Genomic DNA, 57671 nt, shown 5'->3' with positions numbered 1-57671 from the left:
TGCTGTCACAAGCACTGTTTATGGTGTTGACATCTTTCATTATGGATAAAACAGATGTTAAAAAAATCAAAACAATGGCGCCCATATTTATTTTCCCCATTTTTCTTCTGCTTACTGCCTGTAATGATTCAAACGATGATCAAGCGGCATCCCCACCAGATGGTTCAAAAACACCTGTTATGCGCTGTGCGCCATAAGTACAAAAAATTTAAATAGGAGAAATATTGTGATTGATCGTCGTCAGTTTTTGGCAAACACCCTTAAAACTGGATTTGGCGCGGCGGCATTATCCGCCTTCCCTGCCAGCATCCAAAAAGCGCTCGCCATTCCTGCCAACAATAAAACCAGAACGATTCAGGATGTTGAGCATGTTGTCATTCTGATGCAGGAAAACCGCTCCTTTGACCATTATTTTGGAACGCTGAAAGGTGTTCGGGGCTTTGCAGATCGCATCACAATCCCGATGCCGAATGAACGCAGCGTTTGGCAGCAGCAGCGGAGCAACGGCGCACTGCTTACGCCTTTTCATTTAGATGGTTCAAGCAACAATGCTCAACGTGCGCCAGGAACTAGTCACACTTGGGTCGATAGCCAAAAAGCATGGGATAATGGACGTCTGTCCAATTGGCCAACCTATAAAACCGATTACGCGATGGGGTATTTCAAAGAACAAGAAATTCCATATCAGTTTGCCTTGGCAAATGCATTTACCATTTGTGATGCTTATCATTGCTCCATGCACACAGGCACAGATGCCAATCGCTCTTTTCATTTAACAGGAACCAACGGCGCAGTACCCACCAGCACAGCTTTTGTAAATAATGAATGGGACTGGATTGATGGTGATCCCCAAAATATTGATGTTGGCTATACATGGAAAACCTATGCTGAACGCTTAGAAGAAGCTGGGGTGAATTGGATCTGCTATCAGAATATGCCTGATGAATGGGGCGATAACATGCTGGGGGCATTCCGTACTTTTAAAAAAGCCAATATTGATTCAGGTTATCCGGTTTCAAGCGGCGGCGCGCCCAACAGTCCATACAATGCAGCTGCTCAAAAACTTCCTTATAAAGCCTATGACGCAAGCACAGACAATGCTGGAAATCCCCTGTATAAAGGGATCGCCAACACCTTGCCCGGCAATACGCCTGAAGAATTTTTAGATGCATTTAAAAATGACATTAAAACAGGAAAGCTGCCCCAAGTATCATGGATCAATGCGCCATCTATTTACTGTGAACATCCTGGCCCATCAAGCCCTGTACAAGGTTCATGGTTTATTCAAGAAATATTGGATGCCTTGACCGCAGTACCCGAGGTTTGGAGCAAAACCGTCTTTCTCATCAATTTTGATGAAAATGATGGTTATTTTGACCATGTTCCATCTCCATCTGCACCGGCATTGCTTGCAGATCATACCTATGCCGGTAAATCTACGCTCAGCCAAACCGATATGCAGCATGAATATTATGTGCATGATTCACCGCTCGGCAGCAGCGGCCAGCCTAAAAAAGACAATGGCGTATATGGGCCAGGGCCTCGTGTACCGTTGTTTGTGATTTCTCCGTGGAGCCGTGGCGGGGTCGTCAATTCACAAGTCTTTGATCATACTTCGGTGCTGATGTTTTTAGAAAAGCGTTTTGGGGTCAAAGAAACCAATATCAGCCCATATCGCCGCGCGATCTGTGGAGATTTGACCACAGCCTTTAACTTTAAAAATCCAAATGAAGATGTGCTGCCTGAATTAAACGGGAAACAAACCCGTGAGCAAGCAGATCAATTACGTTCAGCACAACAAAAGTTGCCCAATGTGCCGATCCCAACCCATTTACAGCTTCCGATTCAAGCCAGCGGCATTCGGCGTTCAAAAGCTTTGCCTTATGAACTGCATACCAGTGCGCGTTGTCAAAGTGACGGAACAATAAAACTGCTGTTTGCGAACACTGGAGCTCAGGGTGCAGTTTTTCATGTGTATGACAAATTAAATCTAAGCCGTGTCCCGCGCCGCTATGTCGTCGAAGCAGGCAAAACGTTGGATGATGTCTGGAGTGTAAAAAAGGACAACCAAGGTTTATATGATCTTTGGGTCATGGGGCCAAATGGTTTTCACCGTCATTTCAAAGGAGATTTGAATCGTAATCAGGATTTGCAGATCAACCCTGAAATCCGTGTTTGTTATGATATTGCCAATGGCAATGTATATGTAGACCTCAATAATACAGGAACAAAAGACACGGAGTTTGTGATTGCACCTGTGGTTTATCGAACTGATGCGCCCATAAAATTCACTGTAAAAGCCGGTCAAACAGCAACTCAGCACTGGGAATTAAAAGATGTTTGGCAGTGGTATGATTTTGCCGTGACCTGCAGTCAGGACGCTAAGTTTTACCGCCGTTTTGCAGGACGGGTTGAAACAGGTGATGATTCCGTCAGCGATCCCGCAATGGTTTAAACCTTTAGGGTTTTAACTGATTCAATTTCATTTTAAGCCTCTTATTTTAACAGGATCTTTATTCCATAGTTTAATAAGGCTGGACAGCAAATGGTTAAACTGGATTTATCCGGTTTAACTCACAGCATTAAAATTGAACGTGATCATTTTCAGGGAATTAACTTGGAATCATGGAAAGCAATGTTTTAACAGCATGCGGTATCCTTTGAAGTATTGCTATGAGCAATCCAAAGTTATCTCAGCGAAGTTTGAGCACATCACCTGCTGATGCAATTTAGTTTCATTTACTGAAAGCCCAATAAGCCATTATTGGGCTTTTTAATTTCGAATCTCAGCGTTATAAAACGTCACTCAATTAAAACTAAATTATGGCCCTGTCCCAGCGCATCCTAGATGGGCCTATTCGATTTAAGCACATCCAATTTTTATATGGGGGAAGTTAAGGGCTAAAACTGTCGATAAAAAAAAGCCCCTGCAGTGCAGGGGCTTTTTGAATTTGGCGGAAGCGGTTCCCGTATAACACAAGTCCAAAACAATCCAATGATATATTATAAATATATATTTTACATATACTTAAATATTTTATCATCCAAGCCCGTCTTGTCTAATCCTATTAATTCTAGTATTTTATGAGGGGTAGGTTGTGGGGTAAATCAAAGCATGCCAAAAAAATCAAAGGAACTCTCTGCACTAAGTGTAGCAAAAATTAAAGCCACAGGTCGACACTCTGTAGGAGGCGTTGATGGTCTATGCCTGAACGTCAAAGGTAATTCTCGTGTTTGGATTTTGCGTGCTGTCGTTGGCAAACGGTTAGATAAAGATGGAGAACTTAAACCTCATCGCCGTGATATAGGTCTTGGTCCCTATCCTGAAATTTCTTTAGCTGAGGCCCGTGTTAAAGCAACTGAATTAAGACAACAAATACGAAGTAGTATTGATCCTGTTGCTTACAAGCAAGAGCAACTTGAAAAACTGAAAGTTCAAAAACTCCGCGACAGAACTTTCCTGGAATGTGCGAAAGTCGTTATTGCAAATAAAACTCGCGAACTTAAAAATGAAAAACATATTGCACAATGGACATCTACACTAGAAACCTATATTTATCCGGCTTTAGGCAATCGTTCCATTAGCACAATTACGAAAGTTGATATTGCAGAAGTTCTACAACCTATCTGGATAGAAAAAAATGAAACAGCCAAACGTATCCGTGGCCGTATAGAAACCATCTTTGATTATGCTAAGGCAATGGGATATTTTGAAGGTGTTAACCCTGCTGAATGGAAAGGTAATCTTGAACCTATTTTAGGAAATTTAAAGCAAGAGTCCCGCCCTCACCCATCCTTACCATATGAACAAGTTGCTGAATTTATCCAGCACTTGAGACAGAAAAAAGGAATTTCACCTAAAGCCCTGGAATTTGCAATTTTAACTGCGTGTCGATCTGGCGAGGTTTTTGGTGCGACGTGGAAGGAAATAGATTTAAAAAATAAGATCTGGATTATTCCCAAAGAACGGATGAAAGCGGAAAAGGAACATCGTGTACCCTTATCTCTAGAAGCTATAAATTTACTTAAATCAATTCAAGAATATACCCAACCACAAGATTTCATTTTTCCTGCGCCTCGTAATGGGCAGATGCTTTCTGACATGTCATTGACGACTCTAATCAAACATATGCATGAACAGAAGATTAAAGAAAATTACTTAGGCTATATTGATCCAAAGCAAAATCGCGTTATTACAACACATGGTTTTCGGTCTACGTTCCGAGACTGGTCTGCGGACAAAACCGATTATCCTCGTGAAGTGTGTGAGCATGTACTTGCTCATAAATTACCAGATGAAGTGGAAGCAGCTTATTTACGTGGAGCTTATCTCGAAAAACGTAAAGCATTAATGGCGGACTGGGCTAATTTTTGTAATGTACAAAAATTAATAGAATAAAATCCATACCTAAAATTTATGGTGCAATCAATTAGTAAACCTACAATCAAGCCTAAATCAATCGAGGTAACATTTCTATTTGGTTTGATCCTACAATCCAATAGTATGCTCAATTAAAAGGTAAGCAAAGACGAAGTCAAATTTATTTAGATACAGCAATTCAATGCTGTTTTAATGATCAAATCTCTCTTTCGCCTTTCTTTACGTATGGTCACAGCCTTTGTTCAAAGTCTTATTCAATTCTGTGGTTTAAGCTTTGCAGAAGACAAAAATATGGATATTGAGATTAGCTGTCAAAAAAATCGTCACCCACTACGTAAAAGTAAACAAATGAGATCTATAGAATGGAATAAATTATTAAAACGGTTAAGTGCTTAGGAAAATCAATTTGGAAAAACTGGTCTACTTATCGATGAAGCTTGGTGGCTATTCAGTATTGCATCAAATTATTGGGTAATAAAATGTCAGCTAAGCATTTTTCAAATCAAGTAAATTAGATATATGCGCGTATAACTGTACTGAATATATTTACGGAATTAGGCAGACCACACACCCAAGTTGAAAGTTCAATTTAAATATCTTGGATTAGCATTTGTAAAGAAAGTAGTTTTTCTATCTCTTTCTATTGATCTTGTAATGGATTTAGGATTGGGAGATAAACGTTTACGTGCCAATTTATGTGCAAGCTTGGCAAAGTAACCATTTCTATTTCTATTACGTTTAATTTCACGAGTGATTTATAGATGGAGCTCTTTAAAGCCTGGAAGCGATGTGTTGTTTAGAAAATCCTTCACGCAATAACGCATAAATCTGATATCTTTGTTCTTGTGTAAGATAGGTATAGTTCATTGTGCAACTTTGACTTTGGTCGGTCGGTAGCAAAATACTATTCCATCTTGCTACACACCGAAATCAATCTCTGTTGCACTTCATCTGAAAATCTAAGATATTTAAAAAATCAAAGATCTAATGTAATTTCTTTACCTTTAGCACGAGAAACACAAATCATCATACTTTGCTGCGATGCTTTTTCATCATCATCTAAATATTGGTCAAAATGCTCAGCTTCACCTTGTAGAATTGCTGTTTCACAAGTTCCACAGACGCCTTCGCGGCATAAACATTCCACATCAACATTTAAAGCTTCAATGGCCTGCAAAATGGTTTGGTCCGCCATCACTTCAATACGTTGATTTGATTTTGCCAAAATTACGGTAAATGATTCCGCATTTTCAGGCGCGCTTGAAGAAAATTGTTCCCAATGGATATGCTCATCACGGTAACGATGCTGATTACAGCAATCAATCACGGCATCAATCATCGGTTTTGGCCCGCATACATAAACATGCGTGCCTTTAGGCTGACTACTGATCAATGCATTAAGATCCAAAGGTGTGCCTTCACTGTCGACATAGCTGTAAACATGCTCAGCATGCGCACCTTGCTTAAGCTCATCCAGCAAAGCAGCATGTTCAGCTGAGCGAAAAGCATAATGCAGCTCATAATTTGCACCACGGGCAGCCAATTCATCCATTTGCGGCAAGAACGGCGTGATCCCGATACCGCCTGCAATTAAAATATGCTTTTCGCCTGTTTGCGCCAATTCAAACAAATTTTTAGGTGATGAAATTTCAAGTTTAAAGTTTTCCAAGCAGTGATCATGCATGAAAACCGATCCACCCTTTCCTTCAACATCCTTGCGAACACACACTTGATAGGTCGATAAATCCGCAGCATTACTCATTAATGAATACGCATTGGAAAGCTTGTCATTCATTTTGACAATGATATGGCTTCCACCTGTAAATGCTGGAAAATTTTCACCATTTTCACGTTTAAAAGTAAAACGCTTAATTAATGGCGTAAGTTGCTCGACTGCTGTAACAACAGAGGGAAACATTTGATAACTGTCAGTCATCTTTAAATCCTGATTTTTAGCATAAAACACTGCATGCACAGTCTTTAATTTTTGAAAAGTTCACCTGCTTCAGCGTATGTACATGTGCTTAAAACAGCATGCAATACGCTGAAACTTTAAAAATTTGCTGAATGAAATCTCGATTTCAAATCAAGCCAAGATCAAACACCCAAACACAGGTATTTAATAGTCATGAATTCTTCTAAACCGTATTTAGAGCCTTCACGACCAATGCCTGACTGTTTCACGCCGCCGAAAGGCACCACTTCATTGGAAATCGCGGTAGAATTCATGCCGACCATGCCATATTCAAGCTGTTCTGAAACCTTGAAAATACGGGAAATATTTTCGGTGTAGATATATGCAGCCAAGCCATAAATCGTTGCATTGGCCTGTTCAATCACTTCTTCATCGGTTTCAAAGCTAATCAATGGCGCAACAGGCCCGAAGATTTCTTCAGACACAATTTCCATGCTTTGATCCACACCCGTTAAAATGGTAGGTTCAAAGAAGCTGTGTCCTAAAGCATGACGCTGACCACCGCATGCGATTTTAGCGCCTTTGCTGCATGCTTCATCAATCAACTTTTGTGCTTTAAGCACAGCTTTTTCATTGATTAATGGGCCGATTTGTACGCCTGCATCCAAGCCATTACCAATTTTTAAGGCTTTTACCGCAGCCACAAATTTTTCTGTAAATGCAGCATAGACATTTTTATGCACATAAATACGGTTGGCGCATACACAGGTTTGCCCTGCGTTGCGGTATTTTGCCAACATGGCACCTTGAACCGCTTTATCTAAATCTGCATCTTCAAACACGATCAGTGGCGCATTACCACCGAGCTCTAAAGCCAGCTTTTTAACGGTTGGTGCACATTGCTGCATAAGCAAACGACCGACAAGTGTAGAACCAGTGAAGGTCAATTTTTTCACTTTTTCATGTGTGGTAAAGACCGAGCCAATCGCTTCAGATTTACCTGTCACCACATTGATTACACCTGCAGGAATGCCTGCTGTTTCAGCCAATTTTGCAATCGCTAAAGCGCAGTAAGGCGTTTCATTGGCAGGTTTAATCACAATCGTACAGCCCGCAGCAAGTGCAGGTGCAGCTTTACGTGTGATCATGGCCAATGGAAAATTCCACGGGGTAATGGCAGCAACTACACCCACAGGCTCTTTGGTGACTAAGAAGCGCTGACCTGCATTAGTGGTTGGAATCACATCGCCATAAATACGCTTGCCTTCTTCTGCAAACCATTGAATAAATGACGCTGCATATTTCACTTCGCCCAATGCTTCAGCCAATGGCTTGCCTTGTTCAATGGTCATGATGCGGGCAAGGTCATCAGCATGTTCTAAAGTCAGCTTATGCCATGCCAGCAATAAATCAGCACGCGCTTGTGCAGTTAAAGCCTTCCACGATTGCAAAGCACGATATGAGCTTTCAACCGCTTGCAAAGCTTCGGCTTGTCCCATATTAGGGATTGAACCAATTTCCTCATCTGTCGCAGGGTTGGTCACAAGCACTCGGTCTTGATCATCTGCATTTACCCATTGTCCATCGATAAAAGCAGATTGCTGGAATAATACGTTATCTTGTAATGCTGACATTTTTTAATCCCTACCGTTGGCCTATTGGGCTGAGAATAAGAATGGGCTTATTCCCAACCCAAAAGTGGCGCTCTTCAACTTATTGATGATGTTTTGCGACAAGACTTTGGAAGTAAGCAATACCATGCTCACTGATGCCTGAACGCTGTTGGTCAGTCATGATTCGGCCTTGACCGCGATAACCGCGTGATTTCAAACCACGCTGTACGCTTTCAACCAGATTTAAATCTTCTGGACGGAAGACATGCTTGTACCATTCGATTAAATCTTTTTGCTCTTGGGTCAATTCTTCATTTAAGAAGTAAATGTCGTAATGCTGTAACGTGGTTTCTTCATCGACTGGAAATTCATAAATTGCCGTCATGAAGTCGCCACCTGGTGGTACGTTGAACATGGTGCTCGGCCAAGTCCAAAAACCGCTGAAAGATGGATCTACAATCGATGGGTCTAATTTGAATGATTTTTCAGAAGAACGTGCATAACCGAACTGTAAAGTCCAATTTTCATGAATGGTATGCCAGTATTTATCCACTTGTACTGAATCAGAGAATCCAGGATGTGCAGGACCGCAGTGGTAGCATTCCATGTAGTTATCTACGATCAGTTTCCAGTTTGCTGCTGTATCGGTCACAAAACGTGCTGCAAGTTTCAGGTCTTTTACCACTTTGCACGCTTCATCAAGTTTTTCAGCAAAACCTGGCAGTTGGTCCGCAACACATGTTGCTTCTGGATCCATATTAATGAAGATAAAGCCAGCATGCTCTTCAACTTTTAAAGACACTAAGTTCGAGCCTTCTTTGTCGAAATTCGCTACATTTTCACAGTTGCGCGCCAATGCCAATGAACCATCAAGTTTGAATGTCCATGCATGATATGGGCAAGTGATGACATTCTTAGACTTGCCAGCACCTGTTAATAATTCATGCCCACGGTGTGGACAAACGTTATAGAACGCACGCAATACGCTATCTTTACCACGAATCACGATAATATTTTCACCAATAATTTTACGGGTGAAATATTGATTAGAATTTGCAACTTCGCTGCAGTGCCCTACGCAAATCCAGCTTTTTGCATAAATTTCTTCTTTTTCTTTTTCAAAGACTTGTTTAGATGTATAGAACGCTTTTGGAATCGTCCATGCATTATCCGCATCCAAACAGAAGTCCTCAGGTAATGTATCCACTGCCTCTACAGTAGGAATCTTCTCAAGTGAATTCATCGTATTCTCCTCACTAAAATTGAATTTTGATTTCTTAAAAATTAGGCTGTAAAAATTTTAATAACGCTTCATATACCGCAGCAACTTCATAGCAATCCCGCAACAGCGGCAAACAATTACCACGCAAACCTATGCCGGTATGCGTTTCCACACATGGATTTAAGCGTCGCAATTGCACCAATAAATCTGTATTTGCTTTATGGCAGGCATCATATTCGGTTAATGCAACAAAACAAGGTGGAATCGTTTCTGTCAGCTCAGGTACGCTACGCAAAGCATGCTGAGCAGAAATTCCTGTCCATTCCTGCATCAACTGTTGATCTTCAACTTGATAAACCAAACTTTTTGGTTGATCCGCTAAAGCGTTTTTAGTCACAAATGATGGAAAAATCAAGGCCAATGCTTTCGGTTGTTGCTGCGACGATACGGCTTGCTGAACGTTCAATGCCAATGCGGCACCTGAACCGTCCGCCACAATGACAGCTTGCTCAGGGCGAATATTCCACTTTTCCGCTTGCGCATAAATCAACTGATACGCCTCCAAACAGTCTTGCTGTCCTTGTGCCCAGTCAAATTCGGGCACTAGGCCATATTCTGCTAAAAAGACTTTGACCTTTAAATCTCGTGCCAACTGACGGGCAATGTATTCATGTGAATCCGCACTGCCGACAACATTGCCACCACCATGTACATAAAAAATCCAAGACCAACCATCTTCAGGTTCAACACCTTCAGGTCTAAACACACGTAGATCAATTGCATGTGTTGATAATCTCAACGTTGCATCTTCGATATACATTTCTTCAGTTCTTGGCAAAGTGTAATGTTGCTGGAAGGCAGCATAAGCCGCACGCAGAGAGTCAATATGCTGATCAGCAGGGCTATAAACACCACTCCAGTAATCAAACATTTGCATATCTTCAGTGAATATCGGCTGATTGTTTTCCATCATGCTGACTCCTTTTCCCGCTCTGGATTGAATGTTTGCTGGATCAATCCATCATTGCTTTCTTGAATGCGTTTGAGCGTGTCACTTTTCTCACCTTTTTCAATCATATAAGAAGGTAATTTTGCATAATCATCCCGTAGCCAACGTACCAGACCAAAGGTTTGTACCAAAATGATTACAATAAAAGGTAATGCTGTCACAATGGTTGCCGCCTTCATGGTATCCAAAGGCGCTTTGGAGAAAATCATCGCCAATGGCACAAGGGTCAACATTACACACCAAAACAGGCGAATATTCGGCGATGGATCTTGTCCTTCCTGTAAATCTTTCGAACAGGTTGCAGACACGGCATAGCCCACAGCATCCATATGCGCCGCAAGGAAAATCACCATGATCGCCAAGAAAATCCACATCATCACTGTGCCGCCAGGCAGCAGACTCAGCAGCTGTGCAATTGCAACTTCACCACCTTGACTGCTCAGCACTTCAGGCACATTGACCACACCATTGAGGAATTGATAAATACTGTAGTTTTCCATGATGCCAAAGAAAATCCACATTCCTGCACTGCCGCCAAGCACCATCGCCAACAGCACTTCTTTAATGGTACGGCCTTTAGACACTCGAGTTACGAAAAGTGCTACACCCGGTGCATACGATGTCCACCACAGCCAATAAAATACGGTCCATTCACGGGTGAATTTGCCATCGCCTAATGGATCCGTAAATAAGCTCATGCTGACAAAGTTGCTGAACATCACGCCCATACTGGTAATGGTATTGTTTAAAATGAATTGGCTCGGACCAAAGAAGAAAACGTAAAGCGCAAAAGCAAAGACGGCGTAGCACACCATCGAACTGAGACGCTGCATACCTTTGTCCATACCAACATATGAACTTAAAGCAAAGAGCACAGAAACAAAAAGCACAATAATGGCATTGGTCATAAAGGTATTAGGAATACCTGTGAGTGCTGACAAAATATTGGTAAAGGTAATTGCGGTGAGCACTAAAGAAATAGTTAATGCGCCAAACATACACAGCAGAAACAGCAAATCAATGGAACGTCCAACCATGCCTGTCGCTTTAAAACCAGTAATCGACTCAATGATGGCCGCTAAGCTCAATCCCTTATTTTTACGAACATGGAAGCTATAACATACAGAAATGGACGCTAAGGCATAAATTGACCATGCGCTAATGGTCCAGTGAAACATAGTGTACGGTACGCTGTACTTCAATGCTTCTGGTGTTTTAGGTGCAATATTCAGACCGGGTGTTTGATAATAATAAGCCCAATCCAGAAACCCCCAATAAAGAGTTGAAGATCCCAAACCCGCCAAAATAAACATGAAAATCCATGAAGATGTACTGTATTCAGGTTTTCCTTCCCCTAGCTTAATATGTCCATATTTACTGAAAGCTAAACCAGTGACAAAAATGCAGGCAAAAAAACCGAATAAAAGCACAGGGGCAGAAAAAATCGAGGTGCTCCAATATAAAATCTTTTCTGCAAATGCAATTGATTCTTTTGAATAAATTGCAAGCGCAAGTACCGAAAGGAAAACAATGGATAAGCTGACACTTGCCAGTACCTTATCCATTTTGACCTTATTGGTTTTACTATCCATATTCATAAATCCTTATTGATGAAACTCGATCACGGTTGATCAGTCCCTATGAACAATTTGTGATCAATGCTGTTATGATTACAGCGCTCACTTCATCAGTTATTGCCCTACAGTTCACATGAACGGTTAAGCGCAATGAATGAATACACGTTCAAAATAGGTATTAACCGCCCCACTCTTAGCGAAATGGTATAGTTTTGAAAATCGATACTGATCAATATGATGTTCATATCAAAAGGAATTTAGTTTTGGATTTAAATGTACAGGTGTCACGAATCAAATTTGATATCGATTAGCTGTCTTTACTCCCTGTATGCCTTATAGTAAAACCACTCAGCACATTCCTTCATCAGCAATTGTTGCGATTTTCCAGATCTTCACCTTGAAAATTCCATTTCGCTTCTTAGCACATTTCTCAGACGCTAAGATGCTTTTTCAGGCATCAAAGATCAACAAGGTAATCATTAACCCAATGGACACGAATCGTGAATAATCTACCTAACCTTTCGGACTTAAAGGTCTTTTGCGTAGTTGCGAAGAGGAAAAGTTTTGTTGCTTCTGCAGATGAACTTAATGCATCACCCGCTTATGTCAGCAAGCGGATCAATATTTTAGAAAATAATTTGAATTGCACATTGTTCCATCGCAGCACTCGTCATGTCAGCCTGACGGAGGATGGAAAATTAATATTGGAACGAGTATCCAATATTTTAAATGAATTTGATGAACTCAGTGACCTCATCAATAATCCACAAAACACGCCTACTGGGCGTATTGATATTGTCAGCAGCTTTGGTTTTGGGCGTAGTCATGTTGCACCAATTTTATCCAAACTCATAACCATGTATCCTGAGTTGGATATTCAATTCAATACCATTGACCATACTGTAGATTTAATTCAGCACAGTTTGGATTTGGATATTTTTGTCGGCAATGATATTTCACCGAATATGATTGCGAAAAAATTATTGTCGAATTTCCGCATTCTGTGTGCATCACCACGTTATTTACAAATGAACAGCGAACCGGATGATCTGGATGAATTGGCCAACCATACCTGCTTAGCGATGAAGGAACGTGACCGGTCTCACCATGTCTGGAAATTACGAAGCCCGATGGAAGATGTCTCGATTTCAGTTCACCCCAAATTCACCTCAAACAACAGTGAAATCATCAAGCAACTGGTTATGGATGACCAAGGCATTATGCTGTGTTCCATCTGGGATGTGATGGATGAATTGCGCACAGGCAAGCTACAGCATGTTTTAACCAGCTATTGGCAAGATGCTGATATTTGGGCAGTTTATCCTTCGCGTTTAAAAAGTTCATCGAAATTAAAAACCTGTATTTTATTTATTCAAGCACAACTGCTCAATCGCTTGCAGCATCTAAACACTTTAACTCGAGGTAAACCGATCTTAGCTCAACCAGAGCAAGTAAGCTTGCCAACTGAAAAAGTTTTCTTGTAATTTATATGCATGATTTTAATCATTGATTAGGGTAAACCGTTTTATACGACTTACCCTCTTTTTTAAATATGAAATCTCAACACCTGAGCATTGAGTCCATTTTTTGATTAAAAATAATAGCCGACCGCTAAATATAAAAGCTTATTCCAATCCTTATTGTCCCCTTCTGCCAAAGCCTTCGCTGTTCCGCCAATCATGGCATCATTGCGTGACCAGATATATTCAGCCTGCACACCCACTTTTTTATAATTGAATGCCAAGCCTGCAATCACACGGTTGGAGTCTTTGTATCCCGCTGCATCTTTAAAAAACTGACTGTAGGATAAATAAGGCTTGATTCCTGTAATGCCTTTAAATTCATTTTTGACACTGTAGTTCAACTCAGCTAGGGCATATTTTCCATCATTGGCAATATTATAAGCATAATCAAATGCACCCAGAGTTGAACTATTCGGCATCAATTGATTTTTATTGTCAATTTTTTGCTGACCCACCAACATCATCAATTGCCAATCTTGATAATTGGTGGTGCTAAAAATATTCCAATTGCTCTTATGCCCTGTGTCATGGGTCTTTTTATTTTCTAAATCCGAATACCAAATCGAGCTGCCAATTTCGGAGGAAAAGCGATTTTCTACATCCCAGGTGATATTTTTCGATACACGCGCCACCCACATATTTTTTTCTTGGATATTAGTTCCATTTTCCAGATCATCCGCTTCGACAAAGTTGCCTGTGTAACGGCTGGCATCTTTGGATGTTCCTTTAAAATTACCGCCATCTGTTGGGTAATAACCTAAAGTTAAATTGTAATCTGGATGTTTCAATTGATATTTTAAACCGAGATTATGGACATCTTCATAACCTAAAGTGTTGAACAGCGTTTCATAATAGCTACTGCCCCAAAAGCGCCCAAAGCCAAAATCGACAGGCTGTAAGCCAGCACTTAAAATTTGCTGATCATCAATTTTATAACCTGCCCATGCGCTATGTAAAAAAACTGCATCGCATAAACTGTCATATTGATAACAGCGCACATCACTTTGCGCTAACCAATTTGGATTTTCATAATTCAGCACCAATTTTAAATCAGCAAGCTTCCAATCACTATTTGCACCTTCAGTTGCATCATCCGCAAAATCTTTATGTTGATAGCGTGTGCGTATTGCACCTGAAACAGCGAACTGCCCTGCTTCAGCCTGTTTGTCACCCCATGCCAAAGCATCTGCATAGCTAAGAGAACTGCTACATAAAGCGACTGCCGCACAGCAAAACCTTAATTTTTTCATCGCCAACATCCCTGATTAAAAGGGATACAACTTGAATAATTTTAGCTATTTGATCAATGCATCATTTATAAACTTGGTCTTCACATTATGTGTTTAATCTAAATAGTAGCGTGGCTTTAGAGCAATCAGGAACTATTTCTGTATAAACATTTCCAGCACGTTTTAGCAGTCCAAACACAATGGTTTTATCAGAAGCTCCACGACCGCATTTTTTACGTATACGACGAGCACCGAAATAGGATTCATCGAGTTCAACAACACCATTGAAAGGTGAAATTTTTTCGAATTCCAAAGCAATTTTTTTGCGAATTTTAATGAAAATAGAATTAATAGAACGAACCGAAATATTGGTTAATTGGGCGGTATCAGTTGCAGTAAAATCTATGGTAAAAAAGCTAATAATTGAACAGAATTTCGCTTTACTGATTTTAGAACGAGAATAATATCTATTTTTAAGTGTCTTAGTTCAAATCTGATTAGACTTTGGATGAAGCCTGTGACCATACGTAAAGAAAGGCGAAAGAGAGATTTGATCATTAAACGGCATTGAATTGCTGTATCTGAATAAATTTGACTTCGTCCATACTTACCTTGCGGCTGTACATACCATTGAGTTGTAGAATTAAATCAAATTAAAATATTATCTCACTTAATTAAAGCTTGGTTATACGAAGGTCAATTGATTGTGCTATAGCTTTTTTTTTTGGGGGGGGGGAGGCTTCTTTATTTTGAAATTATATTGCTGAAGAAACCATTAAAAATAGGTTTGTGCAACAAAGCCTATACGTACTATGATCATTAAAAAAACACTCTCTAATTCAATAAAAACACAGTTATTGATTTAAATTATAGATATTTTCAATATTAATTTAAAATCCATATTTTTCATTCATTCTGATTTAAAAAGCTGAATTCCTAGATTTAAAAAACACACTAAAGAGCGTTAAAAAAATTATTTTTCATAACACTTACAGCCATAAAATAACAATCATTATATTTTAAATAATGCTAAAAAATTATTTTAAATTATTCTTGTAAACCGTTTCTTCAAGCATAGAAATAATATTTAACTGCGATGGGGTTAAATTCCGCTCTGCATACCACACAAGTCCAATATCAATATAAATATTTTTCATGGTTAACGGTAAAATATCAACAATATTTGCTTTTTTAAAATATTCAGCGACTTGGCAGGATAAAAAACCTATGGACTCCGTTTCCTGAAGCACTCCAATATTAGTCAGTGTAGATAGAGATTCTACATAACGCCTAGATAGGTTTACATGATTAAAAAGCAGGAATTCTTCAATCACATTTCGGGTTGTCGCAAACTCAGGAGGAAGCACCATTGGAAATTCAGACAAGTCATTCCAGCTCAGATCAGGCTTACTGACCAATGGATGGCCTTTTTTAACCACAACAACAATCGGATCCTTGTACAAATGTTTTGTTCTAAATTCGATGCCTAATGGTTTTGCAGTTAGATTTCCAATCATGATATCAAGTTCGCCAGTACGAAGCAGTGACAACAGTACATCCGAACTGCCCTCTCTGGCACTGATGCTCGTTGAAATCATTTCATTTTCCACTCGCGCAACAAAATTTGGCAGAATGGAAAGTGAAACAGCGGGTAACAATCCGATCGCGATACGGGTTGCCCGGCCTTCACTGATCGCGACCAACTCGTCCCTTGCGGAAGCAATTTCATTCAGTATTTTTTTGGCATGCTTGACCAAACAGATACCTGCTTCAGTCGGAAGCATTCCTCTTGTAGTCCGGTCAAAAAGCCGAACATTCAAACCTTCTTCAAAGTCTGCAAGGGTCTTTGAAATAGCTGGCTGAGTCACATTCAAATAATTTGCGGCCTTTCCGATATGTCTAAACTCATCTAAGGTTACAAGTAATTGCAAATGCCTTAATTTAAGATTTGAACGTAAATACTGATCTATCTTTGCCATATTATTCCCGAATATAAATCCATTTATTTTAGATTAAATACATTAATATAATTTCATCAAATAATCCATATAAAGCTCATAACCTTTTTATTATAAATCAATCTTTAAATATAAATGGACGGATTAACTGGTTCAGGCAAAATTAAAATTCATAGATCAAAGCCAAGGAAGCACTGATGTATTTTAAACGTTTAAAAAAAAATTCGGCCCGACATATTTTATGGGGAATAACACTAAGCTGTTTTAGCTTAGCGGCTCATGCAGAATTCTGGCAAAATAATCAGGCAGGCCTATCATGGAGCAATCAATACTACGAACCAGCCAATCCAGAACGAGTATCTAAAACCATCCTGAATTTCACACATTTAAGTGGTGATGATCTTGGGAGAAATTTACTTGTCGCCAATCTTTATCTCTCTAATGATAAGGACCCCAAAGCAAATGGTGATGGCGGAGCCACTGAATACTACGTATTTTATCGCCGTTACTTTTCCTATAATTCCATTTTTGACCATAAAATTGACAATAAGCTAATTCGTGACGTCAATCTGACCTTAAGGCTAGATAAAGGTCTAAAGAACTCAGCGCTAGAGCCCAATCCAACCAAAGGCCGTGCGGGTCTAAGCATGGATTTTAATGTTGCTAAAGGTTATTTAGAAGCCGGCGCAGATTATTACTATGAAAGCGCCAATAATAATTTCACCGGAGGCCGTTTCAACTTTGACCCAACTTATGCGCTTTGGGCTAATTTCGGTTTTCCTGTACACGACAAAGGCTTTATTGATGGTTTTGTAGACTATGTTGGCGCTACAGGCCCAGGATATTTTAATGTCAATGCCAAACCTTCAACGCTGTTTCAGATTAACTACATGTATGATGTTGGCGCTAAGGATGGACTTAAACTAGGTTTTGGCTATGAATATTTCCGCAATAAATATTTAAATGATAACCAAAAAGACCCTTATGGCCATGCCACGCACAGTGCCCCTTTTATTGCAGCGCGCTACGCTTTCTAATTGAAGCAAATAAAGCCATTGCAGCAGCAATGGCTTTATTAATTTGACTGACAAAAAAATCCAGAAACAGTTGCCTGAGTCTGGATTTTTTCTTTTTCAGCGGATATGCAGTTTAATCTCCGCTACCCCTTGTACCGAACCTTCGAGAAGATCACCGGAAATCACAGGGCCAACCCCTTCAGGCGTACCTGTAAAAATCAGGTCACCGGGCTGCAGCTCATAATAGGTCGATAAGTCTTCAATAATTTCAGCAATATTCCAAATGAAATATTGTGTATTTGATGACTGCGTTGTTTGGCCATTCACTCTCAATTCAATATTGACTGCATTTACATCTACCTGAATATCTTCAGCCGGAATAATATCTGACATAACCGCAGATTGAGCGAAATTTTTACCTGTATCCCAAGGCTTTCCTTGATCTCGTGCCGCAAGTTGAACATCGCGTCGTGTCATATCCAAACCGCATGCATAACCATAGATATAGTCAAATGCATGTTCTGCTTTAATATTTACACCTGCTTTTCCAATTGCCAAGACCAATTCAATTTCATGATGATAATTCTGAGTCTTTAACGGATAAGGAATAGCGCTCCCCGATGGAACATAGGCTGATGCATCTTTTAAGAAATAAAAAGGAGATTGTGTCGTTTTATCCACACTAACCCCCATTTCAGCAGCATGCGCCATATAGTTTCGCCCCACGCAAAAAATACGGTTTACTGGAAATTTACGCGGCTGGTTTACCACAGGTACTAGTACAGGCGGTTTGACTGGAAAAAGTGTTTCAGCTGACATTCTGACTTTCCTCATTTTTAAACTAAAAAACAGAGGCAGTGCTGCGGACTGCCCCTAACAGGGATTAACCGAGAATGGCTGTTGCTTCAATTTCAAGCAGGATTTCAGGCTTCGCCAGAGACTTCACCTCCACCAATGTACAGGCTGGGAAATCTCCTTCAAAAAATTCCTTGCGGGCTTTCCATACGGCTGCATTATTGGCAATATTGGTGACAAAGATAGTCATTTTGACAATATTATTCATACTGCCGCCGGCGGCTTCGACCATATCCTTAATTTTCTGAAAAATAACCTGTGACTGCTCATATTCAGCCCCAAGCACTGTTTCACCATCAGGCTGACGCGCGGTCATACCCGAGATAAACACCTGATTTCCCACTTTCAGACAGTTTGACCACATGCCTGGCGCAGGTTCTTTTACAGACGGAGAAATAATGCGTTCTTTTAACATGCTGTTTTCCTTGTATTACTTTACTGATTCAATTTTCCCATTTCGATTCGCATCTGCCGGCTTACAGGCTGATGCGTGAATCCCAGGCGCTTTCCCCGCCCCAGTTAATGCATACGCTCTGACGGCGCACATAGCCTTGCCAAGCATCTGAACCTGCTGTACGGCCGCCGCCGGTTTCTTTTTCACCGCCAAATGCTGCGCCAACATCAGCACCGGTTGTGCCCATATTGACCCGGACAATACCGCAGTCACTTCCTGCCGCTGACAGGAATAGCTCAATATTGCTCAGATTTGAGCTGTGGATACCTGAAGCCAATCCCTGCGCCACACCATTATGAATGGCAATCGCTTCTTCAAGATCGTCATATGGCATCACAAATACGATTGGGGCAAAAGTTTCATGCTGCACGCAATCCCATTCAGGCTGCACATCCGTAATCAGACACGCTTCGACATATAATCCTGGACGATCTATACGCTGACCTCCGTAGACCACTTTGCCTCCGAGATCCTGCGCACGTTGCACAGTGGCCTGATATTCCTCTACAGCGGCAGCATCAATCAGTGGGCCGACAACAGTATCTTTTTCACGCGGGTCACCAATACGGATCTGATCAAATGACTGTTTCAGCAACTCAATCAATTCATTCATGACACTGCGGTGCACAATCAGGCGGCGGGTACTGGTGCAGCGCTGTCCTGTGGTGCCAACGGCGCCAAACGTAATAGCACGGGCAGCAAGTTTTAAATCCGCCGTTTCATCAATAATACAGCCGTTGTTACCTGAACATTCGAGCATATATTTACGCCCTAAGGTCGCACCAACGACATTTGCTACTTTTTTACCTACACCTGTAGAACCAGTGAATGACACCATGTTCACACGATTATCGCGGATCATCAGCTCAGCCACATCATTCTGAGCAGGAATAAACAGAGTAAAAACGCCTTCAAGCTTCATTTCCTGCATAGCCTGATTGGCCAGTTTCTGCATGGCGATCGCTGTCAGCGGCACTTTTGGACTTGGTTTCCATACCACCGTATTGCCGCCAATGGCAGCCAGAAAACCATTCTGCGCCCACACTGCTGCCGGGAAATTATAGGCGCTGATCACCCCCACAACCCCTAGCGGCAGCCATTGGTCATACATCCGATGCTTCACTCGCTGAGACTGCTGGGTAAAACCGTACATCATGCGCGACTGGCCGGCTGCAAGCGTTGCCATATCCACCACTTCTTTCAGCTCTCCTTTCGCTTCCATCAGTGATTTACCTGTATCCAGCGCCACGATACCGGCCAATGCATCCATATTTTCCTGAACCAGCTGGCCAATTCTGTTCACCAGTTCACCGCGGCGAGGTGCAGGCACCATACGCCATTTCTTCTGAAAATCCACCGCAGTCTGCATGATTTCTTCATAGTCTTCGGCTGTGGAAGATGCAATCAGGCCTACGGTTTCATTGTCAGCAGGACAAATGGCGGTAATGACTTCCCGGCCTTCAACTGCAGACCATCCCTGTTTCACACCAAATGAACCGGCATGCAGCTGATCCAGGCCAAATGCCTTTAAAACCTGCTGTGTATCAAACAATGCATCTTCTGCATAATTTTTCTGTGCAATATTCATATCTGTTCCAACCTGTTTGCTTAATTTTCTTTCTTAACAAAATCGCCAATGGTTTCATCTGTGTGATACACAGGTTTTTCGTAATAGTGCGGCCCATCATAAATTTCGATCAGGCGGCTAAACTGATGCGCCAGCGTTGGGCCATGCGGGTTATCTTTGGGATTCATATAAAATGAACCTGGTTTCAGAGTCAGCCCGACATCGGTATATTCATATTCACCTTCGAGGCAGAACATAAACTGATTAGAGGCATGGGTATGTTTAACTGGAATGCAGCCGCCTTTTTGATATTCAAGCAGCGCAATCGTGGCGCCGGTTTCAATATTCTTCCAAAGAAAATACTGACGGAACCCATACTCAGGAAAGTCAATCCACTCATCCTCATTCAGTTCTGTAGTATTGAGCAGTACTTCCAGGCTTTTAAATGTCTCTGCATTGATGTTCATCGTTATCCTTCCTATTTCTGTGCACTTTTCCATGTACTGTATTCCTGACGGCTTTCTGCCGTTGCAGGAAAAAGCCCAAAGATGGATCTTCCCTGCTGAATCTGCATGGCGGCAAATTCTTCATACTCAAAAGCATCGAGCGCTTCATCTGCCACCTGATCAACAAGCGCCTGCGGAATGACTGCTATGCCATCGCCATCGCCGACAATAATGTCACCGGGATAAATGGCGACACCGCCGCAGCCCACCGGTTCATTCAGGGAAATCGGATGCAGCGCGATCGGGGTTGCAGGCGGTGCATTGTGTTTCTGAAAACACGGCAAACCAACGGCATGGATGGCAGGAGAATCACGGTATCCTCCATCTGTAACCACACCGGATACACCTCGATATTTCAAGCGCGCAGCCATCATGTCGCCCATGCTGGAAGCTTGGGTACAGCCAAAAGCATCAATCACCAGCACAGCGCCAGCTGGACACTCTTCAATTGCACGGCGGTGCATATTGTCATCACGGCTATAATTGGCCATATTATCCAGATCTTCACGTGCAGGGATGAAGCGCAAGGTATAAGCAGGGCCTACCAGCTGCTCCTGTGCAGGGCTGATTGGAAAAATGCCGTGCATCATGACGTTCTTAAAACCGTGCTTCAGTAAAACATTGGCAATATTCGCCGTACCAACCCGCATCAGTTTTTCGCGGGTCGGGGCTTTTAATTCATATGTCATGAGATCTCCTACTGGAAAAATTCCAGTTCTGGCGCCATTCCCCACTGCGTGGTTTCAGTTGCAGTACCGTTGAATTTCACCGGCTGTGCATGATGGTCAAGCATGTCACCATCGGTGTAGTGCTCTACCCTGAAACCAAAGGGGTCTTTCCAGTAATCAAAAATCTGGCTGCCCAGCATGTGCCGTCCAACACCGCAATCCAGCTGATAGCCCTGCGCCACCAGATAATCATGTGCCGTCATCACCGCATCGAGGTCAACCACTTCAAATGAGCAGTGATGTACGCCCACCCAATCGGACTGTAAAATCAGAATGGCATGATGATCGACTTTTTCGGCGCCATGATTGAAGCGCAAGAATGTTCCAACAATCGGCCCATCTTCACCAGGCGGGACAAAATAATCTGAATGCAGCAGATCAAAGCGCTCTTCAAGCCATTTCACCGATTCGTCATGATTGCTCACATGCAGTACAAAGTGCCCCAGCTTGATAGCTTGGCAAGGTTGACGCTTGACTCGTATGCACTTGTTCAGACGGGGTTTAAGATCAGCATTGTTAAACTCAAAAGCTTTACGCTCTGTGGTTTCCACATGCTTATCCCGCCCCCAGATGGCTTTGATTTCAAAACCATCCGGCATAGTCATTACCACTTCATAGCCGCCGCCTATTTCATTCGAAGGCTGCATTGCTGATGAACCTTCAAGCTGAGCCAGTTCAATCAAGTCTTCCTGACTCGACACTTCTATTGAAGCCCCGATAAAATGCTGTTTATCAGCACGATGCGTGGTATGAATATGATGCTGTTCGCCACTGCCTCGCATATACAGCACATCATCCGTCTTGCTCACACAGCTCAACCCAAAATCCGTCATGAACTTTTCCATGAGTGCCAGATCAGGTGCAGCATAAGTTACCTGAGCAATTTCAATCGGTTTTGCCATATTTCAATTCCTTTTGCCGTCTCAGATTTCAGCCTGCAATTTGCGCATATTGACCGCTATGAAAGACCAATGGCTTCACTCCATCTTGCTGCTGAAGATTTGTCACCAGTCCAACAAATAGTGTGTGATCCCCGCATGGATATGCGAATTGCAGTTTTGTCACGACTTGAACAACAGCATCTTTAATCACTGGAAAGCCATCAATATATTCAAACTCGGGCGTAAAGCCTTCATTCCGCTTTCCGGCAAAATGATTGCTGATCTGCAGCTGATCTTCATTCAGAATACTGATACCAAAGCACTCACCAAGAGTAATTTTTTCATGCGATGCCGCTTTATTATCTACCGACACCAGCACCATAGCCGGCTCAAGTGAGCCAGACATAAAAGCGTTAGCTGTCATGGCATGCGGCTGCCCTTCATGGCAAGATGAAATTACAACGACACCTGTAGCAAACTTGCCCATCGCATTACGAAATTCACGCGTAGTGAAGTCTACTTCCGTCTGATTCGCCTTCATGATGCTCACCATTTCACCTAATGTGGTTACCTGTAAATTTGCAACTGTCATTTTCTATATCCTTATATTGACCAATGATTTAAATCATTTGCGTTTCAAAATACTCACATCATCCGGATTAATCAGGTCAGGTACTGTCCAACCATTGATGTCATATTCATCCATCGCTTTCTGCGCAAAGTCCTTGCAAAAATCGAGCAGACCAGTGCCTTGCGCGGCAAAGAGATTGGTCTGGCGTGTCACATCATTGCTGCCAATATAGTTAATTTCATACAGTTCATGACGGGCGCCAAACTCTGTACCAATGGCATCCCAAAGCATTTTCATGACCTTGACACGTTCAATGGCATCCTTACCATTTGAACCGCGGACATAGGTATCCAGATAACCGCGAATCTGCGGGTTTTTGAAATCGTCAGCATGTGAGTTCAGATAAATCAAACCACTCGCAACAATCTGCTCAATGATGTTTTTAATTTTTGGCATAGCCAGCTGGTTCATCACCCGGTAAGCGCCCGCATGATGCGGATCCGGACGAATCATGCCATTCCACGGCTTAGCGCTTTTTGCCATAGCATCTGAGAGAGCCCAGAACGTATTACGCCATGCGATCACTTCACCCATTTGAGACATCACGCCATGGAATTTTTCTGCACCGGTAATTTCAAGCGCTTTGGCCAATGTGCCCACCAAGAAATCCAGCTTCACGGCAAAACGGGTACAGCCATGCAAGGATGCACGTTCCAAATAGCCTGAACCAATATTGTAGGCATTCGCTTGTTTTAAATCGTTATGGATGAATACGTCTTCCCATGGAATAAATACATTGTCCATCACCAAAATGGCATCATTTTCATCCAGACGGCTTGAAAGCGGATAATCAAACGGACTGCCGAGTACAGCAGCACGGTATTCGTTGGACATGCGGCACAGCAGTTTCACGCCTGGCGCATTGGTTGGCATAATAAACACAGGAGAAAATGCCGGATCCTGAATCGCCACCTGCCCCACATGACCGATGAAAGTGTAATGTGTCAATGCAGAACCCGTGGCAACTACTTTTGCACCGGAAACATAGATCCCTTTATCATCTTCCTTGACGACACGTACGAAAACATCTTTTCCAGCATCAGCGCCTAAATCGCGATCCACCGGCGGGTTCATAATTGCGTGGTTAATAAACCATGTTTTTTCCTGAGCTTTACGGTACCAGCGGCGGGCATTTTCTTCATAGCCCTTATAGAATTCCGCATTTGCACCCAGTGTTCCCAAGAAGCAGCCTTTATAATCTGGCGAACGCCCCATCCAACCCCACGAAATGCGTTGCCATTCTGCAATAGCATCACGGGAAGCCACTTGCTCTTCGACATTATTGGCTGCACGGAAGAAGCGGTGGGTAAAACCGCCCCACTCTGTTGGCACAGTTAAAATATCTTTAGTTTCAGGTGCATGCAGCGCATCGTACATGCGTGCAATCATGCGTGCTGAATTACGGAATGCAGGATGATCAGCAATGTTTTCCACACGCTCGCCATAAATCCACACTTCACGTCCATCATTAAGGCTTTCCAGATACTCTTTCCCTGTAAATGGAATATAATCTTTGTTTACTGCAACGTTTTCAGTATCCACTTTACTGTTCATTTTCCACATCCTTATTTGCATGATTTATAGCGTAATCTTTACGCTTTCCTTTCGGTTCAAAATGAGATTAACAAGCTTATTTATACTCGTCCAATCATGAATTCAGCCGATATATATAACCATTTAGTTATGAATAAGCAGTATTGATCCATAAAAAAAGCCACGTTAATCCTACCGTGGCTTTTTAGTGGAAAATAAATTTTATTTAGAGTTTATTCCGCTGCATCCAATGCAACATCGGCTTGAACAAAATGAGTCGCTGTTCCTTCAGGCATAAGTTTTCTCAATACAGGATAAAACAAGAGTGACAGAGCCAGACTTACAAAAAAGCCCAGTTCAAATATTTTAGTTGCAATGAGAACAATCCCTATGCCGGAAGTTATAATTAATGTCAGAACACCCGCCCAATTGCAGCTTTCGACCTTTGCCGTCTGCAATGAAAACTGTCCTTTTCTGACAAAGTAATAATCTGCCAGCATAATGCCGCACAGGCTCATGGTCATACACCCCAGATAAGACAGCCATGCGACAAACTGCCCCAAAATACCGCCGCCGATCATCATCAGGGCAAAAATATTGCCCAGCACAACCATAAATGCCCGTCCAGGTTTTTTGCCTGTGAGCGCATCAAGCAGATTAACCAATGCCAGTGAACCCGAATAAGCGTTGACCGCCTGAGCTTTAGCCTGCGCCGCATAAATGGTGATAAATCCCACCCAGCCTGCAAGCACGACAAAAAATGCACCGGTATTGCTCATGGCAAAACCGCCTGCTGCTTCTGCTGCCTGCTGAGGGGACATGCCAGCATTACGCTGCATCAGATAGTCTGCCACTTCCGGCACACCGCCAATAATAACCAGCCCTCCCAGCACGATCATCAGCAAGTTTTGCGTGATGGGACCAGCCATCGCCAGCACTTTAACATCCTGCGTATTGCGGCAATAACGCGCAAAGTCTGTCGTCACAAGCGAAATGGTGCCGGCCGTTGCTCCCATCAGTACAAGTGCTGTGCTGAGTTTGGCCCAGAAACCGCCTGGAATAACCCCTGTTGAGTTGAAAACCTGCATAGGGTCCATTCCGCGGACGCCGTAAATCTGATAAATCATATAGAAAGTGACTGCCAGAGTAATCACAATCATAAACTTCGAAGCTTTCAGTGCAATCTGAAGTCCAAAAATCGCCAGCAAAATCCATGCAAGCGTCAATAGGCCATACAGTGCAATTCTGACAGAAAGAGTGTCCTGCAAATTGAACATCAGCAATGTTCCTTCATAAAGCAATGCGCTTTCAAGTGCCAGAAAACCCAAAATCATGAATGCAAAAATAGCTGCTCCAAGAGATGATCCTTTGACACCAAAACCGAAAAAACGTGAGGTCACTGTACTGGACATACCTGTCTGAAATGTCATTTTCCCAAGAAAATAACTGAGCGTAAAACCAATAATAGTGGCTATGAAACCTGCCAGCAGCCCTGTCCAGAAACCGGCAAGCAAAACGGTAAATCCTCCAATGGCAAAAATAACCAGCGCTGTAGCCACCCCAACCGGGCTCATGGCCAGCTTGAACCCGCTCTGACGTTCTTCCATTGGCACACTGACCAGTGCATGATCTTCCACTGCATTCGCAATGGCTGATCCTGTCTGATTCATTCTCTGTGAACTGACTTCATGTGTATTCATCATCGTCCCTTTTATGCAGATATGGGTACACCAATCCTATGGTGATCATTTATGAACAGGGTTCTGCCCTGTTTACCTGCTACTATTTTTTGAACGAATGAGGCTTGAAGTCTAATCATGTTTCTAACGGGATTAATAACCAAATGGATATATATTCCCTAAAAGATATGAGGAACAGTATGAATACAGCAGCTTGGAGTTATATTGATGGGATTCTGAACTTAAAACAAAACAGAACTGATGCTTTTTCTAAACCTGCCCAGAAGCTGGCAAGACGACAGTGCTCCCAATTATAAAACTATGAATTTTGATGTATGAGAGCAAGTTTAAAGTTATCTTGCACAGCAGTGGAATCCTGAGAAAATTGCCTCACATATCCCTGTCAGCATGCATCCAATACCGTTTTATCAAACTGGATAAAATAAAAGGAAGTAGTTTTTATTCAAATGTACGTTTTAGAAATCAGCGCAAAAGAAAGTATAGACAACCGCGGTAAACTCAATAACCGTAAAAGTATTCATAACGAACCTTAAATCATTGAGCAGTAATCATGTTTTTATGATTTAGATATAAATGCGGTCAGCAAAAAAATCATGACCGTCCTTGATTTCAATCACAGGCCAACAATCAGGTTCTCTATGACTTAAAATGCACCACTCGCAAGAGCTGCGATGCGCATAAAGCCCCTGTTTATTTCTGTAACCAATCAAAGAGAAGCAACAAAGAATTACTACCGGTAAAGGCAAAGCATTTGGCTTGCATACACTAGTTTCCGCTGCGTTAGAAATTGCATTCTGAACTGCTGACCTGCACAGTGCATGGCAAAGAAGGTCGAATGAGAGTGTCAATAGCTTGATCAGGCGACAACTAGAAAAGAAAGAATATTCAGAGGCTTATATTCCATGAATCAGCTATCGATTAAATCATCGCAAAAAACGTAGATTTAAAAGCCTGAGTCAGGTGGGCTTTGTTGCACAAACCTAGCTTAGAAGACTTATTCAGCAATATAATTTTCACATGAAGAAGCCTACACCTAAAATCTACCACACAACCAATTGGTCCGCTTATAACCGAGCATTAATAAATCGAGGAAATATTTCAATCTGGTTTGATCCTAAGACCCAATGGTATGTACAACCACAAGGCAAGCACGGACGAAATCAAACTTATTCTAACGCAGCCATCCAATGCTGTTTGATGATCAAAGCACTATTTCGTCTTTCTTTACGTATGGTCACAGGCTTTGTTCAATGTCTAATTAATCTGAGTGTTCTGGATTGGACTGCTCCAGATTACTCCACCCTTTACAGACGACAAAAGCATATTGATATTACGATTAGCTATCAAAAAAGCAGTGATGGACTGCATCTACTTGTAGACTCAACTGGTCTAAAGTTTTTAGGCGAAAGTGAATGGAAACGCAAGAAACATCAGCCTGAATATCGTCGGCAATGGTGTAAACTGCATATTGGTATAGATGCTAAAACCTTGCAAATACGAGCTGTGCAGCTCACAACAAATAATGTCAGTGACTCGCAAGCCTTGAGTGATCTGCTGAATCAAATCTCATCTGATGAACGCATTGATTCTGTCTATACCGATGGAGCATATGACACGAAATTGTGTAGACAAGTGATTTCAGATTGTCATGCACATGCCGTAATTCCACCCAGAAAAAATGCAAAGCCTTGGAAAGATAAGAAATTGGGGTCTTTAGAAAGAAATAAATTATTGAAAACAGTCAAACATCTAGGAAGAACGCTTTGGAAAAAGTGGTCTGGTTATCATCGGCGTAGTTTGGTCAAAACCAAGATGCATTGCATCAAATTATTGGGCGATAAACTCAGTGCAAGGAGTTTTGACAGTCAGGTCAATGAAATCCATGCACGTATAGCCGTGTTAAATAAGTTCACAGAATTAGGCCGCCCTCATACCCAAGTTGTCACTTAAATTTGAGCAACTTAAGAAAGCTCTATCTTTAAAATCTTTATGCAACAAAGCCCTTTTGCCATAATTTAGAGGGAATACAAGGAACTAAAACAATATAAAAAATGAGAAAAATAAAACTTAGGAGAGCGGATAAATAGATATTTTCAGTTTTTGCAAAGGGCAAATAATCAGGTAAAACCCAAGAGATTCATAGACTATAGCCATAAGCTGTCAGGCAGATATAAAAAATTTCTTGAATAGATAACCATTCTGGTTTCTGTTTAGCCATTAACCTTATCTTTCGTCACATATCAGGAAGTGAGGAAGTATCTGTACAGCGACAGATACTTCTTGGGTGAGTATTAATAATTAATGGTATAGCTCAGGCCAAAAGTACGACCCTCAGCAGGAATTGCTAATAGTGAATTAGCATTGGTTACTGCTGCTTGCTGTGCAAATACATTTTTATACTGCTTGTCCCAGACATTATAGACACCAAAATCGACACGGCCTTTCGCTACAGGGAAATGGGCCAAGACATCCATAGTGGTATAACCTTTAATCTCTGCCGCACTATTACCATCAGTTAAACCTGCGGCTTTTAATGCCTGGTCATCTTTGTAAGCTTCATCTGTGCCTTTAATGGCTTGCATTTGTGCACGTACGCCATAACCTTCTTCATTATTCCACTCAGCAAACAGAGTGCCTTTCACTGGGGAAACAGAAAAAGCATTCAGTTCATGCCAGTGATCAGCGGCATCTTTATACTGTCCGCGGGTATAACCCAAGGTGCCACCGACCTTGTAGTTTTCCATAAATGGGTAGCTTACAGTCGCTTCTGCCCCATAAATGCGTTGATCGGTATCCACCACATTTACTGAACGGTCTGCGTTGAACTGTACAACTTTATCAGAGGTGTTATAGAAACCCGTTAGACCAAAGTTTAAGCCGTCGTCCTGATTTAATCGCCAACCCAATTCATAGCTGTTGACCGTGATCGGTGCAATACCTGAAGTCGTTAAGGTATAGGCAGCTACATCACGCAGCACCCGTTGTACATCGGGATAACTATAACCTTGTGAGAAGTTGGCATAAACTTGCTGCGCGTCTGTTAAATCATAAACTGCACCTAAATTGAATAGGAACTTATCAGAATCGGTAGAGTCAGCCGCCATTAAAGTAATCGGATTACGTGCGGTTAAATAACTGTCAGTGTCTGCCTGAACATATTGATAACGCACACCGGCCTGAATATTTAAACGATCCGTAAGTGCATAATCCCCTTGTAAAAATGTTCCAATATTCTGGATTTCTGTGTCCGGTCCAGAACCTTGTTTTTCACCTGTAGGTGTATAGTCCAGACCATTATTACTTGGCGTATAAAAATCAGCCCACTGATGATCTTTTTCCCAATCATAATCCAGGCCATAAGTCAGCTTTAAATCTCGGTCTGCCACCTGCAGATCAGATTGAACGGTAGAGCGAATCCCTGCATAGTCTACATTGGACTGGCTTTGCTTCACATTCACGCCATCTTTTGAATAACCATAGGGTACAAAACGCGCTTTTTCATTCCGGTAATAGGCTTCAACATTCAAAATTTGCCCCAGGAAATCCTGGTTTTGATACTGAGTATTAAACGCATAGCGTTCTGTAAAGGGTTGTTTATCCAAGCTCCAGCCTTTAATGGCTTTATAAGAAGGCTGAGTCCCGGTTTGCAGATAAGAATAGTCCGGGCCATATTCGGTATCCTGTTCATCTTTATAATATTGTGTGCCAAAACTTAAGCTTTGCTTGTCGGTTAAATTAAAGTTTAAACGACCATTTACATCGATGGTATCGGTATCCATGGTGCTGCCCTGCCATGGGCTTAAGGAAATACGGTCGCCGTTACCATCAAACTGCGAACCACGGCTGGTATAATCTACACCTAAAAAACCATCCATTTTGTCATTATTAAATGAAGCAGTTTGCCCCACTTGATAAGCCAAACTATCCCCCCGGAAATTATCCGCCGATGTTAGGCCTAACTTGGTTTGAAAGCTGACCGGTTTCGATTTATCGGCACGCTTGGTAATGATATTAATAATACCGCCTGTTGCACCTGAACCATAAATACTGGTCGCACCCGAAACCACTTCAATGTGATCAATCATATTCGGGCTAATACTGTTGAGCTGACGCGCCACATCACGGGAACCCGTTTGCGACACACCGTCAATCAGCACCAGTACATTACGTCCACGCATGGTCTGACCATAATTACTGGTGGTTCCACTGCTTGGTGCCAATGAAGGTACAAGCTGCGCCAAAACATCTGCGACTTTTCGACCCGCTCCGGCCTGTTGAGCAATTTCTTCACCCTGAATGGTTTGCACAGTTCCCGCAACTTCAGCAATTGTTTTAGGTGTACGGGTTGCTGTTACCACAATAGGAGAAAGCTTCATTGTTTTCTCTGAACTTTCCAGCTGCTTTGATGCAGGAACAGACTCATCTGCATACAAATGTGAAGAAATAGCTACACTAAGAAAACACAGACTGAATTGAGTTAGTCGCATTTTTTATGCCTTTAGACGAACATGAATGTTGGTGCAAATAATAATCATTATTATTTTCATTGTAAAACTTTTGTTTAAGTATTTAATGATTTTTATGGTGATTGATGAATTGTTTAGATAAATAAGCTTGAGTTCTATCATTCGGATGTAGAAAAGCATGTTTAAAATGTCCTCAAGAAAAGGACATTAAAAAACGTGAATGAAGACTTACTTATTTGAATGGAGAGTATTTTCCACATTTTTGATAAAAATTTTCTCTAAAACAATGATATAAAATGGCTGTTTTTTCTGGCATCTGGATTTTTTGCTGTGCTTCAAATGCAATTTCTTCGGCCACATATTCATAAGATTTCACATTTTCATCCGGCTCTCCGACAATTTTTTCTGCGGGTGAATGTTCAAAAATGAAATAACACATCATGCGCATCACGGCTTTAAAATGCCCTTTTCCAACCACATATTTTTCACCCAGCAGAATATGCCAGCCTAAATCATTTTCTAATGCAGGATAATACAAAGATAAGCGATCCCGCTTGGCTTCATAAATCTCGAGATAGCCAACATCCTGCCCTGCGATCTGAATGATATACAGCCGTTGATGGTCATCTACCCGCATTTTTTCGAAATAGACAGCCAGTTCCGGTTCTGGCTTATTCAGTTGCCATTGTGGAATGACATGCGGCTCATGCATCCATTTATATAGCAATGGAAAGTCATCTGGAAAGCTTAGGGCACGCAGAGCATAGCTGATCCCATTTTCTCGATAATTAAAGTGATTCAGTAAACGGGAGGATAAGGTTTTCATTTGATTCTTTCTCTTTCTGAATCATCTGCGTAATTTAACAAGTGATAATAATTTTCAGGAGGATGCTGTTTAAAAAATTGATCCCGTTTTTGTTGTTCGACCAATTCCATATGTTGAAATTGCGCCACATATTTTTCTGCTATGTCTGGCTTTAAAATAAACACGCCATCTGCATCCCCGACCATAAGGTCTCCAGTGGAAATGACGGAATCAAAATAATGAATGTCCTGATCAAAATCGACCCAACTTTCCCCTTCGGCCCGGGTAGTTAAACAACTGACTGTCTGGGCAAAAACCGGCACCTTCATAGCGCGTAAGGCACCAATATCGGTAACTGCACCCAGCACCACAATTGCAGCCAGTTGATGGTAAATGGCGGCTCGATGGCGTTGTTCTCCCCAACAAGCGCGATCTCCGATTTTTCGTGCATCGATCACCAAGACATCGCCCGCCTGGCTGGCTAAAAGTGCCTCGCGAATCTGTTTAGCGTTAACAGAATTTAAAGTCACTGTTCTGACGGTACCGACGACATGCCGAACCGGATTTACAGCATGAATTCCGGGTAAATAACCGATATCCAAAACATGGCCAATGGTTGAACTGGCAATCGTGGAATAGGATTTTAATAAAGGATTTAATGGGTCTGACATGAACTTTGCTCTGTTTCTTGAGGCTTTTTTGCTAAAGGACAGCTGCCGCAATATTCACTTTCAGCCTCAGGAAGTTGAAAATAAAAACAGCATTTTTTACGCCGATAAGTTCCAGAACTAGCTTGGCGGCTGTGTTGCAAGAGTAAAAATGGATTGTGTTTTAAGCCAAAATGCTCGGCCGCCAAATCGACTAAAAATTGACGTTGCTTGTGAATCTTGCGGGTGTCGTTGGGATTTTTGCGCTGCATAAGGTCATAGAACTGTAAAATACGCAGTGCGGTATTTTCCCACAGCAAAAATCGTTGTACTTTTGCAACCTTACTGATCACCTCAAAAACCTGATTGAGATCATGAAAAATTCTTAAAATAAATACTTCATAATCAGAATCTTGAGTGCCTAATGCGGTTGCAGTTAAAAATGATGGTTTAAAATTTAAATGCCGGTCCCAATCCCAGGTCGGTGCCATTTTCACTGAAAGTGCAGACAATTCCCAAGATAAATGAACCTGTTCAGTGAGCAAGGCATATAAATACGGAAATAACAGTGGAACTGCCCAATATTTCATAAACATTGATCCTGAACAGGTCAAATTGACTGCCTGAATACGCGTCTGAAATTCGCTGAGCACTGCTGCACATTGCTTTGGCTCTAATAAATCTGCAAAGCTCAATGCATTTTGCCCATGTAAATTGATCTGAATATTAAGTTTTTCAGCCAAAATCAGTTTGACCTGGGACAATCCCAGAGCTTCCAATTGCAGTTCTGGTTCAACATTCACGACAGGGATATGGGAACGCACGTTTTAGAGACCTGCTTTATTCAATGTAGTCAAAAGTGCGGGACTTTTTGAAAATATTACAGGTTTTGCCTATACTGCTGGGCATACTCCCCACCCGATTCTTCTGCTCCAGCAAGGGGCGAATCAACTGCTTATACGGCCACTGTTCTTTTTCAAATAGAAGATGCTGCAACTTGGCTCGTGCCTGCTCCTCCAAAGGCACCTCATTTAAGACCAGTTGTAACTGCTGGGCCAAAACTTGCCAGAGCTGATGTTCATCTATCTGATAATATTCAGCAACCGATTCTAAAATACTGGCCAGATTGACTTGTATGCCCAGTGTTTGCAGATATAAAACCAAGTCCTCAATAGAATCGTGATACAGCGTGATTCTAAAATCATGCGGGCTTAAATAGGATGGGTCTTCCAGGCCGTGCTGTAACAGCCAGGGTAAATAGATCCGCACTGAATCATGATCACGCAGCATAAAGCCTGAAAATTGCCCTTGATTAAGCACGATACAGATATTTTGACCATGAATTTCGCCCATTAAACCCAGGCGGAATAAGCGTAAATTGACCTCAAAAAAATCCCGACACAAGGCTTTAAATACGTTAATTACATTGGCGTGGTTAGACTCAATCTTTTGGGCGTTGAGAATCAGCTCAAAGGGATAGATTTCTCCTTCAATGCAGTGCCCTAAACTGGCCATTGGCATAATCTGGTAAGGCTGTTGCAACAATTCGGCAGGAATACGGCGCCGTTGAGCCGCCAAATGCATCGGTCGCTGTTCAAATAAAGTAAGATTATCGGGAGTTAAATTTTCACTTTGATACGGTAAATACCCCCACCACTGATTTTCATCACATAACCACAAGCGTTTTTTCAGTACTTCATCTTTTTGTTTGGCGACTTGTAAAAGTTTCTGGTTTTTCTGCCCATTGATCATTTTCACAATCGGCAAAAACCGCAGTGAGCCCAAAGAGTTTACTGCCAATGGCAGTTTTAAACTGTCCTGTGTTTTTGATGCGGACAGCAAACTTCTTAAGGAAGAACTGGCATACATTTCACTGGACTGAAATTGCAAAGGAACAATAATTTGATCAGTAAGTTCTTGTTTAAATTGATCTGTCAGTACATGCTCAAACTGCCAAGCATGCATGGGTAAAACCAGATAGTCATCACTGATTCCTTTTTCACTTAGCTCCTGCTGTAACTGTAAATTTTCTCTGCTGCTTAAGAAAATTTTGGCCGGTTGATGGATTTTAAGTTGGCTTACATCCTGTCCAAAGACCAGTTTTTCTTTTTTGATTGCCACCCAATTCAAAGTGATGGGCTGTGAAAACTCAGGACTGAATCGCTGATATTCGTCATTCGAAAAGCCCTCTTTGAGCTTGGCGAGTGGATGATAAGGACGGTCTCGAAGAGCAGCATATTGTTCTAGCTGAATAAACAATTCAGCTGGTTGATCTAATAGCCATGTTTCGGGACGTATTTGATGATGGGCACTGAGTTGGCTTTGAATTAGGGCTGACGCCAACTCGGCTCTCAATCTGGCTAACTTCGCCGGCTCACAATCTGCAAAATATTCTAAGCGCTGCATGGCATCAAATAGTTCCAAGGCATTGCAGAGGCGAGATTGAAAATCTTGATCCGTCTGCACCGCTACCTGAAAACGGCGGGCCAAGGGCTGGATTTGCCAATCCTGTTTAATGGCTTTACGCACAGGCAGAAGGATAAATTCGGATAAATGCGAATTGAACAGCACAGCAAAATAACTTTGATTTTCATAGGCTTCAAACAATAAATCAAAACCCTGTCCGAAACGGGCTTTTAATCGGGTTTTAGCCTGTTGCCGAGTTAAAATGGCCTGCACAGGAATATAGCCTTCTACCAAAAAACTATTCACCAGATCCACCAGGACCATTTGCGTGCCCACAACAGGTGAAAACAACTTCATATTCATCTTATGCACTCCTAAACCGAAGGTTGGCGAAATGCATGCAATGGATTATTCACCAGACGAAGCTGTACTTCGCCATCGCCAAACAGACGTCTTTTTGTTAAGGATTCAATGCAGAACTGGGCTGCAAAGACATCAAATTTTTCATATCTGCTTTGATGTTCCGGATATTGCTGCTGGAAGTGATGAATAATCTCGGCCGCTTTTTGCCAGAATTTCTGCTCGGAAAATCCTGTTTTCTGTTGCAGGGTCATGGCAATATCGCTCAGCGCCACAAAAAACAGACACGCACAACTAAAATCTCGGACGGTATTTAAATCATCGGTCAAAATAAAGGACATGCGATTGGCTTTGGCATGCTCTGCCGGTAAGGCATGCAGGTCGGGATAGGCATCTGGATGGGTTAAATGCTCCGGATTAAAACGAACGCCGTCATGAAAATCTTTTAAAATAATCCGGGTTGGCCAGCCATTTTGGTGTACCAGAATGATATTTTGACCATGCGACTCCGAGCCAATCCCTTCAGCATGCAACAAGAACAGAATAGGCTGAATCACCACCGACAGGAATTTTTCTATCCATGCTTCAGTACCATGTTCATCTAGCCACGGCTGAATCAGGAGTTGCCCATCATTTTGGACATGACTGACACCATTCAGCGGAATGGCATCTTCCCCAGGCTTTAAATAGCGATGGATGCTGTCACGCCATAAACTTCCAATCTTGCCATAGGCTTGTCTAGCATGAGAAGCTGGAAGCTTGGTGAAATCGACAGCAGTCGCATGCACTTCTCTTAGAATGGCAAAATCTAAAGACCGGGCAATCTCGCTCTTTTCGATCAGGCTTTGTAACCAGTCGGTAATTAACGGACCATTCATGGCGGCATGCGAAGCCAGAATTCGCGAGCTTGAGGTATTGGTTAAGCTCATTGAAAGTTTGATATAAGGTTTTTCTGGATGCTGTAAGTTGGTTAAAGTTCTTAATGATTGCTGCGCAATATAGGAATCAGTGCCGCGGCCTAAATAGACAATTCTTTGCGTCGTTATTTCTTCAAAAAAAGTATGAACCAAGGTATTTTCCCATTGCCAGGGATGTACCGGCAGCCAGCTATATTCAGCTACATTTAAGCCACGCTCTGTCAAAACCTGATTGAATGTTTCTAGCTCACCTTCAGTCAGCTGCTGCTGTAAAAACTGATCTGCATCAATTGAATTAGAGGCATTTTCTGAAGTTATAGAATGATGCACGGCCAGCCACACCAGATGAATAGGCTGCGCATACTCCACGCCATATTTCAGATTGTCTTGCAGGCTAAAGCCGACGCGGGACTTATAACACGGGTGATAGGGATGCCCCGCCATCAAATAGGTTTCTAGAACATCATAGTTGTACTGAACGGCAGGAAGTGAAAACTCGTTGTGAGACTGCTGGGATTGCACATCATGGATAAAGGTCCGTTTTAATTCATCAATAAAATCTTCCACTTTTGCCGCATTCGGAATAGCCCGAACAATTTCATCAATCACCTGATTTAATTGGGCGATGCTTCTTTGCCCCATATGATCCTGGCGAATGATATCCTGTTCATCCATTCGCACTAAACAAAAACTCCAATAATGTTTACCTGCAGCAATATACTCAACTGCCTGCTGTTTCTGATCCCGGGCATTGATTACAAAGCAGCCATTTTCTATTTTTGTTGCAATAATTTCTTCATAAATCAGTGCCTGAAGTAACTGTTTAATGACCCGTTGCTCTACCTTTTGAATAGCCACCTGATCGGGTTGTTGCCAGGCCAAGGTTGTGGTGAAACTAAGCGGATTATTTTTTGCGAATGCTGGAGCTAAATGACCCATTATTTTTTCCTTAATCATTAATTTTAAACATGGAGTTTTAGGTGTGGAAATTTCCATGCATAAGGCAAGGCCAATAGCGTCATGCCGGCACAGAAGAAAAACAGCTCCCGAATTGCATGCAGTTGTGCAATCGGCAGTTCATGATTGGATAAAAAATGCTGTGTACGCATTTGTAGATAAAGTGCAGCCATCACCACGGCGACAGCCGAACAGAGACGTCGGAATAAGTTATTGACAGCAGCCCCTTGGGTGACCAGCTGCGGATTGTCTAAATGGTTCAGCCCGGCGGTGGTTGCAGGCATATAGGACAAGCCGAAACCCAGACCATGAATGATCATGCAAAGAATGAGTAAAATGACCGATAGACTGGCGGCCAAGCCCAGCCCGACAAAGGCGATTGCGGTCAGCAGCAGGCCGAAAGCAATAAGCTGTTTGGCACCGTGCTGATCTAAATATTTGCCCGCACGTTTACTGCATAAACTAGTGGTTAAAGCACTACTCATCAGTAATAAGCCAGTCCAAATTGGACTGAGCTGCAACGTATTTTGAACCAGCAAGGGAATCAACAACAAACTGATAAATAAGCCGACGGTATGCACAATCGAGATGATGAGGCTGTAATTAAACTCACGACTTTGAAATAAGGGCCAAGCAATAATGGTGCTGGTTTTTTTCCGGCTGAACCAAACAAAACCAAATCCGCTTAAACCACTTAAACCGAACAACCACCAAAATAAAAACTGGGAAAAATCTGCCAACTGTTTAATGCTGCTTAAACCCAGCAATAATGAAACGATTGAAACCGCCAGCAATGCAAAGCCGAACCAATCAAATTTCAAACTTTGAGTGACCGACTGCTTGGGCAAATACAGCCAGCCGATAACCAAGGCCAATAAAGCCAAGGGAACATTCAGCAGAAATAGAGCTTGCCAACTGAACCAAACCAGAATCAGTGCACCTAACATGGGACCACAGGCCAAAGTCAGCATGATCATTGCCCCCCATAGTCCGGTTGCAGCGCCCCGCTGCTGTTTCGGCGTGACTGAAAAAATAATGCCTAAGGACAAGGGAATCATCAGTCCGCTGGAAAAACCCTGTAATCCACGTATTGCCAAAACCGTCTCAAAGCCAGAAGTAAATACCGCGCAGATTGAACTCAGCATGAAAATGCTTAATGCCGATAAATACACGCGGCGTTGACCAAAGCGCTGGCTTAAAAAACCAGTTAACAGCAGGCTTAGACTCATGGTTAAAAGAAAAATCACCACGACCCAACTGACAGCGGCTTCTGCAATCTGAAAATCCTGCATCAGCTGGGGAATCGCCGGGTTAAAACTACTATTATTGAGACTCACCGTTCCTGTCCCCAACATCACAGACAGCATGATCCAGCGTTGGGACAAGACAGGATCCGAAACGGAACCAGAATCTGACTTCGATATTTCAGCCATTACTATCCCTCGTTTATTTCATCGAATATTGAGGGGATAAATCTGTCACTTTTTTTGAAATCGGCGATGAAATTGCCTCTGTCCGAAAATGACCTTTGGAGATAGCAGGCATAGAAAATGAAGCTTCAATTCCCTTACTCTGAAAATCCTGAAAACTTTGCCGGCCTTCGATTTCAAAATAAGGTTTACCTAAAATCTGGTTGGCAATTTTTGCAGAACGAAAAGCCCCTAAGCCCAAGTCAGGCGTACCTACGCCATGATGATGCAAATCCGTATTCTGGATATAGATTTCCCCATCCCCCTGATAATTGAGCTGATGATTTTCATTGATTTCCCACTGATGCTGTAGATTTAAACCAATCTTGGGATTGAGCTTCTTTAAAAAGTCTAAAGATGGATATTGATAGCCCGTTGCAGCAATGACCGTATTGGCCTGTATCTTTAAACTCTGCTGTTTCTGAGTCTGTAAAAATTTGAGCTGAATATTTTTACCATGGGTCATTACTGCATTTTCAAGATGATAATGCCCAGCCAGGGTGACATGCGTATCCACTGCTCCAATACTTCGGTGATAGAGCCGGTCATAGATATCACGAATGGTTTTGGCACTAATTCCTTTGTATAGGTTGGCTTGAGTCGCAGGCAAAGTCGTTTTTAAATCTTTGGGTAAATGATAAAAATAAGACATATAGTCCGGACTAAAACTTTCCAGACCAAGCGGCGTATTTTCCATGGGGAAAAAGCCCGCTGAACGGGTAAGCCAATATAAATGAAATTTTGCCTGTCCGGTTTCAGGCTGAATTTGCCTGTCAAATAAATCAATAAAGATTTCAGCAGCCGATTGACCCGAGCCAATCAGCACCACATTACCGGACAAATGTTCATCACACTGATGCAGATAATTTGAGGAGTGCATGCACTGTTTATTTTGTTCGGCAATCACTTCTAAGGGCTGGGGTAATTTGGGTGTCGTTCCTGTTCCTAATACCAGTTTCCGGGTTTGATGCACAGACAAACGCCCTTTTTGCTCGGTAATGACCTGAAAACCACCCAAAATTGGCGCAATATCGGTTACTCGGCTACCAAACTGCAAATGCTCTAATTGTTTAACCACCCATTGGCAATAATGATTGTATTCTTGACGTGGAATATATAAATTTTCCCGAAAATAAAACTTATACAAGCGTTGATGAGCTTTTAAATAATTTAAAAAACTATACGGACTAGTCGGCTCGACCATACTGACCAGATCTGCCATAAAGGGTACTTGCATCATGGCATTGGGTAACTGTATGCCAGCATGCCAGTCAAAATCCTGACGTTTATCAAAGAATTGATAGTTGAGTGAGGTCTGCTGATGAAGCAAGGCCGCCAGACTTAAATTAAAGGGTCCTAAGCCAACCCCAATAAAATCAAGCATATTCAGCCTCCACTACAGTTTGGGCAACATACAGTGGGTTTGTAAGATCGATATAAATGGATTGCTGAGAAATATGCGCCTGTAATTCATCTAACTCATACAAACGCGTCATTAAATTACCTTTATAGGGGAAAGTTTCCTGATATAAAACGGTTTTTAATAAATTACTTTCCGGGTATTTCTGATAAGCCTGCATCAAATAGGATTGCAGCATTTCAATCAGTTGTTGTTCTTCGACCACCCCTGTCATACCAATGGCATTGATCAGACCAAATAAAGTATTACCAATGAAGTAATAACGGAAACGCTCATCCACCAAGGCGATTGGACAGACAGCTTGACCATCTGTTGCCAGTGTCGGGAAACGTTCTAAAATTTCTCCGGCTAATTCTTCAATATAATAAAATCCCTGGTTATCTCTAAACCAGACATTTTTAGGCATTCCATCTTCAAGCTCAATTAAGGTATTTTGCTGATGAGCTTCAAACGCCATACCAAATTCATGGTACAGCTCCATCAGCGGTAAAATCGTCATCTCCAGGAAACGCTCAAACCACTGTAAAGCAATAGTGGATTGGCTTTGAGCGGTTTTTCGGGACAGATTCGCAAATATTTCACTAAAACGGTTTTTAGCTTCAAAAGGATGATCTTGGCACAATGAAGCAATACAGGTCACATCAGCGTTTTGCTGGAATGGGTTTTCACGCAAAATACAAATGGTCTCATCTAAAACCAGTCCATTGACTTTTAAAGCAATCCAGGCCGGATCACTGATGGTATTTAAACACGGATGGCGCTGCCTAAAATCGGCGAGACACTCATCATTCCACAATTCATAGCTCAATAGACCACGATGACATTCTTTATAAAGATTGACCCGAATCGAGTTGGTCACGGCAACGGTCATAGATGCTTTAAACATCCAAGGCGCCTGTTCACTATATAAAGTACGCACTGATGTGGTCGCTTTCATCGGCCAGCCCAAGGCACCAAAGTCAACCAGTTTTCCCTGATGTAACAGCTGTTGATACCAGTCTTTATCTTTTAAATAGCGGGCTTGCCATGGATGCAAGGGCAATAAAGCATAATCAGGATACTCAGCCATTTTGGCCTGATGATAAGTATTAAAGAATGGTTCTAAATCTTGTTTTAATTGATCTGGAATATGCAGCTTATGGGCATTGTTATGCACCACATGATCAGGATGGATATACAGAAAATGCATTTTAAAAGCATTTTGGGTTTCTGGAGAATACAGCTGCCAATCGTTCTCTACAAAACCCTGACGGCTTTTTGGCGATGGATGCATGCTATGCCCGAGAATCAGTGCTTGCTCACTTTGAATAAAGTTTTGCTTAGGCGTAATTACTGCATCAATTTGCTGTTCACGATAACTCAGAAATTGTTGCAAAGCCCGACGGCTTTGAATCCAGCATTCAAGCAAAGATGAGGTATCGAGTTGTTTTTCATTTTGTTGAGCAATTAAATTTTCCAGTAAATTTGCGGCTAAATTGACCGGACTCAGCTTAAGTATTTGCCCGTCCTGTTCTACCCACGGCAAAGCAGCAAAACGATGTCTGCCCACTTTGCTCACATAGGCAAGTGGCGCGTATAAAAACCCGGAAACCGTCTGCAAAGGAATACACAATACGGTACTCCCCTGACTCTGCTTTTGTAACAGTTGCGATTGTTCTGCGATAGGAATAAAACGACCATTGCCGGTTTCTTGTAGATATGCGTTGATTAAATGTTGTAAAGCAATCTTATCCGTGACTGATTTCATCTTCATCACTCTATTAAGTAAAAATAGTGTGATCAGTAAGATATACTCATTTGCAACAATTGCAAATGATAATTACTACCATTTACACCTTTATTAACAATACAACTGAAAGCTTTTGGATGATGGTGGCAATTGAACTCACCTAAAATCTCTAATGAAATCTATTCGTTAAAAAAATTAAAGCTCAAGATTTTCACCCAAATTTACCCCATCATCTTTTCAGGCAACAACTACTTCATTTTTATGAAAATGTTCAAAACATAAAATTAAAATCATATCGATTATTTAGGTGAAACGGGGATCACAAAAACATGTCTATACAGTCTTTATAATTCCATTCAGACTCATACAGATCTAAGTTATGCACTATTGCTTACAAATGATCAATTTCACGCCTTTATACGAGAACATCATTCGCTCTGGCTTCACATCTGCCTATTGGGGAGAAGAGCCGAAAAGTCTAGCAAAAGCACTGACTATTTTAAATAAGCATCGAATTGAAACAGAAGAAAGTATTATCTCTTCAAAGCTTCTAAATAGACTGAATAACTTATCATTGACTGACAAAGATATTGATTTCGTATTCCAAGAATATAAGTATTCGACCTATTCATATGCTTGACTATATCTATCCTTTCAAAAAAGAAATTACCCAAAGATCAAGTCTAAAACGTTATTATCCACTAGAACTTCCCTACTCCGTTATCGATGACAGAATTTTCGACCTATCCTTGTTATTCAAGCAAGATCCTGACCCCGCCTTAACAAAAGCATATAAACGACTTGAATACATTTTCCGAACACATACAGGTATTAAGGAGCATAGTACAAAGCTATTTGCACAAGTCTTTCAAGGTGAAAATGCTATTCTAACTTGGGACGTACCAGACAGTTGGACTACTCCCAGTATCCTAGACATGAGAAAGCCTCATTTTGAAGCTGCCTCAAAGGCTTCTGGACTCATCCCATCAAGATGAGAATGGCGTCTAATTCGATTGTAAAACATCTCGATATAATCAAACACATCTGCACGAGCCATTTCTCGTGTTTTATAGATCCTCTTTTTAATTCTTTCCTTCTTTAAGCTGCTAAAAAAGGATTCAGCAACAGCATTATCCCATGAGCAGTATACTGCGCAAGGCCGCGACGGCTCATGCTGGGTATTAAGTTATGCTTCTGACAGAATTTCTGCCAGTCTCCGCTGCTGTATTGTGAGCCTTGGTCTGAATGTATGATCACAGGCTCATTGGGTCTGCGTCGCCATACCGCCATAAGAAGTGCATCCAAAACGATATCCTTGGCAAGCGTAGGTTTCATTGACCAACCGATGACTTTTCTCGAATATAAATCAAGAACCACAGCCAGATATAACCAGCCTTGCCATGTGCGAATGTAAGTAATATCAGTCACCCAAGAGGTGTCTGGAGTGTTTACGACAAACTCTCGATTTAAATGGTTGGGTGGCACAATCTGAGGACGGCCTCGACCATAGCTTTTATGTTTCTTATACCCTCGTACAGCTGTAATACCATTGTTTTTCATGATCTTCAGTACACGATTAGGACCACAGCCTTCACCTAATTCTTTAAGGTCTAAAGTAATTCGTCGGTAACCATAGATACCATAGCTAGCATCATAAGAAGAACGGATGAGCTGTAATAAGCGTTTGTCTTCAAGGGTTCTACTTGATTCAGGTTCATGTAGCCAAGCGTAATAGCCAGCGCGAGCGATCTTTAATACCCGACACATCGTTTTAATCTTAAATTGATGGCTGTATTCAAGGATGAATTGATACTTCACTCGGGCAGGCTTGCAAAGTACCTTGCGGCCTTTTTTAAGATATCTCGTTCCTCTTCAGTCTGTTTAAGCTGACTTTTAAGGCGTAGGATTTCTTTCTTTGCTTCAAGCAGTTCATGTTCATCATGATTGTTGTGTAATGGATGTACAGCTTTAAGCCATTTATAAATACTGTGTTGTGATACACCTAAACGTTCTGCCACATCACTGACAGAATATCCTCGTTCAGTAATCAATTTTACAGCTTCATCTTTAAATTCTGGGGTATAACGTTGTCCACTCATAATGTTTTCTCCTATGCAAAAAGAATAGACCATATTTGTCTAGGAGAGTGGTGGCAGTCCATTTTTGAGATTTTGTCGTCCAGCAACTAAGTTTCCTTTTATTTCATCAATCTCAATACAATACTTCCCTCTTTCCAACTGCCGAACAATAAAAGGGGCATAAATGACTGATGAAATCTTATCAAAGTTCAAGTTTCCCACGTTTAATTTGTTTTTTATTTTTTTAATTTCAGGTCCAGAGAGTCTACCATCGACGACTCTTTGCAGTAAATTTGGATACCGTTGCAGAGCAGCATAATAACTATCCGTGAATAGTATTTTTTTATCTTCAGGAGATATGGGTTTTAGCACCTGCATATTTTTTCCCCATCAATCCGATTTTTTAATATTTAAAAAATACTCTTGATTTCGGCTTCTGGGTTTTTCAGGAATTGTCATAAGGATAAATTCATACCCTATGGCTGGGTTAAGATATTTACTTGAGAAATTTGGTCGGCTGCTTAATCCCATTCGTTCTTGTAATTCTGAAACCTTATATGTTTTTTCTGGCATCATACATGAAACCAAACGCTTGATATTATCTTGCGTTTTTTGTTCCGCTATATCTTTTTTTCATGTTCCTGAACATTCTTATCTTGCATACTGCTTGACTTGAGATGTGGGTTTTCTATATCACTCACTACATTGCTACATAATATTTTATTGCTTTCTATAACTTGTTCTGTACGCTTAACATGATCGATTCGGACAGAACTTATCTTGTTCTGTGAATAGGCCTCTTGGCGCTCCAAAATCTGCGTCAACATTTTGAAGATAAGATGTATATTATCCTGTACAAATTTATTTGGATCATTAGATTCCAAGGCTTGAAAACAATGATGAATATATTCAATTTCTGTTATATGTAAATCATTAAGCCTAAAGATCAGATCAAAACTTGCTCTCCAATCAAAAAGCATAATAAATTGCCAAATAAAAGCCATTAATTGATTGATCTTTACATCATGAAATATTGGATGTTTGAGAACAATCCATTGAAATAGGCTGCAACGAATCAACGGATGATAATCGCTGTTATCTAACAATTGAAAAACAGCACTAAAATCAGGTGGGCTATTCTTCATTTTAGCCATTTGAGAAAGACCCCGATGTTCAACTTGATAAGGAACATCAACTCGCTTAAAACGAAGCCCATCACGATTAGCTAAAATTTTTGCAGCTTCTAAAAAGTCATCAAAATTTGTAGGTTGCCAATTGCTCATTTTTTGAAGAAATACGGCTACATTTTTATTTGAAACTCTAACACCAAACTTAAAGAACAATTCTTTTAGATTTTGAGTTGAGGATTTAATTGAAGTGACTTGTTGATGGCTATGGCCATTAACATCATCTAGAGACAAATGCCCTAATATCTCAGAAATTTGCGAAATGTCATTAATGAGTTGATGGCTGGCACCAACCTTATAGCCCTTATGTTTTAACATCGTCCAGAAAACCAATTAGTTTTGTTTTAATTTAAACTTTCATTTCTGATTATAAAGGAAAATTAATCAACAATATGACTTCGAATTTTTTGAATAAATTTAAACCCAACATCCCCATAATCCTAAGGTGTCTTATAAAATTCTATTTGATCAGAATCAATCCGATTTTTTATGAGGGGTAGGTTGTGGGGTAAAACCACAGGTAAGAAAAAAGCCCTTGTAAATACAAGGGCTTTTTTCAATATTTGGCGGAAGCGGTGAGATTCGAACTCACGGAGGACTCGCGCCCTCGTCGGTTTTCAAGACCGGTGCATTAAACCGCTCTGCCACGCTTCCATGGCCGCTATCATATAAATAAATTTATATTTAGGCAAATGCTTTTCTCTATTTTTCTTCCGAATGATCAAAATAAAAACAAACTTCGATATTTAAACGGATTTTTGTTCTGTTTCATAGCGAATTGCATTGATATACCATAATTTTTTACCCGAAGGCGTCTGCACTTCGACCTCATCATCCACCTGTTTCGCCAAAAGCGCCCTCGCCATAGGTGAATCTATGGAAATATGCTGCGGATGATGATCATAAATTTCATCGACGCCAACAATCCGCAATGTCTTGCATTCGCCTTCATCATTTTCAATATCCACCCATGCGCCAAAATAGACTTTGCCCGCCTGTTCAGGTGAATAATCAATAATCCGGAGCTCCTCCAAACGCTTTCCCAAATACCGCACGCGCCGGTCTATTTTACGCAGCAGCTGCTTGTTGTATTGATAATCGGCATTTTCTGAGCGGTCGCCAAGACTCGCCGCCCAGTTTACTTTTTTGGTGATTTCAGGGCGCTCTTCATGCCATAAATGCTGCAGTTCAGCGACCAATAAATCATGACCGCCGCGGGTAATTAAATTCGATTTCATGCTGATTTTCAGGCTGTATCAATGACGTTTTGCTTACAATAAAAGCCTATTTTATCCCCTATTTCTACACAGACAAAGTATATAAAATTTATTAACGAATAAAATCAGCTACTTATGTTACATATTTTAATATTTTTCCGTACAAAATTTGACAAGCCTTTTTTTCATCTTTATTATTCGCACATCTTGCAAACTTGGTTAATTTTTAAACAATACAGTTTTTTCCTGTATCCATCCCAATTCAACACTAGTCATTTTGAATGACGTCATGACTGCCCAACCCCTTATCGCATTTAGCTGACTTGTAAAGTTTTGAGGCTTTTCGCCTTGGCTTTTAGGGCATAAATACCTGTAGCGGAGACAACATGCACAGTAGTTCAACTTCTGGGTCGAGGCTTTGCCTTAACTCTTTAAAATCTCTCCCAATGAAAAGCCTTGCGTTTGGTACTTTACTTCTCCCATTCCATAGTATTAATGCAAGCAAAACGGCATATCAATTTGATAATGTCGTCAACAGCAACACTCTGGTGGTTGTCTCCGTGGCCAATCCCACGACTGTATTTACAGACAGCGATCATTTGCATGGTTTCGGCTACGACTTAGTCCGCAATTATGCAGACAGTTTAAATGTGAAGCTTGAGTTTAAAACCGTGGATGACAATGCCACTGCGCTCAAATGGGTTAAACAAGGCAAAGCCAGCTTTGCCATGACAACGGCCAGCATTCAAAGTATTGAAGCAAAGAAATTGACTTCTTTTTCAGCCTCATGCGGTGAAACGGTTTCATTGACTAAAAATGGCTTAAGCGCTCAGCTGAACTGGGTATTTAAAGCCGCAGATGATCCGCTGAGTGAAACGGCCAATGGCTTTGTCTGCCGTTCCAAACAGAATGGCACGCTGCAGCAGCTGGCGTCATTTTATAATCAGAATGTCATTAAGCAGGAATCGTGGGATACCATCCAGCGCGATTTAAACAGCCGCATGCCGATTTATAAAGCCAGCTTCCAGCGCACAGCAGAGCTTTATGATATCGATTGGCATTTGCTGGCCGCGATCGGCTATCAGGAATCGTATCTAAAGCCGAATTCGGTCTCTCCGACAGGAGTCCGCGGTTTAATGATGCTGACCAACAGCACCGCGAAAGCGATGGGTGTCAGCAACCGCACCGATCCGGCGCAGAGCATTCAAGGCGGCGCAAAGTATTATGATTTAATGCTGGATCAATTTGCCGATGTACCCTATCCGGACCGCAACTGGTTTGCTTTGGTCGCTTACAATATGGGGCCTGGCGCAGTATCGCAGCTGCAAAAACGCATCAAGGCGCAGGGAAAAAACCCAAATCAATGGGTTCATCTATATGCCTATTTAGACCGCAATAAAGCCAGCAATGGCCGTTACCGCCAAGCCGTACAATATGTGACGCGCATCCGCGCCTATTTGGAACATATTAAAACGACACCGCAGCTGGTGAATATCTAATCTTGAAGTGCAGATATCCTGCTGAATGCAAAAAAAAAGCTTACCGCACGGTAAGCTTTTTTTTATGAAAATAGATTAAGCAGTTTGCTCAAGCACTTTCTTGAATAAATCTTTTTGCTCTTGGCTTGGCTTCGCTGTTTGCAATGCCATCAATTGCGACATATCGCCTTGAACTTTAATTTTGCCGGTCATGAACGCTTGCATTGCTGCAGCCATATCAAACTCAAGGAACACTTTGCGTAAAGTTTCCGCATCCATATTCAGCGTAGTTTTTGCATTGCCGGAAAGACCTTTTTTAATTGCGCCGCCATCCAGTGACAATTCAGTATTGCCTGAAGCATCTGCAACAACCAGGTTGATGGCCAAATTTGCCAATGCAGGCGGCAAATTCAGGTTGCCAGCTTGGGCAGTAAGAGTTTCGACAGTTGAAAACCAATCATCAGTTAAAAAAGCAGGCATGATGTTTCCTCAATTTATTTGTTCATTGTGTGAAGCCTATCCAGGCCGCATCTTTGAAGCTATTTTGCTTGAAGCCTGTTATAGCATGTAATTTTCAAATATGCCTAAAGTTTTTTGTACGCGGCGTTCAGTTTTCATATTTCCTCTGCATTATTCCTAATGCTATGCATTAGGAATAAAAAGTCAAAAGCATAAAAAAAGCACCTTTATAATAAAGATGCTTTTTGATGCTGCGGGATCAATGCCTTAATCAGCCGCAAAGCCTAAATTCACCATATTGATGCGCTTGCTTTCGCCTGCTTCATCTTCAGTTGAACAGCTTTCTTTAAAATCAAATTCACGTTCGCTGTCCAAAGCTTCAAAATCAAACAGCTCGCGGTCAGCCAATTGCGACGGTGAAACATTTTGCAGCGCGCCGAAAATGCTGTGCAGGCGTTTCGGATAATCTTTATCCCATTGGCGCAGCATGTCGTTCAGCATGGCGCGCTGCAGATTTTCCTGCGAACCGCACAGGTTGCACGGAATAATCGGGAATTTGCGCATTTCTGCGTATTTAATGATGTCTTTTTCTTCAACATAGGCCAAAGGGCGAATCAGAATATTCTTTTTATCCGAAGATAGCAGCTTAGGCGGCATCGCCTTCAGGCTGCCGCCATGGAATAAGTTCAGGAAGAAGGTCGCCAAGATATCATCGCGGTGATGGCCAAGCGCCACCTTGGTTGCGCCAATTTCCTGCGCAAAGCCATACAAAGAACCGCGGCGTAAGCGTGAACATACGGCGCAGTAAGTTTTGCCTTCCGGCGTCAGCTTTTTGGTAATGCTGTAGGTATCTTTTTCTAAGATGTAATACGGAATGTTATTTTCTTCTAAATAACGCGGCAGCACATCTTCCGGGAAACCCGGCTGCTTTTGGTCCAAGTTCACAGCAACGACATCAAAATTGATCGGCGCAATGCGTTTGAACTGCAGCATGATATCCAGCAAGGTATAGCTGTCCTTCCCGCCCGATACACACACCATCACTTTGTCGCCTTCCTCGATCATTTTAAAATCGCGGATAGCATGACCGACCTGGCGGCGCAGCTTTTTCAGCAGACGATAATACGCAGAGCTGGTTGGCAGTTCTGGTTTGAAATTAAATCCTTGATCGGACTCAACTGGCGAGAACATAGACGAGTTAAACCTTAAAAAAAATACCGCGCAATTTTATCCGATTCGCGGCCGTCACGCACCTAAAGAATGTAATTTCTGAAAAATGGCAAAAGCATGTCATCTTTAGGTCATGCTGCTTATGATAATTTTGAACGTTTCAGTTCATTTTTCAGCCAAGATGCTTATCTTTTGGACTTTTCCACAGTTGTCCACAAATCCTGTGGATAACTTTGTGGATTTAAAACCGCTTGACAGGTTGTCATGCCCTGACTTTAAGGCTTTTATTTAAATTGATCATTTTTTGATCAATTTAAAACATGTTTAAAAACAATTGTTTAATACTGTCAAGTTATGCTGGATAAAAAAAATTAAATTTTTTTTGATTATTGAATCATCAAAAATGACTTGCTTTTTACAAACACGCCGAGAAATAAATCAATCATCGCTTTTAAATCAGTTTTTTTTTGCTAAACTCTGAATAACTGTTGGGGACAAAATTTACTTATTACTACAATGAACAATAAATTTGGGATATTTGCATTCTATATATGGAGCGCTGCGTCGATCAGTTTAGGCGCGGCGGCATCGCATGCGGGGCAAATTTATATCTACAAAGACAATAAAGGCAGTACGCTGCTGACCAACCGTAAAAGTTCGGACCGCTCGCTGACCAAAGTGAAAGCCACCTATTATCCAGACAGCAATATTCACAGCTACAGCAACTGGGGCGCCAGCGAGTCATCTGTGCTGCCCAGCTACAGCAGCAATAAGAATGCCTTTGACCACATTATTAAGCAGGCTTCCCAGCAGCATGGCGTAGCGGAAGGCCTGATCAAAGCGGTGATGCACACCGAATCCGGCTTTAATGTGAAAGCGCGTTCACCTGTCGGCGCACAAGGCCTCATGCAGCTGATGCCGGCGACTGCCCGCCGCTTCAATGTGTCCAATGCCTATGACCCCTATCAGAACATTATGGCTGGCGCCCGCTATCTAGCTTGGCTGAACAAGCGCTTTAACGGCAATACCGCGATGGTGCTTGCCGGCTATAATGCCGGTGAAGGCAATGTGCAGAAATACGGCGGCGTGCCGCCTTTTCGTGAAACGCAGGATTATGTCCGCCGCGTCACCAGCCGCTACAATAACTTATATTCAAATGGCGCAGGCATAGCCAGCGATATACCGGCTTCTTCATCTCAGGGCCGGATTATTGCCAGTTCGGACAACGATGAGCAGTCAGCCCCATCAACAGAGCTGAAAGCCTCCAAATATCAGCGCCATGTAATTCAAACCGCTGACGGCAGCTTTACTGATGCGCCAGGCTCCTATGCCACGGCAAACGCATCAGCTTCAGCGCGCATTTATTTTAAAGAATAAGACTCCGTCATTTTTTCTGTTCGATTTGCGATTTTTTTCTTGAAATATGCAGACTTTCACCTCATATTCAATTCAATGATTTTTATTAGCAAATCAGATTATTTTTATTTTATAAGAGGATTTTCCCAATGATGCGGATTGGTTTGTTTTTGCTGACCAACCTCGCGGTACTGGTTGTAGCTGGCATTATTTTGTCACTCTTCGGTGTCGGCAGTTACCATGGCGCCGGTGGCCTAAACATTGGCAACTTGCTGGTAATCTGTTTTGTCTTCGGTATGGTGGGTTCGTTGATTTCCCTATTCATGTCTAAATGGATGGCAAAAAAAACCACGGGTACCGAGCTGATTGACCCGAATGCTCCCCGTAACCAAGCCGAAGCCTGGTTATTGCAGGAAGTTGCTCAACTCTCTCAACGCGCTGGCATTCAGATGCCTGAAGTCGGTATTTTCCCATCGTATCAATCCAATGCTTTTGCAACTGGCTGGAACAAAAACGACGCATTGGTTTCTGTGTCCACCGGCTTGCTGGAACGCATGAATAAAGACGAATTGCGCGCCGTGCTTGCGCACGAAATCGGCCACGTAGCCAATGGCGACATGGTGACGCTTGCCTTGATTCAAGGTGTCGTCAACGCATTTGTCATGTTCTTTGCGCGTATTGTCGGTGACTTCATTGACCGCAACGTCTTTGGCCGTGAAGAAGGCGAAGCGCCGGGCATTGCCTATTTCATTACCACCATCGTGCTGGACATTGTTTTCGGCATCTTGGCTTCGGCAATCGTGATGTGGTTCTCCCGTCACCGCGAATACCGTGCAGACGAAGCAGGCGCACGCCTTGCGGGCAAACAGGCGATGATTTCAGCATTGCTCCGCTTGCAGGCAGAATCTGAAATGCCGGATCAAATGCCGAAAGAAATGAAAGCCTTTGCCATTGCGGAAGGCAAGGAACAAGGCTTCAGTTTAGCGGCTTTATTCCAAACTCACCCAACGATTGAACAGCGTGTCGCAGCTTTACAGCAATTAAATTGTCCATAAGCCCGAACCGCTCTTCTTTTCAAAAAAAGCCTCTAATGAGAGGCTTTTTTTATCTGTACAGATTGATCTCAACCCTGCTGATGCGCCTATACGGATCTTCTCCCTCAATCCTGCAGACCCGTCATTCGGGAGGCAAGCCAGTTCAGCTCATTCATTCCAGATCAATACTGATAATAACGCTCCAGTTCAGCCACCCGAATGCAGGCAGCGTTTAGGCTCAAGCGCATGATCATCCATTCAGCAGACTGATGCACTAAGCTGAAATCCAGCTGCGGATACAATTGCGCTGTCTATTCAAAATCAATGGCGGCACATTGGCCATAATGCGCCCATCAAATTCCATGGTTTTAGCCAGCAGCCATGGACTGATACCACTGCCACAGCCAAACGCCGCCCATCCACATGGCCATCACAAAAAGCGCGATAAACAGCAGACCCAGCAAATCAGGCAAATGCAGCCAAATCCAGGCCACGACAGGATTGCGCCAAAATGCAGATTGCTGCTGCTTCTTTTCCAAACGCTCATGCAGAAAAGGGTGCATGACATGCGATTCACTGCGGATGTCATATTCAGTACGGATATGCTCATGCACCACATCCAGCGCTTTGCGGCTGGGCCGGATAAAAATATCAAACACCGTGCCTACAATCGGGATAAATCCGACCACAGCATCCACCATGGCCATTCTCAGCACCGGACTGAGCTTTTCCTGCGGCACGCCGATCTGCTTGGCTTTATAAATGGCATAGCAGGTCAGCACAAAACCCGCGGCATCGCCTGCAATCGGAATCGTGCTTAAAGCGGCATCCGCCCCCACCCCTTGCTTGGTAAAGGGAATGCGCACGACTGAATCCATCATATTGGCAAATTTGGCCAAGTCCCGCTCTAAACGGATAACGTCCTGCTGCGATAATTTTTTTTCTTGGGTCATAAGCGCCATAATGGATCCAAAGCCTTTTCATTGATTCAAGATAATGTATTTTCGGCCATCGCAGTATAGTCATTTCATTAACCGCTGAGTGATGCCGCTCTTCTTAATGCCTGAAGAATGCGCTGCGGACCGCGATATGGCCAGCATATGCCAGCGGCCGGCATAATTTGAAGAATGGCCTTTCAGCTTAAAACAGCAATTGCGAGGCAATGAAGAGATAAACCAATACGCCGGTAGCATCACAAATTGAGGTGACCAATGGCGCAGATGCGCTGGCTGGATCCAGACCAAAACGGTTCAGGATAAAAGGCAAGCTCATGCCGATTAAGCAGCCCATCATCACAATGCTGAGCATGCTCAGCGCCAGAACCAAAGCCACCGACTCATCACCGCGGTAATAGCCCAAAGCGGAAACAGCCAGCGCCATTGTGCCGCCCAGACACAGCGCAACCAGGCTCTCGCGGCCAAGCAGCGTAAACCAGTCCTTAAAATGCACATCACCTGTCGCTAAAGCCCGCACCATCAGCGTCGCGGATTGCGAACCGGCGTTGCCGCCGCTGCCCACCAGCAAAGGAAGAAAAAACACCAGTACAATATTGGCCGCAATGATCTCTTCAAAATGCGCAATGCCCAGCCCTGACAGCAAACTGCCGAAAACCAGAAACACCAGCCAGTACACCCGGCGCTGATACAGTTTAAAAATAGGTGCTGTCTTTAAGCTCAGCTTGCTGTCTGCATTGACCGCCCCTGCTTTCAGGAAGTCTTCCGTCGCTTCTTCCCGGGCGACATCCATCGCATCATCATAAGTCACAATTCCGACCATGATCCCTTGCCGGTCAATAATCGGCAAAGCCAGCAAGTCATAGCGGGCAATGGTTTTCGCCACTTCATCCTGATCGGTATCGACAAAGGCCGAAACGATATTCGTCACCATCAAATCCGCAATATTCTGTTCTTCTTTTGCCAATACCAGCTGCTTCAAGGAAATCACGCCCAATAATTTACGCGCTTCATCCAATACATAAGCGAAATATATGGTTTCCGTATCCGGCGCTTCCAGACGCAGCATGGTCATTGCGTCTTTGACCGATAATTCGGGCCTTAAGGTCGCATATTCCGAACTCATAATCGCGCCGGCAGTGCCCTCAACATAAGAAGACAATTGGCGGATATCTTCCCGCTCGGCCTGCGCCAAAGCCGGAAGCAAAGCATTCTGCTGCTCCTGATTGAGGCTTTTAAACAAATCGGCACGCTTGTCTGAAGACATTTCCCCGACAATTTCCGCAAGGGTATGCCGCGGCAGCCGATTGGCAAATTTCATCTGCACATCAGGTGATAAATAGGAAAACACATAGCCGCGCTCAGGCAAATGCTGCAATAGAATTTGACTGTTTTCTAAAGGCAGCTGGCTGAGGACATCGGCCAAATCGGCCGCGCGGAATGTTTGGACTGAATCCAATGCCAGCTGAATATTTTGATGGCGCAGCGCATCATCTAAGAGATATAAAAAATTATTAAAGCCCATTGAAGCTCCCCTGTTCTATGACCGTGCACAGCAGCAAGGGATGGACGCGCTCTTTTATTTTATCGAGCGCACAGCACCTTCATCCTGCGCAAGATGAATATCACAATTTAAAAATACGAATGAATGGCAACTCTGACTGTCCATTTAGGGAATCAATCCTCATTAAACCGCGCATGCGGCGCGCAGATAGTACAAATATTCTGCACCAAGCTCAACACTTAGTGCAAATTTTTAACAAATCAAATACTTAGTTATGATTTTTGCTTCGTCTTGAAAATACTGCGAATTAAAACATACATGAATGGAATAAAGACCAGCACCAGCACTGTGCCAAAAATGACGCCGCCTAAAACGCTGACGCCAATTTCCTGACGGCTGGCGGCCCCGGCGCCGAAGGCGATCACTAAAGGAATCACGCCTGCGCCAAAAGCCAGCGAAGTCATGAGAATCGGCCGCAAACGCAGCGCGGCGCCTTCCAAAGCCGACTCAACAACGCCTTTGCCTTTGGCCTGCGCAAGCGATGCAAATTCCACAATCAGAATCGCATTCTTGCAGGACAGTCCAATGGTGGTCAGCAAGGCAATCTGGAAATAAATATCGTTTGGAAATCCGGCCCAATAGCTGAAGATGATATTGCCGCCGATGCCCAGCGGTATCGCGCTCATCACCGCTGTCGGAATGCTCCAGCTTTCATACAGCGCCGCTAAGCACAAAAAGATAAAGCCTATCGACACCAGATAAAGCCAAATGGCCTGATTGCTGGATTTTTGCTCTTCATAAGACAGGCCGCTCCACGCCACATCGATGCCGGATTCCTGATCCACCAAGTTCAGCACATCCTTCATGGCCTGTCCTGAACTGACATTCTTCGCGCTATCCGCTTCCATTTGCAGCGCGGTATAGCCCATAAAGCGGTTGACCACTTCCGGCCCGCCCGTCCAATCAACCGTAGAAAACTGATTAAATGGAATCATCTGATTCTGGTCATTGCGCACATGCCAATACTGCAAGTCTTCAGGCTTTGAGCGGAACTGCGCATCGCCCTGCATCATGACCCGCTTGATTCGGCCGCGGTCGATAAAATCATTGATATAGCTGCCGCCCCAGGCTGCAGACAGCGTGCTGTTCACCGCCGATGGGCTTAAACCGGCAGCCATCGCCATTTTTTGATTGATATTGACTTTCAATTCGGCTTTATCTGGATTGGACTTTTTATCAAGATTTTCAAAACTGCGGTACTGATCCGAATGCGCTTTCAAAGCCGTGAATTTATCTTCTAAATATTCACGGCCTTTGCCGTCGATATCGCGGATCCAGAACTCTAATCCATCGGTTTGACCCAGCCCGCTGACCGACGACGGCATATTCACATTAATCTGCGCATTTGGATTCTGCTTGAAATAACGCATAGCGCGCTCGCGGATCGCCTGCGCGGAATTGCCTTTGCCCGTGCGTTCATCCCAATGCTTCAGAGCAATGAAGCCTTGCCCCAAGTTCTGCCCTGTACCGGAAAAGTTGCGGCCATAGCGGATCATCACCAAATTCACATTGTCTTTTTCATGCGCCAGAAAATACTGCCGGATGGACTCGCCGACCTCCTTGCTTTTAGACATGGGCGCGCCATCCTGCAGTTTAAACTGCACTGACAATATGCCTTGGTCTTCACTCGGAATAAAGCTGGTGGGCAGCGCCCGGTAAAACAATCCAAAAACCGTGATCAGCGCGGCAAACAGCATCAGGCACACCACTTTATTTTGAATGGTCAATTGCGATATTTTTAAATAGCGGCGCTTTAAAGCCTCTAATTTGCCATTAAACCATTGCGCCCAGCGGGCAGGCTCGGGATTCGGTTGTAAAATAATTGCACACAATGCCGGCGTTAAAACCAGCGCCACCATCAGCGACAGCGCCATCGCCGCCACTAAAGTAATGGAAAACTGCCGGTAGATCACACCGGTTGAACCGCCAAAAAATGCCATTGGAATAAATACAGCGGTCAGCACCAATGTAATGCCGATCAAGGCGCTGCTGATTTCATGCATGGACTCAATGGATGCCTGCTTTGCCGTAAGCTGCTGTTCATGCATCAGCCGCTCTACATTTTCCACCACCACAATGGCATCGTCCACCAAAAGGCCAATCGCCAAGACCAGCGCAAACAGCGTCAACGTATTGATGGTCATGCCGGCGGCATACAAAATGGCCAGCGTGCCTAAAATCACCACAGGCACCGTAATGGCAGGGATCAGCGTTGCGCGCCAGTTCTGCAAGAACAGGAACATCACCACCACGACAAGAGCAACCGCTTCAAACAGGGTTTTCACCACTTCATTGATCGATTCCTGCACAAAAGGCGTATTGTCGCGCGGATAAACAATCTTATAGCCTTCCGGCAGCTGGGCAGATAAATGTTCAACTTCCTGCTGAATTAAAGCCGATGTCGCCAGCGCATTGGCGCCTGAAGCCAATGAAATGCCCATCCCTGCAGAAGGATAGCCATTAATTGTGTTGAAGGACTGATAATTCTCGGCCCCCAACTCAACACGGGCCACATCTTTTAAATAGACAAAACTGCCATCGTGGGCAGATTTAACGATGATATTTTCAAATTCCTCCGGGGTTTTCAGCCGCGAACCTGAAGTCACTTTGGCATTCAGATATTGATCCTGCGCCACAGGCAGATCACCGACTGCCCCGGCTGCGACTTGCGTATTCTGCGATTCCACTGCGTTGCGGATATCGCTTGGCATTAATCCATACTGCTTCAGCAGCAGCGGATTCAACCAAATCCGCATCGCATATTGCGAGCCAAACACATCCACTTCGCCAATGCCATCAATTCGGGCAATATCCTGCTCCAAATGCGTCATCATATAGTCGCTCAGTTCAATGTTTGAACTTTTTCCAGCCGAATCATACAGTCCAATCACCATATGGGTATCGCCCAGCGATTTATAGACATTGACACCCTGACGCTGCACATCGTCCGGCAAACGATTCACCACGCCATTGATGGCATTTTGCACCTGCACTTGCGCCGTGTCCGGGTCCGTGCCATTTTCAAAACTGATGCTGATGCGGCTGCGGCCAGATGAATCGCTGCTGGAACTGAAATACAGCAAGTGATCAATCCCCTTAATCTGCTGTTCCAGCACCTGCGTGACACTTTCTTCCACCGTTTCTGCCGAGGCGCCGGTATAGGTCGCGCTGACATTAATTTTAGGCGGGGCGATATCGGGATAACGCTCCACCGGCAAATTTAAAACGGCAAACAGGCCTACCGCCATGACAATAATGGCCAGTACGCCTGCAAAAATAGGTCGATGGATAAAGAACTTAGACAGCATCAGGCTGATTCACTCATCATAGGGCTTGTTATTTAGAGGACTGAAGACTAATAACAAATAATTATGGATATTCAGTGACTAAAGTAAAAAAAACAAGCCTCCCCTACACAAAAATGTGAAATTCACAGCAATGTGGAGAAACTGTGAAGATCGCCGCTGCCGGCAGTCCAAAGAATTTACTCAAGCAAATGCGTTTGATCGGGTTCCTCAAGCGGCGGATGGCTGATTGCAGCCGGCGTTTCTTGCTTCGCTTCTTCTGCAGGTGTTGCAGGTGTTGCAGGTGTTGCAGGTGTTGCAGGTGTTGCAGGTGTTGCAGGTGTTGCAGGTGTTGCAGGTGTTGCAGGTGTTGCAGGTGTTGCAGGTGTTGCAGGTGTTGCAGGTGTTGCAGGTGTT

Annotated in this window: 44 protein-coding genes, 1 tRNA gene and 6 pseudogenes (1 of these 51 cut by a window edge); 12 read left to right on the top strand and 39 right to left on the bottom strand. The window is 42.7% G+C overall.

Annotated elements, in window-relative coordinates:
- The 5 genes and pseudogenes from ACE3T3_RS02015 to ACE3T3_RS01995 all read left to right on the top strand — a co-directional run.
- Positions 1-197 carry the 3' portion of a hypothetical protein gene (locus tag ACE3T3_RS02015; RefSeq protein ID WP_374663541.1) on the top strand. It extends 1 nt beyond the left edge of the window, so only the last 197 of its 198 coding nucleotides appear in the window; its start codon straddles the left edge of the window (only 2 of its three bases are visible, at positions 1-2); the stop codon is at positions 195-197.
- Positions 198-226: 29 nt separating this feature from the next.
- Positions 227-2455 (top strand): phosphocholine-specific phospholipase C, encoded by a 2229-nt coding sequence (locus ACE3T3_RS02010; RefSeq protein ID WP_374663539.1) that lies wholly within the window; start codon positions 227-229, stop codon positions 2453-2455.
- Between the two features lie 660 nt (positions 2456-3115).
- Positions 3116-4399: a tyrosine-type recombinase/integrase gene (locus ACE3T3_RS02005; RefSeq protein ID WP_374663537.1), complete on the top strand. Its 1284-nt coding sequence runs from the start codon at positions 3116-3118 to the stop codon at positions 4397-4399.
- Between the two features lie 56 nt (positions 4400-4455).
- Positions 4456-4645: pseudogene (locus ACE3T3_RS02000) on the top strand (transposase); the annotation flags it as partial.
- Between the two features lie 96 nt (positions 4646-4741).
- A pseudogene (locus tag ACE3T3_RS01995) lies at positions 4742-4974 on the top strand (IS5/IS1182 family transposase); the annotation flags it as partial.
- Between the two features lie 383 nt (positions 4975-5357).
- Here the strand turns inward: ACE3T3_RS01995 and cntB are convergent.
- From cntB to ACE3T3_RS01970, 5 genes are all read right to left on the bottom strand, one after another.
- Entirely contained in the window at positions 5358-6317 is a 960-nt protein-coding gene (gene cntB / locus ACE3T3_RS01990; RefSeq protein WP_374663535.1) for a carnitine monooxygenase, reductase subunit CntB, read from the bottom strand.
- A 161-nt stretch (positions 6318-6478) separates the two neighbouring features.
- Positions 6479-7930 (bottom strand): NAD-dependent succinate-semialdehyde dehydrogenase, encoded by a 1452-nt coding sequence (locus ACE3T3_RS01985; RefSeq protein ID WP_374663533.1) that lies wholly within the window; start codon positions 7928-7930, stop codon positions 6479-6481.
- 79 nt (positions 7931-8009) lie between these two features.
- Positions 8010-9152 carry a carnitine monooxygenase subunit alpha gene (gene cntA / locus ACE3T3_RS01980; RefSeq protein ID WP_374663531.1) on the bottom strand — a complete coding sequence of 381 codons (1143 nt, stop codon included), beginning with the start codon at positions 9150-9152 and terminating at the stop codon, positions 8010-8012.
- A 34-nt stretch (positions 9153-9186) separates the two neighbouring features.
- Entirely contained in the window at positions 9187-10104 is a 918-nt protein-coding gene (locus tag ACE3T3_RS01975; RefSeq protein ID WP_374663529.1) for an alpha/beta hydrolase, read from the bottom strand.
- Positions 10101-11732: a BCCT family transporter gene (locus ACE3T3_RS01970; protein ID WP_374663527.1), complete on the bottom strand. Its 1632-nt coding sequence runs from the start codon at positions 11730-11732 to the stop codon at positions 10101-10103. The genes ACE3T3_RS01975 and ACE3T3_RS01970 overlap by 4 nt, the downstream gene beginning before the upstream one ends.
- Before the next feature lie 485 nt (positions 11733-12217).
- On the opposite strand from ACE3T3_RS01970, the gene ACE3T3_RS01965 reads away from it, so the two are divergent.
- Entirely contained in the window at positions 12218-13201 is a 984-nt protein-coding gene (locus ACE3T3_RS01965) for a LysR substrate-binding domain-containing protein (protein WP_374663525.1), read from the top strand.
- Positions 13202-13308: 107 nt separating this feature from the next.
- On the opposite strand, the gene ACE3T3_RS01960 is transcribed toward ACE3T3_RS01965, so the two are convergent.
- The 4 genes and pseudogenes from ACE3T3_RS01960 to ACE3T3_RS01945 form a co-directional block, all read right to left on the bottom strand.
- Positions 13309-14490: a hypothetical protein gene (locus ACE3T3_RS01960; protein ID WP_374663523.1), complete on the bottom strand. Its 1182-nt coding sequence runs from the start codon at positions 14488-14490 to the stop codon at positions 13309-13311.
- Positions 14491-14593: 103 nt separating this feature from the next.
- Positions 14594-14917 (bottom strand): annotated as a pseudogene (locus ACE3T3_RS01955) (transposase); the annotation flags it as partial.
- Between the two features lie 44 nt (positions 14918-14961).
- A pseudogene (locus tag ACE3T3_RS01950) lies at positions 14962-15174 on the bottom strand (transposase); the annotation flags it as partial.
- Between the two features lie 332 nt (positions 15175-15506).
- Complete coding sequence (locus ACE3T3_RS01945; RefSeq protein ID WP_374663521.1) at positions 15507-16448, bottom strand: LysR substrate-binding domain-containing protein; 942 nt, start codon at positions 16446-16448, stop codon at positions 15507-15509.
- 176 nt (positions 16449-16624) lie between these two features.
- Here ACE3T3_RS01945 and ACE3T3_RS01940 point away from each other — a divergent pair, with 176 nt between their 5' ends.
- A complete protein-coding gene (locus ACE3T3_RS01940; protein WP_374663519.1) occupies positions 16625-17464 on the top strand; it encodes a hypothetical protein in 840 nt (279 codons plus the stop codon).
- Between the two features lie 96 nt (positions 17465-17560).
- On the opposite strand, the gene ACE3T3_RS01935 is transcribed toward ACE3T3_RS01940, so the two are convergent.
- The 9 genes from ACE3T3_RS01935 to ACE3T3_RS01895 all read right to left on the bottom strand — a co-directional run bounded on the left by ACE3T3_RS01935 (position 17561) and on the right by ACE3T3_RS01895 (position 26298).
- Complete coding sequence (locus ACE3T3_RS01935) at positions 17561-18262, bottom strand: fumarylacetoacetate hydrolase family protein (RefSeq protein ID WP_374663517.1); 702 nt, start codon at positions 18260-18262, stop codon at positions 17561-17563.
- A 64-nt stretch (positions 18263-18326) separates the two neighbouring features.
- The gene (locus ACE3T3_RS01930; protein ID WP_374663515.1) at positions 18327-18713 is read right to left on the bottom strand and encodes a RidA family protein; all 387 of its coding nucleotides are present in this window, start codon (positions 18711-18713) and stop codon (positions 18327-18329) included.
- A 61-nt stretch (positions 18714-18774) separates the two neighbouring features.
- Positions 18775-20340 (bottom strand): aldehyde dehydrogenase family protein, encoded by a 1566-nt coding sequence (locus tag ACE3T3_RS01925; protein ID WP_374663513.1) that lies wholly within the window; start codon positions 20338-20340, stop codon positions 18775-18777.
- 20 nt (positions 20341-20360) lie between these two features.
- Complete coding sequence (locus ACE3T3_RS01920; RefSeq protein WP_374663511.1) at positions 20361-20786, bottom strand: cupin domain-containing protein; 426 nt, start codon at positions 20784-20786, stop codon at positions 20361-20363.
- A gap of 11 nt (positions 20787-20797) precedes the next feature.
- Positions 20798-21514 carry a ribonuclease activity regulator RraA gene (locus tag ACE3T3_RS01915; RefSeq protein ID WP_374663509.1) on the bottom strand — a complete coding sequence of 239 codons (717 nt, stop codon included), beginning with the start codon at positions 21512-21514 and terminating at the stop codon, positions 20798-20800.
- Between the two features lie 8 nt (positions 21515-21522).
- On the bottom strand, positions 21523-22455 hold the full coding sequence (locus tag ACE3T3_RS01910) for a VOC family protein (RefSeq protein WP_374663507.1): 933 nt from the start codon (positions 22453-22455) through the stop codon (positions 21523-21525).
- A 28-nt stretch (positions 22456-22483) separates the two neighbouring features.
- The gene (locus ACE3T3_RS01905) at positions 22484-23026 is read right to left on the bottom strand and encodes a flavin reductase family protein (RefSeq protein WP_374663505.1); all 543 of its coding nucleotides are present in this window, start codon (positions 23024-23026) and stop codon (positions 22484-22486) included.
- 33 nt (positions 23027-23059) lie between these two features.
- Positions 23060-24619: a 4-hydroxyphenylacetate 3-hydroxylase N-terminal domain-containing protein gene (locus tag ACE3T3_RS01900; protein WP_374663503.1), complete on the bottom strand. Its 1560-nt coding sequence runs from the start codon at positions 24617-24619 to the stop codon at positions 23060-23062.
- Between the two features lie 212 nt (positions 24620-24831).
- Positions 24832-26298 carry a cytosine permease gene (locus ACE3T3_RS01895; protein WP_374663501.1) on the bottom strand — a complete coding sequence of 489 codons (1467 nt, stop codon included), beginning with the start codon at positions 26296-26298 and terminating at the stop codon, positions 24832-24834.
- A gap of 1017 nt (positions 26299-27315) precedes the next feature.
- Here ACE3T3_RS01895 and ACE3T3_RS01890 point away from each other — a divergent pair.
- A complete protein-coding gene (locus tag ACE3T3_RS01890; RefSeq protein ID WP_374663499.1) occupies positions 27316-28248 on the top strand; it encodes an IS5 family transposase in 933 nt (310 codons plus the stop codon).
- A 341-nt stretch (positions 28249-28589) separates the two neighbouring features.
- Here ACE3T3_RS01890 and ACE3T3_RS01885 read toward each other — a convergent pair whose 3' ends face one another.
- From ACE3T3_RS01885 to ACE3T3_RS01845, 9 genes are all read right to left on the bottom strand, one after another.
- Complete coding sequence (locus ACE3T3_RS01885; RefSeq protein ID WP_374663497.1) at positions 28590-30785, bottom strand: TonB-dependent receptor; 2196 nt, start codon at positions 30783-30785, stop codon at positions 28590-28592.
- A 211-nt stretch (positions 30786-30996) separates the two neighbouring features.
- The gene (locus ACE3T3_RS01880) at positions 30997-31590 is read right to left on the bottom strand and encodes a GNAT family N-acetyltransferase (RefSeq protein ID WP_374663495.1); all 594 of its coding nucleotides are present in this window, start codon (positions 31588-31590) and stop codon (positions 30997-30999) included.
- Complete coding sequence (locus tag ACE3T3_RS01875) at positions 31587-32240, bottom strand: RraA family protein (RefSeq protein ID WP_374663493.1); 654 nt, start codon at positions 32238-32240, stop codon at positions 31587-31589. The genes ACE3T3_RS01880 and ACE3T3_RS01875 overlap by 4 nt, the downstream gene beginning before the upstream one ends.
- A complete protein-coding gene (locus ACE3T3_RS01870) occupies positions 32225-33040 on the bottom strand; it encodes a (2Fe-2S)-binding protein (RefSeq protein ID WP_374663491.1) in 816 nt (271 codons plus the stop codon). Before ACE3T3_RS01870 ends, ACE3T3_RS01875 begins: the two co-directional genes overlap by 16 nt.
- 16 nt (positions 33041-33056) lie before the next feature.
- Positions 33057-34985: an IucA/IucC family siderophore biosynthesis protein gene (locus ACE3T3_RS01865; protein ID WP_374663489.1), complete on the bottom strand. Its 1929-nt coding sequence runs from the start codon at positions 34983-34985 to the stop codon at positions 33057-33059.
- An 11-nt stretch (positions 34986-34996) separates the two neighbouring features.
- Entirely contained in the window at positions 34997-36838 is a 1842-nt protein-coding gene (locus tag ACE3T3_RS01860; RefSeq protein WP_374663487.1) for an IucA/IucC family siderophore biosynthesis protein, read from the bottom strand.
- Positions 36839-36861: 23 nt separating this feature from the next.
- Positions 36862-38289 (bottom strand): MFS transporter, encoded by a 1428-nt coding sequence (locus ACE3T3_RS01855; RefSeq protein ID WP_374663485.1) that lies wholly within the window; start codon positions 38287-38289, stop codon positions 36862-36864.
- 13 nt (positions 38290-38302) lie between these two features.
- Entirely contained in the window at positions 38303-39709 is a 1407-nt protein-coding gene (locus ACE3T3_RS01850) for a lysine N(6)-hydroxylase/L-ornithine N(5)-oxygenase family protein (RefSeq protein WP_374663483.1), read from the bottom strand.
- The gene (locus ACE3T3_RS01845) at positions 39702-41492 is read right to left on the bottom strand and encodes an IucA/IucC family siderophore biosynthesis protein (protein ID WP_374663647.1); all 1791 of its coding nucleotides are present in this window, start codon (positions 41490-41492) and stop codon (positions 39702-39704) included. The genes ACE3T3_RS01850 and ACE3T3_RS01845 overlap by 8 nt, the downstream gene beginning before the upstream one ends.
- A 276-nt stretch (positions 41493-41768) precedes the next feature.
- Between ACE3T3_RS01845 and ACE3T3_RS01840 the strand changes: the two are divergent.
- Positions 41769-42385 (top strand): annotated as a pseudogene (locus ACE3T3_RS01840) (TIGR02391 family protein); the annotation flags it as partial.
- A 35-nt stretch (positions 42386-42420) separates the two neighbouring features.
- Here ACE3T3_RS01840 and ACE3T3_RS01835 read toward each other — a convergent pair.
- The 6 genes and pseudogenes from ACE3T3_RS01835 to greB all read right to left on the bottom strand — a co-directional run bounded on the left by ACE3T3_RS01835 (position 42421) and on the right by greB (position 45977).
- Positions 42421-43573: pseudogene (locus ACE3T3_RS01835) on the bottom strand (IS3 family transposase).
- 39 nt (positions 43574-43612) lie between these two features.
- Positions 43613-43930 carry a hypothetical protein gene (locus ACE3T3_RS01830; protein ID WP_374663481.1) on the bottom strand — a complete coding sequence of 106 codons (318 nt, stop codon included), beginning with the start codon at positions 43928-43930 and terminating at the stop codon, positions 43613-43615.
- 12 nt (positions 43931-43942) lie between these two features.
- Complete coding sequence (locus tag ACE3T3_RS01825; protein WP_374663645.1) at positions 43943-44149, bottom strand: Fic family protein; 207 nt, start codon at positions 44147-44149, stop codon at positions 43943-43945.
- A gap of 23 nt (positions 44150-44172) precedes the next feature.
- Positions 44173-45057, bottom strand: coding sequence for a hypothetical protein (locus ACE3T3_RS01820; protein ID WP_374663479.1), 885 nt, complete (start codon positions 45055-45057; stop codon positions 44173-44175).
- Positions 45058-45303: 246 nt separating this feature from the next.
- A tRNA-Ser gene (locus ACE3T3_RS01815) sits at positions 45304-45393 on the bottom strand.
- A 92-nt stretch (positions 45394-45485) separates the two neighbouring features.
- Complete coding sequence (greB, locus tag ACE3T3_RS01810; RefSeq protein ID WP_374663477.1) at positions 45486-45977, bottom strand: transcription elongation factor GreB; 492 nt, start codon at positions 45975-45977, stop codon at positions 45486-45488.
- A 365-nt stretch (positions 45978-46342) separates the two neighbouring features.
- On the opposite strand from greB, the gene ACE3T3_RS01805 reads away from it, so the two are divergent.
- Positions 46343-47455 (top strand): transglycosylase SLT domain-containing protein, encoded by a 1113-nt coding sequence (locus ACE3T3_RS01805; RefSeq protein ID WP_374663475.1) that lies wholly within the window; start codon positions 46343-46345, stop codon positions 47453-47455.
- Positions 47456-47530: 75 nt separating this feature from the next.
- On the opposite strand, the gene ACE3T3_RS01800 is transcribed toward ACE3T3_RS01805, so the two are convergent.
- The gene (locus ACE3T3_RS01800) at positions 47531-47914 is read right to left on the bottom strand and encodes an SCP2 sterol-binding domain-containing protein (protein ID WP_374663473.1); all 384 of its coding nucleotides are present in this window, start codon (positions 47912-47914) and stop codon (positions 47531-47533) included.
- A 246-nt stretch (positions 47915-48160) separates the two neighbouring features.
- On the bottom strand, positions 48161-49084 hold the full coding sequence (gene ttcA / locus ACE3T3_RS01795) for a tRNA 2-thiocytidine(32) synthetase TtcA (protein ID WP_374663471.1): 924 nt from the start codon (positions 49082-49084) through the stop codon (positions 48161-48163).
- A 495-nt stretch (positions 49085-49579) separates the two neighbouring features.
- Here ttcA and ACE3T3_RS01790 point away from each other — a divergent pair, with 495 nt between their 5' ends.
- Both ACE3T3_RS01790 and htpX read left to right on the top strand, forming a co-directional pair.
- The gene (locus ACE3T3_RS01790) at positions 49580-50440 is read left to right on the top strand and encodes a lytic transglycosylase domain-containing protein (protein ID WP_374663469.1); all 861 of its coding nucleotides are present in this window, start codon (positions 49580-49582) and stop codon (positions 50438-50440) included.
- A 128-nt stretch (positions 50441-50568) separates the two neighbouring features.
- Complete coding sequence (htpX, locus tag ACE3T3_RS01785; protein WP_374663467.1) at positions 50569-51474, top strand: protease HtpX; 906 nt, start codon at positions 50569-50571, stop codon at positions 51472-51474.
- Positions 51475-51821: 347 nt separating this feature from the next.
- On the opposite strand, the gene ACE3T3_RS01780 is transcribed toward htpX, so the two are convergent.
- From ACE3T3_RS01780 to ACE3T3_RS01765, 4 genes are all read right to left on the bottom strand, one after another.
- A complete protein-coding gene (locus ACE3T3_RS01780; protein WP_374663643.1) occupies positions 51822-52406 on the bottom strand; it encodes a DUF4112 domain-containing protein in 585 nt (194 codons plus the stop codon).
- Between the two features lie 187 nt (positions 52407-52593).
- Positions 52594-53931: a magnesium transporter gene (gene mgtE / locus ACE3T3_RS01775; protein ID WP_374663465.1), complete on the bottom strand. Its 1338-nt coding sequence runs from the start codon at positions 53929-53931 to the stop codon at positions 52594-52596.
- 251 nt (positions 53932-54182) lie between these two features.
- Entirely contained in the window at positions 54183-57278 is a 3096-nt protein-coding gene (locus tag ACE3T3_RS01770) for a multidrug efflux RND transporter permease subunit (RefSeq protein ID WP_374663463.1), read from the bottom strand.
- Positions 57279-57454: 176 nt separating this feature from the next.
- Positions 57455-57671: hypothetical protein (locus tag ACE3T3_RS01765; protein WP_374663461.1), on the bottom strand; the 217-nt coding region annotated here is incomplete at its 5' end.

Origin of the sequence: Acinetobacter sp. (assembly GCF_041919735.1) — a bacterium.
GTDB lineage: Bacteria > Pseudomonadota > Gammaproteobacteria > Pseudomonadales > Moraxellaceae > Acinetobacter.
Note: the sequence above shows the minus strand (reverse complement) of the source record. Positions and strands in the feature narration are given on the sequence as shown.

What these genes read in the sequence shown, in the direction of transcription:
- ACE3T3_RS02005 (WP_374663537.1), top strand. Translation starts at nt 3,116, where the DNA reads ATGCCAAAAAAATCAAAGGAACTCTCTGCACTAAGTGTAGCAAAAATT.
- cntB (WP_374663535.1), bottom strand. Translation starts at nt 6,317, where the DNA reads ATGACTGACAGTTATCAAATGTTTCCCTCTGTTGTTACAGCAGTCGAG.
- ACE3T3_RS01985 (WP_374663533.1), bottom strand. Translation starts at nt 7,930, where the DNA reads ATGTCAGCATTACAAGATAACGTATTATTCCAGCAATCTGCTTTTATC.
- cntA (WP_374663531.1), bottom strand. Translation starts at nt 9,152, where the DNA reads ATGAATTCACTTGAGAAGATTCCTACTGTAGAGGCAGTGGATACATTA.
- ACE3T3_RS01975 (WP_374663529.1), bottom strand. Translation starts at nt 10,104, where the DNA reads ATGATGGAAAACAATCAGCCGATATTCACTGAAGATATGCAAATGTTT.
- ACE3T3_RS01970 (WP_374663527.1), bottom strand. Translation starts at nt 11,732, where the DNA reads ATGGATAGTAAAACCAATAAGGTCAAAATGGATAAGGTACTGGCAAGT.
- ACE3T3_RS01960 (WP_374663523.1), bottom strand. Translation starts at nt 14,490, where the DNA reads ATGAAAAAATTAAGGTTTTGCTGTGCGGCAGTCGCTTTATGTAGCAGT.
- ACE3T3_RS01945 (WP_374663521.1), bottom strand. Translation starts at nt 16,448, where the DNA reads ATGGCAAAGATAGATCAGTATTTACGTTCAAATCTTAAATTAAGGCAT.
- ACE3T3_RS01940 (WP_374663519.1), top strand. Translation starts at nt 16,625, where the DNA reads ATGTATTTTAAACGTTTAAAAAAAAATTCGGCCCGACATATTTTATGG.
- ACE3T3_RS01935 (WP_374663517.1), bottom strand. Translation starts at nt 18,262, where the DNA reads ATGTCAGCTGAAACACTTTTTCCAGTCAAACCGCCTGTACTAGTACCT.
- ACE3T3_RS01930 (WP_374663515.1), bottom strand. Translation starts at nt 18,713, where the DNA reads ATGTTAAAAGAACGCATTATTTCTCCGTCTGTAAAAGAACCTGCGCCA.
- ACE3T3_RS01925 (WP_374663513.1), bottom strand. Translation starts at nt 20,340, where the DNA reads ATGAATATTGCACAGAAAAATTATGCAGAAGATGCATTGTTTGATACA.
- ACE3T3_RS01920 (WP_374663511.1), bottom strand. Translation starts at nt 20,786, where the DNA reads ATGAACATCAATGCAGAGACATTTAAAAGCCTGGAAGTACTGCTCAAT.
- ACE3T3_RS01915 (WP_374663509.1), bottom strand. Translation starts at nt 21,514, where the DNA reads ATGACATATGAATTAAAAGCCCCGACCCGCGAAAAACTGATGCGGGTT.
- ACE3T3_RS01910 (WP_374663507.1), bottom strand. Translation starts at nt 22,455, where the DNA reads ATGGCAAAACCGATTGAAATTGCTCAGGTAACTTATGCTGCACCTGAT.
- ACE3T3_RS01905 (WP_374663505.1), bottom strand. Translation starts at nt 23,026, where the DNA reads ATGACAGTTGCAAATTTACAGGTAACCACATTAGGTGAAATGGTGAGC.
- ACE3T3_RS01900 (WP_374663503.1), bottom strand. Translation starts at nt 24,619, where the DNA reads ATGAACAGTAAAGTGGATACTGAAAACGTTGCAGTAAACAAAGATTAT.
- ACE3T3_RS01895 (WP_374663501.1), bottom strand. Translation starts at nt 26,298, where the DNA reads ATGAATACACATGAAGTCAGTTCACAGAGAATGAATCAGACAGGATCA.
- ACE3T3_RS01890 (WP_374663499.1), top strand. Translation starts at nt 27,316, where the DNA reads ATGAAGAAGCCTACACCTAAAATCTACCACACAACCAATTGGTCCGCT.
- ACE3T3_RS01885 (WP_374663497.1), bottom strand. Translation starts at nt 30,785, where the DNA reads ATGCGACTAACTCAATTCAGTCTGTGTTTTCTTAGTGTAGCTATTTCT.
- ACE3T3_RS01880 (WP_374663495.1), bottom strand. Translation starts at nt 31,590, where the DNA reads ATGAAAACCTTATCCTCCCGTTTACTGAATCACTTTAATTATCGAGAA.
- ACE3T3_RS01875 (WP_374663493.1), bottom strand. Translation starts at nt 32,240, where the DNA reads ATGTCAGACCCATTAAATCCTTTATTAAAATCCTATTCCACGATTGCC.
- ACE3T3_RS01865 (WP_374663489.1), bottom strand. Translation starts at nt 34,985, where the DNA reads ATGAATATGAAGTTGTTTTCACCTGTTGTGGGCACGCAAATGGTCCTG.
- ACE3T3_RS01860 (WP_374663487.1), bottom strand. Translation starts at nt 36,838, where the DNA reads ATGGGTCATTTAGCTCCAGCATTCGCAAAAAATAATCCGCTTAGTTTC.
- ACE3T3_RS01855 (WP_374663485.1), bottom strand. Translation starts at nt 38,289, where the DNA reads ATGGCTGAAATATCGAAGTCAGATTCTGGTTCCGTTTCGGATCCTGTC.
- ACE3T3_RS01850 (WP_374663483.1), bottom strand. Translation starts at nt 39,709, where the DNA reads ATGCTTGATTTTATTGGGGTTGGCTTAGGACCCTTTAATTTAAGTCTG.
- ACE3T3_RS01845 (WP_374663647.1), bottom strand. Translation starts at nt 41,492, where the DNA reads ATGAAATCAGTCACGGATAAGATTGCTTTACAACATTTAATCAACGCA.
- ACE3T3_RS01830 (WP_374663481.1), bottom strand. Translation starts at nt 43,930, where the DNA reads ATGCAGGTGCTAAAACCCATATCTCCTGAAGATAAAAAAATACTATTC.
- ACE3T3_RS01820 (WP_374663479.1), bottom strand. Translation starts at nt 45,057, where the DNA reads ATGTTAAAACATAAGGGCTATAAGGTTGGTGCCAGCCATCAACTCATT.
- greB (WP_374663477.1), bottom strand. Translation starts at nt 45,977, where the DNA reads ATGAAATCGAATTTAATTACCCGCGGCGGTCATGATTTATTGGTCGCT.
- ACE3T3_RS01805 (WP_374663475.1), top strand. Translation starts at nt 46,343, where the DNA reads ATGCACAGTAGTTCAACTTCTGGGTCGAGGCTTTGCCTTAACTCTTTA.
- ACE3T3_RS01800 (WP_374663473.1), bottom strand. Translation starts at nt 47,914, where the DNA reads ATGCCTGCTTTTTTAACTGATGATTGGTTTTCAACTGTCGAAACTCTT.
- ttcA (WP_374663471.1), bottom strand. Translation starts at nt 49,084, where the DNA reads ATGTTCTCGCCAGTTGAGTCCGATCAAGGATTTAATTTCAAACCAGAA.
- ACE3T3_RS01790 (WP_374663469.1), top strand. Translation starts at nt 49,580, where the DNA reads ATGAACAATAAATTTGGGATATTTGCATTCTATATATGGAGCGCTGCG.
- htpX (WP_374663467.1), top strand. Translation starts at nt 50,569, where the DNA reads ATGATGCGGATTGGTTTGTTTTTGCTGACCAACCTCGCGGTACTGGTT.
- ACE3T3_RS01780 (WP_374663643.1), bottom strand. Translation starts at nt 52,406, where the DNA reads ATGACCCAAGAAAAAAAATTATCGCAGCAGGACGTTATCCGTTTAGAG.
- mgtE (WP_374663465.1), bottom strand. Translation starts at nt 53,931, where the DNA reads ATGGGCTTTAATAATTTTTTATATCTCTTAGATGATGCGCTGCGCCAT.
- ACE3T3_RS01770 (WP_374663463.1), bottom strand. Translation starts at nt 57,278, where the DNA reads ATGCTGTCTAAGTTCTTTATCCATCGACCTATTTTTGCAGGCGTACTG.